This window comes from Flavimaribacter sediminis, from assembly GCF_019492055.1.
In the GTDB taxonomy this organism is placed as follows: Bacteria; Pseudomonadota; Alphaproteobacteria; order Rhizobiales; family Rhizobiaceae; genus Flavimaribacter; species Flavimaribacter sediminis.
This window is the reverse complement of record NZ_JAICBX010000002.1, coordinates 170,904-227,064: the sequence shown is the minus strand read 5'-3', so window position 1 is coordinate 227,064 and position 56,161 is coordinate 170,904. Positions and strand designations below refer to the sequence as shown.

At 59.7% G+C, this 56,161-nt stretch carries 57 protein-coding genes and 1 tRNA gene (2 of these 58 only partly in view); 30 read left to right on the top strand and 28 right to left on the bottom strand.

Translation table 11 applies throughout. The features are described from left to right. Positions 1-876 carry the 5' portion of an FAD-dependent oxidoreductase gene (locus tag K1W69_RS09310; RefSeq protein ID WP_220228093.1) on the bottom strand. 786 nt of this gene lie to the left of the window's left edge, so the window shows 876 of its 1,662 coding nt (coding positions 1-876); it begins with the start codon at positions 874-876; the stop codon falls past the left edge of the window. Between the two features lie 282 nt (positions 877-1,158). On the opposite strand from K1W69_RS09310, the gene K1W69_RS09305 reads away from it, so the two are divergent. The 5 genes from K1W69_RS09305 to K1W69_RS09285 all read left to right on the top strand — a co-directional run bounded on the left by K1W69_RS09305 (position 1,159) and on the right by K1W69_RS09285 (position 6,253). Then, positions 1,159-2,826: an alpha/beta hydrolase gene (locus tag K1W69_RS09305; protein ID WP_220228092.1), complete on the top strand. Its 1,668-nt coding sequence runs from the start codon at positions 1,159-1,161 to the stop codon at positions 2,824-2,826. Then, positions 2,823-3,749: a patatin-like phospholipase family protein gene (locus K1W69_RS09300; protein WP_220228091.1), complete on the top strand. Its 927-nt coding sequence runs from the start codon at positions 2,823-2,825 to the stop codon at positions 3,747-3,749. Before K1W69_RS09305 ends, K1W69_RS09300 begins: the two co-directional genes overlap by 4 nt. Before the next feature lie 191 nt (positions 3,750-3,940). Next, on the top strand, positions 3,941-4,648 hold the full coding sequence (locus K1W69_RS09295; protein ID WP_220228090.1) for an ABC transporter permease: 708 nt from the start codon (positions 3,941-3,943) through the stop codon (positions 4,646-4,648). Further along, positions 4,641-5,396, top strand: a complete 756-nt coding sequence (locus K1W69_RS09290) for an ATP-binding cassette domain-containing protein (RefSeq protein WP_220228089.1) — start codon at positions 4,641-4,643, stop codon at positions 5,394-5,396. The genes K1W69_RS09295 and K1W69_RS09290 overlap by 8 nt, the downstream gene beginning before the upstream one ends. 26 nt (positions 5,397-5,422) lie before the next feature. Beyond that, complete coding sequence (locus tag K1W69_RS09285; RefSeq protein WP_220228088.1) at positions 5,423-6,253, top strand: ABC transporter substrate-binding protein; 831 nt, start codon at positions 5,423-5,425, stop codon at positions 6,251-6,253. 409 nt (positions 6,254-6,662) lie between these two features. On the opposite strand, the gene K1W69_RS09280 is transcribed toward K1W69_RS09285, so the two are convergent. The 5 genes from K1W69_RS09280 to K1W69_RS09260 all read right to left on the bottom strand — a co-directional run bounded on the left by K1W69_RS09280 (position 6,663) and on the right by K1W69_RS09260 (position 11,346). Then, positions 6,663-8,021: a phosphohexomutase domain-containing protein gene (locus tag K1W69_RS09280; protein ID WP_220228087.1), complete on the bottom strand. Its 1,359-nt coding sequence runs from the start codon at positions 8,019-8,021 to the stop codon at positions 6,663-6,665. A 90-nt stretch (positions 8,022-8,111) separates the two neighbouring features. Continuing rightward, the gene (locus K1W69_RS09275; RefSeq protein WP_220228086.1) at positions 8,112-8,996 is read right to left on the bottom strand and encodes an SMP-30/gluconolactonase/LRE family protein; all 885 of its coding nucleotides are present in this window, start codon (positions 8,994-8,996) and stop codon (positions 8,112-8,114) included. Then, positions 8,993-9,634 carry a 2-dehydro-3-deoxy-6-phosphogalactonate aldolase gene (locus K1W69_RS09270; RefSeq protein ID WP_220228085.1) on the bottom strand — a complete coding sequence of 214 codons (642 nt, stop codon included), beginning with the start codon at positions 9,632-9,634 and terminating at the stop codon, positions 8,993-8,995. The genes K1W69_RS09275 and K1W69_RS09270 overlap by 4 nt, the downstream gene beginning before the upstream one ends. Before the next feature lies 1 nt (position 9,635). Further along, positions 9,636-10,571 (bottom strand): 2-dehydro-3-deoxygalactonokinase, encoded by a 936-nt coding sequence (locus K1W69_RS09265; RefSeq protein ID WP_220228084.1) that lies wholly within the window; start codon positions 10,569-10,571, stop codon positions 9,636-9,638. Positions 10,572-10,575: 4 nt separating this feature from the next. Further along, positions 10,576-11,346 carry an SDR family NAD(P)-dependent oxidoreductase gene (locus K1W69_RS09260; protein WP_220228083.1) on the bottom strand — a complete coding sequence of 257 codons (771 nt, stop codon included), beginning with the start codon at positions 11,344-11,346 and terminating at the stop codon, positions 10,576-10,578. 196 nt (positions 11,347-11,542) lie between these two features. Between K1W69_RS09260 and K1W69_RS09255 the strand changes: the two genes are divergently transcribed. From K1W69_RS09255 to K1W69_RS09245, 3 genes are read left to right on the top strand one after another with little or no spacing between them, the layout of a single operon-like run. After that, a complete protein-coding gene (locus tag K1W69_RS09255) occupies positions 11,543-12,118 on the top strand; it encodes a sigma-70 family RNA polymerase sigma factor (protein ID WP_220228082.1) in 576 nt (191 codons plus the stop codon). Continuing rightward, positions 12,115-12,762 carry a ChrR family anti-sigma-E factor gene (locus tag K1W69_RS09250; RefSeq protein ID WP_220228081.1) on the top strand — a complete coding sequence of 216 codons (648 nt, stop codon included), beginning with the start codon at positions 12,115-12,117 and terminating at the stop codon, positions 12,760-12,762. Before K1W69_RS09255 ends, K1W69_RS09250 begins: the two co-directional genes overlap by 4 nt. A gap of 3 nt (positions 12,763-12,765) precedes the next feature. Continuing rightward, on the top strand, positions 12,766-13,533 hold the full coding sequence (locus K1W69_RS09245) for an SDR family NAD(P)-dependent oxidoreductase (RefSeq protein ID WP_220228080.1): 768 nt from the start codon (positions 12,766-12,768) through the stop codon (positions 13,531-13,533). Here K1W69_RS09245 and K1W69_RS09240 read toward each other — a convergent pair. Continuing rightward, entirely contained in the window at positions 13,491-14,285 is a 795-nt protein-coding gene (locus K1W69_RS09240; protein ID WP_220228079.1) for a DUF1365 domain-containing protein, read from the bottom strand. The genes K1W69_RS09245 and K1W69_RS09240 overlap by 43 nt on opposite strands. Continuing rightward, positions 14,282-15,604 carry an NAD(P)/FAD-dependent oxidoreductase gene (locus K1W69_RS09235; protein WP_258570965.1) on the bottom strand — a complete coding sequence of 441 codons (1,323 nt, stop codon included), beginning with the start codon at positions 15,602-15,604 and terminating at the stop codon, positions 14,282-14,284. The genes K1W69_RS09240 and K1W69_RS09235 overlap by 4 nt, the downstream gene beginning before the upstream one ends. 156 nt (positions 15,605-15,760) lie before the next feature. Here K1W69_RS09235 and K1W69_RS09230 point away from each other — a divergent pair, with 156 nt between their 5' ends. After that, a complete protein-coding gene (locus K1W69_RS09230) occupies positions 15,761-16,165 on the top strand; it encodes a DUF2177 family protein (protein WP_220228078.1) in 405 nt (134 codons plus the stop codon). A 32-nt stretch (positions 16,166-16,197) separates the two neighbouring features. Here K1W69_RS09230 and K1W69_RS09225 read toward each other — a convergent pair whose 3' ends face one another. Further along, complete coding sequence (locus K1W69_RS09225; protein ID WP_220228077.1) at positions 16,198-17,826, bottom strand: long-chain-fatty-acid--CoA ligase; 1,629 nt, start codon at positions 17,824-17,826, stop codon at positions 16,198-16,200. A 277-nt stretch (positions 17,827-18,103) separates the two neighbouring features. Between K1W69_RS09225 and K1W69_RS09220 the strand changes: the two genes are divergently transcribed. From K1W69_RS09220 to K1W69_RS09190, 7 genes are all read left to right on the top strand, one after another. Continuing rightward, the gene (locus K1W69_RS09220; protein WP_220228076.1) at positions 18,104-18,826 is read left to right on the top strand and encodes a glycosyltransferase family 2 protein; all 723 of its coding nucleotides are present in this window, start codon (positions 18,104-18,106) and stop codon (positions 18,824-18,826) included. After that, entirely contained in the window at positions 18,819-19,151 is a 333-nt protein-coding gene (locus tag K1W69_RS09215; RefSeq protein WP_220228075.1) for a lipid-A-disaccharide synthase N-terminal domain-containing protein, read from the top strand. Before K1W69_RS09220 ends, K1W69_RS09215 begins: the two co-directional genes overlap by 8 nt. Before the next feature lie 16 nt (positions 19,152-19,167). Beyond that, the gene (locus tag K1W69_RS09210; protein ID WP_220228074.1) at positions 19,168-20,841 is read left to right on the top strand and encodes an ArnT family glycosyltransferase; all 1,674 of its coding nucleotides are present in this window, start codon (positions 19,168-19,170) and stop codon (positions 20,839-20,841) included. Between the two features lie 106 nt (positions 20,842-20,947). Beyond that, on the top strand, positions 20,948-22,261 hold the full coding sequence (locus tag K1W69_RS09205) for an alpha/beta hydrolase family protein (protein WP_220228073.1): 1,314 nt from the start codon (positions 20,948-20,950) through the stop codon (positions 22,259-22,261). A 326-nt stretch (positions 22,262-22,587) separates the two neighbouring features. Then, positions 22,588-23,205, top strand: coding sequence for a TetR/AcrR family transcriptional regulator (locus tag K1W69_RS09200; RefSeq protein WP_220229274.1), 618 nt, complete (start codon positions 22,588-22,590; stop codon positions 23,203-23,205). A gap of 38 nt (positions 23,206-23,243) precedes the next feature. Continuing rightward, positions 23,244-23,786, top strand: coding sequence for a hypothetical protein (locus K1W69_RS09195; RefSeq protein WP_220228072.1), 543 nt, complete (start codon positions 23,244-23,246; stop codon positions 23,784-23,786). A gap of 64 nt (positions 23,787-23,850) precedes the next feature. After that, a complete protein-coding gene (locus tag K1W69_RS09190) occupies positions 23,851-24,378 on the top strand; it encodes a hypothetical protein (protein ID WP_220228071.1) in 528 nt (175 codons plus the stop codon). 18 nt (positions 24,379-24,396) lie between these two features. Here K1W69_RS09190 and K1W69_RS27440 read toward each other — a convergent pair whose 3' ends face one another. Then, on the bottom strand, positions 24,397-24,765 hold the full coding sequence (locus tag K1W69_RS27440; RefSeq protein ID WP_220228070.1) for a YegP family protein: 369 nt from the start codon (positions 24,763-24,765) through the stop codon (positions 24,397-24,399). Positions 24,766-25,021: 256 nt separating this feature from the next. Here K1W69_RS27440 and K1W69_RS09180 point away from each other — a divergent pair, with 256 nt between their 5' ends. Next, positions 25,022-25,672 carry a hypothetical protein gene (locus K1W69_RS09180; RefSeq protein ID WP_220228069.1) on the top strand — a complete coding sequence of 217 codons (651 nt, stop codon included), beginning with the start codon at positions 25,022-25,024 and terminating at the stop codon, positions 25,670-25,672. 62 nt (positions 25,673-25,734) lie between these two features. On the opposite strand, the gene K1W69_RS09175 is transcribed toward K1W69_RS09180, so the two are convergent. Next, the gene (locus K1W69_RS09175; protein ID WP_220228068.1) at positions 25,735-26,442 is read right to left on the bottom strand and encodes a dimethylsulfonioproprionate lyase family protein; all 708 of its coding nucleotides are present in this window, start codon (positions 26,440-26,442) and stop codon (positions 25,735-25,737) included. Positions 26,443-26,860: 418 nt separating this feature from the next. On the opposite strand from K1W69_RS09175, the gene K1W69_RS09170 reads away from it, so the two are divergent. The 8 genes from K1W69_RS09170 to K1W69_RS09135 all read left to right on the top strand — a co-directional run bounded on the left by K1W69_RS09170 (position 26,861) and on the right by K1W69_RS09135 (position 33,788). Then, positions 26,861-27,880: a TRAP transporter substrate-binding protein gene (locus tag K1W69_RS09170; RefSeq protein ID WP_220228067.1), complete on the top strand. Its 1,020-nt coding sequence runs from the start codon at positions 26,861-26,863 to the stop codon at positions 27,878-27,880. A 76-nt stretch (positions 27,881-27,956) separates the two neighbouring features. Beyond that, on the top strand, positions 27,957-28,526 hold the full coding sequence (locus K1W69_RS09165; RefSeq protein WP_220228066.1) for a TRAP transporter small permease subunit: 570 nt from the start codon (positions 27,957-27,959) through the stop codon (positions 28,524-28,526). Between the two features lie 2 nt (positions 28,527-28,528). Further along, on the top strand, positions 28,529-29,839 hold the full coding sequence (locus tag K1W69_RS09160) for a TRAP transporter large permease (RefSeq protein ID WP_220228065.1): 1,311 nt from the start codon (positions 28,529-28,531) through the stop codon (positions 29,837-29,839). A gap of 2 nt (positions 29,840-29,841) precedes the next feature. Further along, complete coding sequence (gene dgoD, locus K1W69_RS09155) at positions 29,842-31,014, top strand: galactonate dehydratase (protein WP_220228064.1); 1,173 nt, start codon at positions 29,842-29,844, stop codon at positions 31,012-31,014. A gap of 245 nt (positions 31,015-31,259) precedes the next feature. Further along, positions 31,260-31,336, top strand: a tRNA-Arg gene (locus K1W69_RS09150). A gap of 103 nt (positions 31,337-31,439) precedes the next feature. Then, positions 31,440-32,471, top strand: a complete 1,032-nt coding sequence (locus K1W69_RS27435; protein ID WP_220228063.1) for a site-specific integrase — start codon at positions 31,440-31,442, stop codon at positions 32,469-32,471. Further along, on the top strand, positions 32,468-32,965 hold the full coding sequence (locus tag K1W69_RS09140) for a hypothetical protein (protein WP_220228062.1): 498 nt from the start codon (positions 32,468-32,470) through the stop codon (positions 32,963-32,965). The genes K1W69_RS27435 and K1W69_RS09140 overlap by 4 nt, the downstream gene beginning before the upstream one ends. 154 nt (positions 32,966-33,119) lie before the next feature. Next, entirely contained in the window at positions 33,120-33,788 is a 669-nt protein-coding gene (locus tag K1W69_RS09135; RefSeq protein WP_220228061.1) for a cysteine hydrolase family protein, read from the top strand. 12 nt (positions 33,789-33,800) lie between these two features. Here K1W69_RS09135 and K1W69_RS09130 read toward each other — a convergent pair whose 3' ends face one another. Further along, entirely contained in the window at positions 33,801-34,616 is an 816-nt protein-coding gene (locus tag K1W69_RS09130) for a TetR/AcrR family transcriptional regulator (protein WP_258570964.1), read from the bottom strand. A gap of 84 nt (positions 34,617-34,700) precedes the next feature. Here K1W69_RS09130 and K1W69_RS09125 point away from each other — a divergent pair, with 84 nt between their 5' ends. The 4 genes from K1W69_RS09125 to K1W69_RS09110 are packed head-to-tail and all read left to right on the top strand — an operon-like array spanning position 34,701 to position 39,230. Continuing rightward, positions 34,701-35,654, top strand: coding sequence for an ABC transporter permease (locus tag K1W69_RS09125; protein WP_220228060.1), 954 nt, complete (start codon positions 34,701-34,703; stop codon positions 35,652-35,654). Beyond that, complete coding sequence (locus tag K1W69_RS09120) at positions 35,651-36,634, top strand: ABC transporter permease (protein ID WP_220228059.1); 984 nt, start codon at positions 35,651-35,653, stop codon at positions 36,632-36,634. The genes K1W69_RS09125 and K1W69_RS09120 overlap by 4 nt, the downstream gene beginning before the upstream one ends. A 28-nt stretch (positions 36,635-36,662) precedes the next feature. After that, positions 36,663-37,739 (top strand): substrate-binding domain-containing protein, encoded by a 1,077-nt coding sequence (locus K1W69_RS09115; protein WP_220228058.1) that lies wholly within the window; start codon positions 36,663-36,665, stop codon positions 37,737-37,739. A gap of 12 nt (positions 37,740-37,751) precedes the next feature. After that, positions 37,752-39,230: a sugar ABC transporter ATP-binding protein gene (locus K1W69_RS09110; RefSeq protein WP_220228057.1), complete on the top strand. Its 1,479-nt coding sequence runs from the start codon at positions 37,752-37,754 to the stop codon at positions 39,228-39,230. Between the two features lie 31 nt (positions 39,231-39,261). On the opposite strand, the gene K1W69_RS09105 is transcribed toward K1W69_RS09110, so the two are convergent. Together K1W69_RS09105 and K1W69_RS09100 are read right to left on the bottom strand one after the other, a co-directional pair. Then, on the bottom strand, positions 39,262-40,704 hold the full coding sequence (locus K1W69_RS09105) for an amidase (RefSeq protein WP_220228056.1): 1,443 nt from the start codon (positions 40,702-40,704) through the stop codon (positions 39,262-39,264). An 11-nt stretch (positions 40,705-40,715) separates the two neighbouring features. Then, the gene (locus K1W69_RS09100) at positions 40,716-42,305 is read right to left on the bottom strand and encodes a GMC family oxidoreductase (RefSeq protein ID WP_220228055.1); all 1,590 of its coding nucleotides are present in this window, start codon (positions 42,303-42,305) and stop codon (positions 40,716-40,718) included. Positions 42,306-42,536: 231 nt separating this feature from the next. Between K1W69_RS09100 and K1W69_RS26985 the strand changes: the two genes are divergently transcribed. After that, positions 42,537-42,671 carry a hypothetical protein gene (locus K1W69_RS26985; RefSeq protein WP_258571132.1) on the top strand — a complete coding sequence of 45 codons (135 nt, stop codon included), beginning with the start codon at positions 42,537-42,539 and terminating at the stop codon, positions 42,669-42,671. A gap of 8 nt (positions 42,672-42,679) precedes the next feature. On the opposite strand, the gene K1W69_RS09095 is transcribed toward K1W69_RS26985, so the two are convergent. The 14 genes from K1W69_RS09095 to K1W69_RS09030 all read right to left on the bottom strand — a co-directional run. Continuing rightward, positions 42,680-43,420, bottom strand: a complete 741-nt coding sequence (locus tag K1W69_RS09095) for an enoyl-CoA hydratase-related protein (RefSeq protein WP_220228054.1) — start codon at positions 43,418-43,420, stop codon at positions 42,680-42,682. A gap of 13 nt (positions 43,421-43,433) precedes the next feature. Further along, positions 43,434-43,736 carry a type 2 periplasmic-binding domain-containing protein gene (locus K1W69_RS09090; protein ID WP_220228053.1) on the bottom strand — a complete coding sequence of 101 codons (303 nt, stop codon included), beginning with the start codon at positions 43,734-43,736 and terminating at the stop codon, positions 43,434-43,436. Between the two features lie 25 nt (positions 43,737-43,761). Next, positions 43,762-45,051, bottom strand: coding sequence for a TRAP transporter large permease (locus K1W69_RS09085; protein WP_220228052.1), 1,290 nt, complete (start codon positions 45,049-45,051; stop codon positions 43,762-43,764). After that, a complete protein-coding gene (locus tag K1W69_RS09080; RefSeq protein WP_220228051.1) occupies positions 45,048-45,563 on the bottom strand; it encodes a TRAP transporter small permease in 516 nt (171 codons plus the stop codon). The genes K1W69_RS09085 and K1W69_RS09080 overlap by 4 nt, the downstream gene beginning before the upstream one ends. A 97-nt stretch (positions 45,564-45,660) precedes the next feature. Continuing rightward, entirely contained in the window at positions 45,661-46,692 is a 1,032-nt protein-coding gene (locus tag K1W69_RS09075) for a TRAP transporter substrate-binding protein (RefSeq protein WP_220228050.1), read from the bottom strand. Between the two features lie 58 nt (positions 46,693-46,750). Further along, entirely contained in the window at positions 46,751-47,806 is a 1,056-nt protein-coding gene (locus K1W69_RS09070; protein ID WP_220228049.1) for an LLM class flavin-dependent oxidoreductase, read from the bottom strand. 87 nt (positions 47,807-47,893) lie between these two features. Next, positions 47,894-48,328, bottom strand: coding sequence for a PaaI family thioesterase (locus K1W69_RS09065; protein WP_220228048.1), 435 nt, complete (start codon positions 48,326-48,328; stop codon positions 47,894-47,896). 9 nt (positions 48,329-48,337) lie between these two features. Further along, on the bottom strand, positions 48,338-50,452 hold the full coding sequence (locus K1W69_RS09060) for an FAD-dependent oxidoreductase (protein WP_220228047.1): 2,115 nt from the start codon (positions 50,450-50,452) through the stop codon (positions 48,338-48,340). Continuing rightward, on the bottom strand, positions 50,449-51,660 hold the full coding sequence (locus K1W69_RS09055; protein WP_220228046.1) for an acetyl-CoA C-acetyltransferase: 1,212 nt from the start codon (positions 51,658-51,660) through the stop codon (positions 50,449-50,451). Before K1W69_RS09055 ends, K1W69_RS09060 begins: the two co-directional genes overlap by 4 nt. Further along, positions 51,657-52,820, bottom strand: coding sequence for an acyl-CoA dehydrogenase family protein (locus tag K1W69_RS09050; RefSeq protein WP_220228045.1), 1,164 nt, complete (start codon positions 52,818-52,820; stop codon positions 51,657-51,659). The genes K1W69_RS09055 and K1W69_RS09050 overlap by 4 nt, the downstream gene beginning before the upstream one ends. Before the next feature lie 93 nt (positions 52,821-52,913). Next, positions 52,914-54,476: an AMP-binding protein gene (locus K1W69_RS09045; RefSeq protein WP_220228044.1), complete on the bottom strand. Its 1,563-nt coding sequence runs from the start codon at positions 54,474-54,476 to the stop codon at positions 52,914-52,916. A gap of 16 nt (positions 54,477-54,492) precedes the next feature. Next, complete coding sequence (locus K1W69_RS09040; protein ID WP_220229272.1) at positions 54,493-55,452, bottom strand: NAD(P)H-dependent flavin oxidoreductase; 960 nt, start codon at positions 55,450-55,452, stop codon at positions 54,493-54,495. A gap of 35 nt (positions 55,453-55,487) precedes the next feature. After that, a complete protein-coding gene (locus tag K1W69_RS09035; RefSeq protein WP_258571062.1) occupies positions 55,488-55,952 on the bottom strand; it encodes a flavin reductase family protein in 465 nt (154 codons plus the stop codon). Positions 55,953-56,088: 136 nt separating this feature from the next. Continuing rightward, a protein-coding gene (locus K1W69_RS09030) for a TetR/AcrR family transcriptional regulator (protein ID WP_220228042.1) crosses the window boundary here: on the bottom strand, positions 56,089-56,161 show its final stretch. The gene runs 596 nt beyond the window's last position; the window shows 73 of its 669 coding nt (coding positions 597-669); the start codon falls outside the window, past its right edge; it ends in the stop codon at positions 56,089-56,091.

Genomic DNA, 56,161 nt, shown 5'->3' with positions numbered 1-56,161 from the left:
CCAGGTTCCGCGTGACAGGATTTCCGCGTCGACCGGACGCCCGACCGCCGAGCGGAACACCTCCAGCGCCTCGTCGTCGCTCATCGCATCCGCGTCCTCGCCATCGCGAAGTTGCGTGTGAAAGGCGAATTCGCCGCGCCCGTCGACCGCCGCCATGAAGGCGCGCCTTTGCGCGTTGAACGTCACATTCATCCAGGCGGGCGCAAATGGCGAGGCCGCATAGAATTCCGGGCAGCGCAGATAGAGGGCGAACATACGCCCGCCGAAGAAATCGCGCACGACCCCGGTTTCTCCTCCCATGCGATATCCCAACCGGCGCCGGACGAAGCTGCGCGCGCCGTCGCCGGCGGCCATATACCGGCACCGTATCGTGCGGCGCGAACCCGTCTCGATTTCTTCGGCCTCGACGGCGACGCCGTCTGCGCTGTCTTTAAAACCGACGACCTTCCAGCCGTAGTGGACGGAAACGCCGTCGAGCTTTTCCGCATGGTTTCGAAGTACCTGTTCGACGAACTTCTGCGACACGCGGTGCGGCATCTCAGCCGCGCTCCACGATCCGCCAAGCGAGGCGATGCGACTTTTTGCCTGGCGCGCCGAGGGCAGCCGAAAGCGGGCCAGTTCATGGGTCGCATAGCGGGTGAAGTAGGCGATGTCGGTCGGAAAATCCTCCGGCATGCCGAGCGCCCGGATCTCGTCTGCGAATCCCAGCCGCCGATAGTGCTCCATCGTTCGCGCCTGGGTCGCGTTGGCCTGCGGATTGAACGCCGTCGACGGTTTCTCGTCGAACAGTATGGCGGAGACGCCGCGTCGCCCGAGCTCGTTGGCGAGCATCAGCCCAAACGGCCCGCCGCCGACAATTCCCACATCACAATCCATGCGCACCCTCCGCGACAGGGTCATGGAGAAAACCGGACCGCTTGGCAACTGTCAAAAACGTGTTGAACCCATGCATGCTAAACGTGATCAGACTGCAAGCCGTCTGACATTTTGTCAGCCCGGCTGCTCCACGCTTGTATATTATTTCCGCAAAGGCTTTTGAATCATGCACACCCGTCGTTAAACTCTTCGCTGTTATTGTAGACGGCTCAGTCGCACTGGCGGGTGTTTCTTCAGAATCCGCCAAGTCGGCGTCGACTGTTACGCGGGGGATCAATCGTCATGCAACGCATTTTATCGCCGTTTTCGTCCTTCGGCGTCCTGCTCGGGCTCCTGTTTCTCGCCGCCTCCCTGACGCCGTCGCTGATCCCGCGTGATCCTGTTCTGCAAGGCGCTCTCGGCGGTATCGTCATGGCGCTCGGATACCTCGCCTGGCGCATTGTCGAACTGCTCTGGACAGCCGCCGACATGCCGGTATTGCGCGGTCGCCTGCTGCATATTGTGAAGGCGATCGCCGCTGTCGCCGTTCTTGTCGTCCTGGCGCTGTCGCTGCGCTACGCGCTTCTGTGGCAGAACGACATACGCGCCCGCATGGGAATGGAGCCTGTGGACGACGCGCATCTCGTCCAGATGCTGCTGATCGCCCTGGTCGTTTTCCTCGTGCTTTTCGGCGTCGGCGCGCTGATTGCATTCTTCTCCCGTTTCGTCCGTGCGCGCCTTCACCGCGTCATGCCGCCGCGAAGAGCCAATGTGCTGGGTCTGGTCATTGTGTTTCTGGTGCTCTTCGTCGTCACGCGCGACGGGTTGCTCGACACCGCCATCTCGGCCATGGACGAAGCCTATGAAGCCGGTCAGAACCTGTTCGAAAGGGCGCCGCCCGCGCCCACGCTCGCCCGCATTCCCGGCAGCGCCGAATCCCTGGTCGGGTGGGAGGAAATGGGCCAGCCCGGACGCGATTTCGTGACCGGCGGCCCGGACGCCGCGGCGATCTCGGCGTTTACAGGAAAGCCGGCGCTCGATCCCGTGCGCGTCTATGTCGGTCGCGCCAATGCGGACACGCCGCAGGAGCGCGCCGACCTCGCGCTCGCCGAGCTGATCCGGCTCGGCGCGTTCGACCGCAAGGTTCTGGTGCTGGTCAGCCCGACCGGAACCGGCTGGATGGATCCGGGATCGCACGATCCGCTCGAATATATGCACAATGGCGACATCGCGACGGTCGCGGTTCAATATTCCTATCTGCAGTCGCCTTTCGCGCTGCTGTTTGAAACCAGAACCGGCCTGGATCAGGCCTCGGCGACGATTTCGACCATTTACGATTACTGGACAACACTGCCGGCCGATCGACGGCCGCGGCTCTACATCCACGGCTTGAGCCTCGGCGCCTGGTCGTCGATGTACGCGACAACGCTCTTCCAGCTGGTCAATGATCCGATTGACGGCGCGTTCTGGGCCGGTCCGCCATTCCCGTCGGAATTCTGGAACAAGGTGCAGCACGGGCGCAATAAAGGCACGCCGTGGGTCCTGCCGAAGATCGGCGACGGATCGCTGATCCGCTACAGCGCGCCGGACGAGAATGAGGCCGGTTACGCCGACTGGGGCGACATGCGCATGATGTTCCTGCAATATCCGAGCGACCCGATCGTGTTCTTCGATCCGCTGTCGGCGTTGCGGCCGCCGGTATGGATGCGCGAGCCGCCGGGCAGGGGCGTTTCGCCCTATCTTCGTTTCATGCCCATCGTCACGCAGTTTCAACTGGCCCTCGACATGGCGCTGTCGACCGCCGCCCCCGCCGGCTACGGTCACGCCTACTATGCGCATGACTATATCGATCCCTGGGTCGAGGTTACTGCGCCCGAAGACTGGACGGCGGCCGACACCGAGCGCCTGAAAGCGCATTGCGACAACGGTTTCCAGAACGGCTGCTCCAACGGCGGGACGGCGGCCGAATGACCTTTTCTCTCGGACGTCGCGATATTCTGAAAGCGGCTTCACTGTCGCTTGTCGCGGGCGCGTCCGGCGCTGCGCGCGCATCTGCAGGCTCGGGATGCGCCATCGCTCTCGGCGGCGGCGCAGCACGGGGACTTGCCCACATTCCGGTTCTGGAAGCGCTGGACGATCTTGGCGTCCAACCTTCGATGATCGCCGGCACGTCAATGGGCGCGATCATTGGAGCCATGTATGCCAGCGGCATGTCCGGGCTGGAGATCAGGGCGTTTGCTATCGATCTTCTCTCAAGCAGGTTGAACACGTTGCGCCGTCTGTTTCCCGGTAATCCTGGCAGTTGGACATCGGTCTTCGCCATGGGGAACTCGGCCGCGCTTGATCCGGAAGTGCTGATGTCCGCCATACTGCCTGACGCCGTTCCTGACGAATTCACGGGCCTGCGCACGCCGATGAGAATCGTCACAGCAGACTTCTATCGCGAGGAAGAGTTCGTGATCGAAGACGGGCCGTTGAAAAAGGCGATCGGCGCGTCCGCAGCGCTTCCGGTGCTTCTGTCTCCTGTTCAGTGGCGGGATCGCGTGCTCATAGACGGTGGTTTTGTCAATCCCACTCCTTTCGACATACTTGCCGACCAGCCGGGACTTGTCATCGCAGTCGACGTCACCGGAAACGGGTTTCGCGTTACCGGACCCGTGCCTGGCGCAATGGACACCTGGATCGGGTCCTCACAGATCGCCTTGCATTCGCTGGTCAACGAGCGCCTGAAGCGGATCGAGCCGGACCTGCTCATTCGCCCCGATGTCGGCGGCTTCGCCAGCATGGACTTTCATCGTATCGATGAAATCCTGCTTGCCGCGAAGATTGCAAAGGAAGACGCGAAACGAAGGCTGGGCGATCTTCTGGATGGGGCTGCGCAGGGCGCTAACTAGCCGCGTCTCATCGGACCTCGCGCGCTGCGCGTCTCGTTTCGTGTTTGCGCGACAAATGTCGCAACGCGAACGCCTTTCGCAATGGCGTCAAATTATTGGTGGTTTTGTTTCACCCCGCCGGACGTTTTTGATGGAACGCGCAAGGCGTTTGCGCAATACACGGTTTCAATGGAGAGGAGACAAACGCACGGATGCAGGATTTCGCGGCGTCATTTTTCGAGGCGTTCAGGCTGGTCATCTCGCTCGACCCCGACCTTCTCGAGGTCGTGTGGCTGTCGATGCGCGTCAGCCTCAGCGCCGTCGCGATGGCTGCCCTCGTCGGCTTTCCGGTCGGCGCCTTCCTCGCCGTCGCGCGGTTCCCGGGCAGGGGACTGCTCGTTATCACGATCTCCGCGCTCATGGGTCTGCCGCCGGTCGTCGTCGGTCTCGTCGTCTATATGTTGCTGTCGAGCGCCGGCGTGCTTGGTCCGCTGCAATTGCTCTACACGCCGACCGCGATGATCATCGCCCAGACCATTCTCGTCACGCCCATCGTCGCGGCGCTCGCCCGCCAGACGCTGGAAGACCTGCACGATGAATATCGCGATCAACTCGTCCTCTACGGCCTTGGCAACCTGGCGCAATTGAAAACGCTTCTGTGGGAGGGGCGCTACAGCCTTTTGACGACGCTGCTCGCGGGTTTTGGCCGGGCGGTGGCGGAAGTCGGCGCCGTCATTATTGTCGGCGGAAACATCAACCATGTCACGCGGGTCATGACGACGACGATCGCGCTTGAAACCTCCAAGGGAAACCTCGCTTTGGCGCTTGGCCTTGGCTTCATTCTGGTCACCATCGCCTTCGCCGTGAACGCGCTCGTGTTCATGTCACGCGCTGCAGCCGTCAGGCGCGCCTATGCGTGAGAATTTGCTGTCGGCCGTGCAGCGCCAGGCGATGCCGGTTCTTCCCGTCACCGGAACGGGTCTCAGGGTAAGCCGCAAGGGCAGGGTGCTGCTTGATGTCGACGACATCGAGATCGCCGGTCAGGGAACCACCGTCATCGTGGGTCCCAATGGCGCCGGCAAGTCGCTGCTCCTCAACCTGCTCGCCGGATTGCGTCAGCCAGACCGCGGCAAGGTGCGATGGAATGGCACGCCGCCCTCCCGGTCGCGCTATTGCCGTTTCGGCATGGTGCTGCAGCACGCTGTTCTGCTGCGCCGCTCGGTCAGGGCCAATGTCGAATACGCCTTGCGCGCCGTCGGCCACAGTCGGACGGAGGCGCGCCGTCGCGCAGAGACGTCGCTTGACGAGGCGGGCATGGAGCGCCTCGCCCATGCGTCCGCCCGCGTGCTCTCCGGCGGTGAGCGGCAGCGTCTTGCTCTGGTTCGGGCATTGGCCACGCATCCGGATCTGCTGTTCCTCGACGAACCCACATCGAGCCTCGATCCGGCTTCGGTCCTTGCGATCGAAACGATGGTGCAGGACGCCAGCGTCAAGGGCATGCGCGCCGTCATGGTCGCCCACGATCTCGCCCAGGCGAAAAGGGTCGCGGACGAGATCATTCTTATGCATCATGGGCGAATCGTCGAACGCGCTGCAACCGACAATTTTTTTCAGCGTCCGCAATCCGAAACTGCGGAGGCGTTCATTGCAGGACGCTTGCTGATTTGAACTTTATTTTGAAAAGGGGAGTTTCAATGAACAGACATCTTGCACGCTTCATGGCCGTTTCCACTGTGGTCGCCATGACGGCCGGGGGCGCGATGGCCGACGATTTCATCGTCGTCCAGTCAACGACCTCGACACAGAATTCCGGCCTCTACGATTACATCCTGCCGATCTACGAAGACAAATCCGGCGTCCAGATCCGGGTTGTCGCGGTTGGAACAGGGCAGGCCATCAAGAATGCGCGCAATTGCGACGGCGATGTCCTTCTGGTGCACGCAAAGCCGGCGGAAGAAAAATTTGTCGCGGAAGGCTACGGCGTTGAGCGCACGGACCTGATGTACAACGATTTCATCATCGTCGGACCGCCGGCTGATCCCGCTGGCGTCAAGGGCATGAAGGATGCGTCGACCGCGTTGAACAAGATCGCCGACAGCGAAAACATTTTCGTGTCTCGCGGCGATGATTCCGGCACCAACAAGAAGGAAGTCGCGCTCTGGAAGGCCGCAGGCGTCGATCCGTCGCAAAGCAGCGGGCAATGGTATCGCGAAACCGGCTCGGGCATGGGCGCCACGCTCAATGCGACCATCGGCATGGACGGCTACACAATGACCGACAGGGCGACCTGGATCGCCTTTGGCAACAAGGCCGATCACGAAATCCTGGTGGAGGGCGACAAGGCGCTGTTCAACCAGTACGGCGTGATCCTGGTTGATTCCGAGAAATGCCCGCGCGTCAAATCCGACCTTGGTCAGGCCTTTGTGGACTGGATGCTGTCGGACGAGGGTCAGAAGGCGATTGCCTCCTACAGGCTCGACGGCAAGCAACTTTTTTTCCCGAACGCGCCCAACGTGACGAATTGATCGAAACGCGACGCGACGCAATATTGCGTCGCGTCGGCTTATTTATCGAACAAAACATGAACAATCTTGCTGCGTTTATCGGCCTTTTGTGATATAAGCTCAGACGAACAAAGGGCTGCTGCGATTGGCCGAATGGCGCCGAATGAGTGAAAAATCAGAATTCCCGAAACAAAGCCAGATGCGATCGGATGACTGGGAGAAAGGCGAAAAAGCCAAATTCCCGAAACAAACCCAGTGAACCGCCTTGGAGCTCTGCAGATCACGGAAAGCCTGAAAATCGCGGATTCCCGAAACAAAGCCAGAATTATTTTTTATTGTTCTATTTCAATGTCTTAAATGAAAAAAGTATCCATGCAAGATGCGGCCCCAATATCGAGAGCCGCCGCTATATTCCAGATTTAACCGGCGATCAGGTCGTCTGGATCAGCTTGGTGATTTCGTTGACCTTGGCGGCCACGAGATCTGCGTCGCCGCGCGCTTCGACGTTCAGCCTCAGCAGCGGCTCGGTGTTCGACGCGCGCACATTGAAGCGCCAGTCGTCGAAGGCCATGCCGAGGCCGTCGACGCCTTCGATTTCGGGATTGAGTGGGGCGAAGTGATCCGAAATACGGCTCTGGACAGCCTTCGCGTCGTCCACGGTGAAATTGATCTCGCCGGAACAAGGGAAGGCGGCGATCCGGTCGTCGACCAATTCGCTCAGCGTTGCGCCGGTGGAGGACAGTTCGGCGACGATGGCGAGCCAGGGCAGCATGCCCGTGTCGCAGAAGCTGAAATCGTTGAAATAGTGATGCGCGCTCATTTCGCCGCCGTAGAGCGCATTGTCGTCGCGAAGCATCTGCTTGAAGAAGGCGTGTCCCGTCCGGCAGACGCGCGGGTCGCCGCCCGCCGCCTTGACGACGTCGATCGTGTTCCAGGTCAGGCGCGGATCGTAGAGGATGACGCCGCCCGGATGGCTGCGGAGAAGCGTCTGGGCGATCAGGCCGACGAGGTAGTAGCCTTCGACGAAGCGCCCTTTTTCATCATAGAAAAAGCAGCGGTCGAAATCGCCGTCCCAGGCAAGGCCGAGATCGGCGCCGTTTTCGATCACCGCCTTGCTCGCGCGTTCGCGCTTGTCTGGAAGCAGCGGATTGGGGATGCCGTTCGGCAGGGTCGGGTCCGGCTCGTGATCCACCTTGATGAAGGTGAAGGGCAGGTGGTCTTCCAGAAGATCGATGATCGGTCCGGCGCAGCCATTGCCGGCGTGGCAGACGATCTTCAACGGTTTGAGATCGACGCCGGAGACCTGGGTCAGCAGGCGCTCGATATAAGCCTTCTTGTCGAGATGCATGGCGAGCCGCCCGCGATCCGCATAGTCGGAAACAGTCTTGAACTGCTGGTCCGAGTAGACGAGCGTTTCGAGGGGGCCGAGGGCGTTGTCCTGTGTCGCCGCGCGCGCGCCTTTCAGCACCATCTTGATGCCGTTGTAGTTCATCGGATTGTGGCTGGCGGTGATCATCAGCCCGGCGTCGGCGTTGTGGAAATCGGTGTTGAAATAGACCTCCTCGGTGCCGCACTGGCCAAGCGGAAGCACGTCAACGCCGCTGTCGAGCAAACCCTGGATCAGCGCCTGGGCGAGCGCCGGGCTGTCCATCCGCATGTCGTGTCCGACGACCACGCTTTGGGGAGAAAACTGGGCGGCGACGGCCTGGCCCAGCCGATAGGTGAAGGGCACATTGACCTGAGCGGGAATTTCACCGCGAATGTCGTAGGCTTTGAAGGCGGAAGTCATGGCGGGGGTCCGGTTTGATAGGGCGAAACAACTGGTGATTGGATAGCATCGGGCTCGGGGTGAAACAACCGTGCCCGCGCACCGGTTCCCTCAGATCAGCACGCGAGGGTCGGCCTTTCCGCGAAACCGCGCCTCAAGGAGGAAGGTTTCGCCGGCGTCGGGCTGCGCGCGCATCTGATCGTCGTCGAGGCCGATATAGGCCGACGTCACGATCATCCTTGAAAGGTCGCGGCCTGTGAAGGCGGGACAGGTCACCCGATCCGTCGGCAGTTCGATCGTCTCGAAGCAGACGCCGCTCGGGTCGAACCCTTGCACGCAGCCGCCGTCCCACCGGGCGCACCAGAAATTGCCGTCCGCGTCGACCACCGCGCCGTCGGCGAAGCCGCGATCACTCGCCGCCTCGTCCAGGAATACGGTCGGGGTGGCGACCGGCAATCCCGTCGCCGGGTCGAGCGCGACCTTCATCACTTTCCGGGCCGGCGAGTCGGTGAAATATCCGGTCGCGCCGTCCGCCGTGAAGCAGATTGCGTTCGGCACGGTGATCCCGTCAAAGAGGGTTCTGAGTTCACCCTTGTAGTAGTGATAGATCGCCCCGGCGTTATCGGCGCTCTGCCAACCCATCGTGCCGATCCACAAGGCGCCGGAAGGATGAACCCGGCCGTCATTGGAACGGTTTTCCGGTTTGTCGGGCTCGAGTTCCTTGATCAGCGTCAGCGAGCCGTCTGCGACGGTGCGCCGGAACAGGCCGTTCTCTGTTGCAATCAGCTGGCTTTGGTCGTCGATCACCGCCAGCAAGCTCGCCGCGAAAGGCAGGGTGTGGATCGTCTCTTCGCCCTTCCCGGACATCTCCAGCAGCGTCTTGCCGGGAATGTCGAACCAGTAGGTTGTCCCGGTCGCTGTGTCATAGGTTGGACCCTCGCCGACCTCGCACGCTGTCTCGCTGAAATCCTTGTAGGTCGCCACAGTCTGGTTCATTTCCGTCTCCCGAAAACTGTATCGTATGCCTCAATGGCTTCTACGGCGCGCGTTTTGACCTCGGCGGCGGTCAGTCCGGGTTTGTAAAGACTGGACCCAAGACCGAAGGTCCGGACGCCGACTTGTGCGTAGGAAGCGAAATCCGTCTGCGAAACGCCGCCCACTGCGGCAATTTCGGTCCCGGGCGGCAGCACGGCCCTGATCGCGGCGACGCCGGTTGCGCCGAGCACGCTGGCGGGAAAGAATTTCAGACCGGAGGCGCCGGCGCGAAGCGCTGAAAAAGCCTCGGTCGCGGTAAAGACGCCGGGCATGGAGACAAGGCCAAGCAACGCGGTCCGCTTGATGACGGCGGGGTCGGCGTTCGGGCTGACCACCAGCCTGCCGCCGATCTCCGACAGACGTTCGACATCTTCGGGAGCAAGCACGGTGCCGGCGCCGATGAGGACGCCGTCAGGGGCGGTATTTACGGCGATCTCGATGGAGGCAAAGGGGTCAGGCGAATTCAGGGGTATCTCGATGGCTTCGAAACCGGCCTCGACAAGTGCGCCCACGATATCCGCCGCTTCGTGCGGCTGTATCCCGCGCAATATGGCCACAAGAGATCGCTGCAGCGGTGGCCAGCCCGACGCGGCGCTCATGCTACAGGCCTCCGCCGCTGCCAGCATGGGACCGGAAGAGGCGTCGGGCGGCAATGCCGAGACCGTCAAGAACGGCCTGGTGGGCGTCCACCGTGGTCACCGGCATATCCAGCAGTTCGAAAGCCGTGTCATAGATGGACGCGAGATGTCCCGAGGCGATAAGGCGGAGATTTTCCGTCTGGCCGAAACGCACGCGGGCGCCTCCGATTTCGCATCCGACCAGCAGACCGGACAGGCGATCATAACCATCCTGACCGGTCCGGCCCTGAAGCAATTGCCCCGCCCGGATCGAGAACAGGTGGCTGGTGATTTCCTCCGGGTTCGAGTATCCGGCCTTGACGCCTTCGGCGAAGTATCGGCTTTCCCGGTGTATCTGCGAGTGACCGTCCACAGCGTGTTTCAGGATGGAATGTTTTGCGAGCAGTCCGAACAATTCACCTGTCATGAAGGTTGAAAAACTGACAATCGCCCCCTCGTCGATCTGAACCCATTTGGAGTGGGTTCCGGGCAGGCAGGCAAGGTACATCGTGTCGGAATCGGCGTGATTGCCGAGAAGCGATGTTTCCTCGCCGCGCATGACGTCGGGCGTCACCGGATCATGCGAGGCGACGCCTGGCAGAATGCAGATCCGGCGCTGAGAGCCGTCGATTTCGACGGCGTTATCGCAGATATCCGACAGCGCGGCTGGAACGGAAAGATAAGGGGCTTCGCGCCATCCCTGTCGTGCGCCAGCCATGCCGCAGATCATGACGGGAAGATCCTTGGGCGCGGCAAGGGCGTCGAGATGGTCTTCGAGAATCTGCGCGAAACCGGATGTCGCGGCGACGGCCAAGCCCTGGTCGCTGTTCCTTTCTGCGATGACCTGTCCCTCGGTCGAAACGAGCCAGAGTCGGAACGTCGATGTTCCCCAGTCTGCAGCGGCGTAGAAAGGAGTCATGGCTTTACCCTGTCACAACAACGCCGGCGTCGACGACAAGCGCCTGTCCGGTCATCATGCGCGATGCGGACGAGGCCAGAAACAGCGTCGGCTCCACCATATCCTCGGGCATGATTTCCTGCTTCAGGCACTGCCGGTCGATATGCGCCTGAAGCGCTTCTCCGGTAACCCACAAACGGCGCTGGCGTTCCGTCAGCACCCAGCCGGGCATAAGCGCGTTCACCCGGATATTGTCGGGTCCGAGTTCGCGGGCAAGCCCTCTCGTCAGTCCCGTGATCGCCGACTTTGCAGCGACATAGGCGGGGTAGTCGCCATTGCCCATCATGTAGGAAATAGACGAGAAGTTGATGATGGAGCCGCCGCCCGCCGCTCGCATGTCGGGCGCTGCTTTCTGGCATGTGAAGAAATGCGGTCGCAGATTGATGTTCAGCGAGGCGTTCCAGTCTTCGACGGAATAGTCCGCCAGTCCATGACGGTTGTCGGACGCCGCATTGTTGATGAGGATGGTGATCGCGCCATGGCGGCGTTTCGTCTCCTCCATGGCCGCGCTCAAGGCTTCCACGTCGGTTACGTCGCAGGGGAGAAAAATCGGCCGGTTTTCATAGGTTGCTTCCAGACGATCGCAGAGATCCGTTGCATCCGAACGCTGCACGAAAGCGACCTTCGCGCCCTCGGCCACAAATCCCTCCGTAAGGGCCGCGCCAATGCCAGAACCGCCACCCGTAATGAAAACAGATTGTCCCCGAATGTCCGTAAAATGAGCCGTCAGTTTCATGATGGTTCCCTCCCTCTTGCAATGAGCCACATAAGCCTTGGAATTGCAAACCGGACCAGGTTTTAACCGCTGATTTCGGTGCGACGGAGACCCAGTCTATAATTTTTTCCGAAATTGTGATCTGATTGGAATTTCGCCACGTATCGGTTCCGACAGTAAACAGGTCGGGACCATGTTGAGTGTCTTGAGAACGGATATGCCGATCGAGAATCCGGACCCCACAGCGGATCAGGACTATCTGAAGGCTCTTATGATGGAGGTCGCGACCTCCAGAGACAAGACGTCGTTCGAAATTCTGTTCGACAGGTTCGGCCCCAGAATTAAGGGAATGATGGAGAAATCCGGTGCGTCCTCCGATCTTGCGGAGGATCTGGTGCAGGACGTGATGCTGACCGTATGGCGCAAGGCTGCGCTGTATCGGCCAGACAAAGGCGCGGTCAGCACCTGGATCTACACGGTCGCCCGTAACGCCCGCATCGATCGTCTACGCCGCCTGCCGGCGCAGCCATACATCGATGTCGAGACCGTGATGGTCGCTAGCGAGGACGAAAGTCCCGAGGCGGAAGCGATCGGCAGCCAGCAGGGCGACTTGGTCCGTAGCGCACTGGAAAAACTTCCGTCGGAACAAAGACAGGTCGTTGAAATGGCGTTTGCCGAATACAAGCCGCATAGCGAGATCGCCCGCGATCTCGATCTGCCGATTGGCACCGTAAAGTCGCGACTGCGTCTAGCCTATCGCAAACTAAGGGAAGAACTGGAAGATCTGGGATGACCGTTCATCACCATCTCGATGACGCCTCGATCATGCGTTACGCCAGCGGCGATTTCGACGAGGCGTTCGCCATTGTCGTGGCGTCTCATATTGCAATGTGCGACGATTGTCGCGCAGCCGTGCGGGCCGCCGAAGCAATGGGCGGCGCCGTCATGGAGGCGGCGGATTCGTCGCCGCTCGAAGCCGACGCTTTTGACAGGCTGTCGCGGATGCTCGATATGGAGCCGGAGGAACCGCTTCTGACGCCCGGGCCGACCGCCGGCAAGGTGCCCCTGCCGCTGTCGCGCCTGATTGGCGGCGATCTGGATCAGGTGCCATGGCGCACGATTGTGCCCGGGATGCAGCGTCATCGTATAGATATCGCCTCGTCGACATCGTCGCTTTACATGCTGAAAATTGCGCCCGGCAGAAAGATGCCTGAACATGGCCATGGCGGAACCGAAATGACCCTCATCCTCGAAGGCTCCTACAGCGATGTTTTCGGGCAGTTTGCGGCCGGCGACATCGCCGATCTTGACGAACACGTCGAGCATCAGCCTTTTGTCGATTCCGATATCGATTGCATCTGTCTGGTGGCGACGGAGCGCCCGACGCGATTCAAAGGCATGGTGAGCCGGATCCTGCAGCCGCTGATTGGTATTTGATCAATGGCGGGCCCGCAGTTTGACCCCGGCAATGTCTGGGTGATCGGCGCCAGTTCGGGAATTGGCAGGGCCTTTTCGGAAAAGGTCGCCGGAATGGCGCAGAATATCGCCGTTTCCGCCCGGTCGACGGATCCATTGTTCGAGATGGAAAAGCAGGGGCGTGGCATAGTTGCATTCCCCCTCGATGTGACGAATGCAGAGGCAGTCGAAAACGCCGCGAAAGACATTGCGAGCAGATTCGGAGCGATAGATACTGTGGTTCTGTCAGCTGGAGCCTGGAAGCCGCTCGAACCCGGAGACATCGACATCGCGTCCATCAGAAGGGGCGTCGAGGTGAATTATATGGGCGCCATTCATGCGATCGCCGCCCTCGTCCCCATCATGAAACGGCAGGGAAAGGGGCATATCGTTATTGTTGGATCCCTGTCGGGCTATCGCGGTTTGCCCAGGACAGTGAACTATGGACCGACAAAGGCTGCGCTGATCAGTCTTGCCGAAACCCTCAAGCTTGACCTGAAACGTTTCAATATCCGTATCACTCTGGTCAATCCAGGATTCGTCGATACGAAGCTTACTCAAAAGAATGATTTCAAGATGCCACAGCTGATAAGCGCGGAGCAGGCGGCCGACTACATCATAAGCGGAATTCAGAAAGAGCGGTTCGAAATCCGCTTTCCGCATCCCTTTGCAACTGTTTTTGGGCTGTTGCGCTGTCTTCCGAACGCGCTTTACTTCCGGGCCGTCGGACGCATGATCAAGGATCGGGCGTAAGCTTTGGTTTCCTCGCCGTTCCCCGGACGTGGATAAATCTTCAGGCCCTTGAGCCAAAGTCGCAGAGCTTCATAATGGATGCCTCCCCACACCTTGAACGTCATGAACCAGTGGCGCGCAAAAAGCGCTGACAGCACCTGGTCCGTCAGCGGCTGTCGTTTGCCGGAAAAAGCCGCAGCGAACATCGGGCCGGCCTCGTCTTCCAGCAGTATCGTCATCTGCGCAGTTTCGTCCGGCGTACGGGTGCGGAACCTGTAGCGTCCGGAGACCGGGTTGAACGGCGACACGTAAAACGCCTTGTCCGCCGTCTGACGTATGGCGGCTCCGTCCGCTTCCACCGGAAGCGCATAGCTGTGGCGTTCGCCAAACGTGTTGCTGACCTCGTAGACGACGCCTCTGACGCGCCCATCCCCGTCCAGTCCATAGTAGACGGTCAAAGGATTGAAAACGTATCCCAGAATGCGCGGATAGGTCAGCATCAGCCATCGTTCCATGCGCTCCGGTCCGATCATGCGCGTCGCCAATCCATCAAGATGCCGTCGCAATTGCCCGTCGCCGGCGCCGTGGTCGCGACGAAATATCGAGAAAAGATTTCCGCGGTCAACGGAAAGCAAGCGAAGACGTTTCGCAATTTCTTCCATCCGGTCGACATCGATCAGAAGGGAGAATACCGAGTAGCGGAACTCGTGTCGCACGGGACGCATCCGCTTGTGCATCACCGTGCCCACGAAAATTCCTTCCTCCAGGGTCATTCTGCGACCTGCAATTCGAGCTGTTCGGACGGGGCGTTGCGGATGTAGTCCTGATCCCTGCGCCAGGGCCGGGCGACGCCACCGAGCTGTTCCGCCACGTTCAGACCGCTGGCGATGCCGTCTTCATGGAAACCGTAGCCGAGCCAACTCCCGCAGAACCATGTCCGTCGTTGCCCCTGGATCGAAGCCATTTTTGTCTGCGCGCGCAAAGCCTCGGCGTCGAAGAGCGGATGTTCGTAGTCAATACCGCGAACGACAAGATCGGGATCGATTTCTTCAGTCGGGTTAAGAGTAACGAATATATTCTCGCGTGTTGGCAGTTGCTGTAGCTGGTTCATCCAGTACGTCACGCACAAATCTCCGCTGACGCTTGACTTCAGGTAGTTCCAGCTTGTCCAGAGGCGGCGACGTCGAGGCATCCATGACGGGTCTCGATGGAGCACGGCGACGTTCTTCTGGTAGGTGAACTGCGACAGCAGCGAACGTTCCGCGGCGTCTGCGTCACCGAGTAGCGCGAGCGCCTGATCGGGATGCGTTGCCAACACCACGTGATCAAACAGATGGACCACGTCATCCGTCGTTTCCAGAGTCACGCAATCCCCCTTGCGCCGGATATGCTTGAGGTCTGTTCCAAGACGGACATCGAGAGCGCTGTCTTCGAGAATACGGTTGACATAGTTGCGGCTGCCGCCTTTGACCGTCCGCCAAAGGGGCCGGTTCTTGAACTGCAGCAATCCGTGATTGTCGTAGAATTGGATGAAACTTTGCGCCGGAAATGCCAGCATGTCGTCAGGCGTCGATGACCAGATGGCTGCGCCCATCGGCAGGATGTGATCTTCGATGAAGGCTTGTGAATAGTTTTCGCGCTTCAGAAATTCGCCGAGCGGCGTATCCCTGTGATAGATTCCCATTCTCGTCTTGGCTTCCGAGAAAAATCGGGCAATTTCTTTCAACAGCACCCAATGTCTTATCCGCGCGATGTTGCTGCGTTGTCCGAAATATCCGTTGGCGCCCGATGCGCTGTATTCGTAGCGGCCATCGTCGCAAGTCAACGAGAAACCCATCAATGTGTTATCACAGGCGACGCCGAGGTGACGGAAGAGAGCGCTGAGGTTCGGATAGTTTGTCTCGTTGAAGACAATGAATCCCGTATCGACAGATGCTGGACCGTCGCCGGTGGTCACATCCACGGTATTGGCGTGGCCGCCGGCGTAGTCCGCCTTTTCGAAAATCGTGACAGTGTGCTTCTTCGCAAGCAGCCATGCCGCCGACAGTCCCGAGATGCCACTGCCGATCACAGCTATGTTAAGTTTGGTCAAGAACGCCTCCGAAAAAGTGCTTCGGAGACATCTACGTTTCTTTGCGGTGGCCGGATCACCGGGACGCCGCTATCTGCAGGAAAATCACGGTCTGGTGATCCGGCGACTTCATAGGGCCGTAAAGGAAGCACTCGTCGATTGGAACGGAGAAGCATGATGATCCAGTTCGCAAAAGCCTATGTTCTGACCGCGACCGTTTTCTTTGCGTTGGATTACGTATGGCTGACCCGGATCGCAAACGACTTCTATCGCCGACAGATAGGGACATTGCTTCTCGATCAACCCAAGCTGGGCGCCGCCGGGCTTTTCTACGTGTTCTATGTGGCCGGCATCGTTTTCTTCGCCGTATTGCCGGCGCTTCGGGATCAATCCTGGACGGCGGCTCTCTTTGCCGGAGCCCTGTTTGGCGCGCTCGCTTACGGCACCTACGACGTGACGAATTACGCGACTTTGAAAAACTGGCCGCTCGCCGTCGTCTTCGCGGACATAGCCTGGGGAACCACCCTGACCGGTGTCTCGGCTCTGGCCGGCTATGCTCTTTCAAGGGCGTTCGGCGGGTAGGCCGACCTCTTGCGCGAGGCCGGCCATTAGCCCTATTCGGTCGGGAAACTGTAATCCTTGAACTGTTCCCGAAGCGCGGTTTTCTGGATCTTGCCGGTCGCTGTGTGTGGAATTTCCTCCACGGTTACGACATCGTTCGGCAACCACCACTTGGCGACCTTGTCCTCGAGATATTTCAGCAGGTCGTCCTTCTTTGGCTCATGCCCCTCTTTTGGCACGATAATCAGCAGCGGTCGCTCGTCCCATTTTGGATGCGCGATGCCGATGACAGCCGCCTCGGCGACATCTTCGTGGCCGACGGCCAGATTCTCGAGTTCGATCGTGGATATCCATTCGCCGCCGGATTTGATGACGTCCTTCGCCCTGTCTGTGATCTCCATGTAGCCGTGCGGATCCATATGCGCGACATCGCCCGTGTCGAACCAGTTCTCGTTGTCGAACAGTTCCTCGCCGCGGTTCTTGTAGTAAGCCGCAGCAACCGCGGGTCCGCGCACCTTCAATCGTCCGAACGACTTGCTGTCCCAGGGAAGCTCGTTGTTCTCGTCATCCGTCACTTTCATCTCGACGGTGAAGGGAGGATGGCCCTGTTTCTGCTGCAGGTCGAGCTTTTCCTCTCCTGTCAGGTCTTCATACTCCGGCTTGATGGTGCACATCGAGCCGAGCGGACTCATTTCGGTCATGCCCCAGGCGTGGATGACTTCGACTTCATATTTTTCCTGGAAGGTCTGTGTGATGGCTCTGGGACACGCAGATCCGCCTATGACAACCCGCTCCAGATACGGGAGCTCGTTGCCTGAATTCTCCAGATACTGCAGCAGCATCAGCCAGATTGTCGGCACAGCCGCCGTAATCGTCACCTTCTCGTCGTTCAGGAGGTTGTAAAGGGATTCGCCGTCCATCCCTGCGCCGGGCAGCACCATCGTGGAGCCGACCAGCGGGCAGGTGAAAGCGGTCGCCCAGCCATTGGCGTGGAAGAACGGAACGACCGGCATCATCCGGTCGCGCGCAGACAGGTTCATCATGTCTGGTTGGCAGACAACCATGCTGTGAAGCACGTTGGAGCGATGCGAGTAGAGCACGCCCTTCGGATCGCCTGTCGTTCCCGACGTGTAACACATGCCGGCTGCCGTGCGTTCGTCGAACCGCCGCCAGGCAAAGTCATCGTCGGTCTCGTCAAGCCATTCCTCGTAGCAGACCGCATTATCAAGCTTCGTTTCAGGCATATTCTCTGCATCGGTGAGCACGAAAACCTTTTTGATACTCGGCGTCTTGTCGGCGATCGCCTCGATAATCGGCAGGAAAGTCGTATCGACGAACAGGAACTTGTCTTCCGCATCGTTGATAATCCATGCGATCTGGTCCGGAAACAGGCGAGGATTGAGCGTGTGATAGACAGCGCCGATGCCGGTTATGCCGTACCAGCTTTCCAGATGCCTCGAAGTGTTCCAGGCCATGGTGGCGATCCGGTCGCCGATCCGCGCTCCCTCTCTCTCGAGCCGCTTCGCCAGTTTCAACGATCGTCGCCGCATGTCGCGGTAATTGGTCCGTGTGACAGGGCCCTCGACCGTGCGGGTTACGATTTCACGATCTCCGTGAAAATTGGCGGCGTGGTCAATGATCTTGTGGCACAGCAGCGGCCATTCCTGCATGAGTCCGAGCATATGGTCTCCTCCATTACTGCTTTGTTTTGAATAAGCTGCACGTCAGGATGTCAAGCCATTCGTATTGCTGCGTCGTAGTTCCCGACCACGCGCCTCTTGCTTTGCGAGCCCATGACCTGTGTCGTCGAGATGAAACTTGCGCCCTATCATACGATTTGCTAATGCCACCGCGGCCCGGTTGACACGACGTTCCGGAACGGTTGACGAAAGCCAGGCCGCTCCGGTCTCGCCGAAATTTGCATTCCGCAATCGATCAAGAATATTTCAAGGCGAAGGCATGATTTCGATCGTCATTCCCTGCAAGAACGAGGCGGAAAACATCCCGCCGCTGCTCGACGAGATCGAACAGCACATGGCGGGGAGAAGTTTCGAGGTTATTGTCGTCGATGACGGCTCGACGGATGACACAGCGACAGTTCTGGCTGAAGAACATGCTCGTAGACCGTTCCCGCTGAGGCATGTGCGTCATCGCGAGTCCGTCGGACAGAGCCTTTCGCTTCGCAGCGGCGTGCTCGCTGCGGATGGAGCGATCGTCGCCACGATCGACGGGGACGGGCAGAACGATCCGCAATACATTCCGCAACTCGTTGACAGACTGGTCGAAGCCGGTCCCGGCGTTGGCATCGCCTGCGGACAGCGCGTAAAGCGCAAGGACACAAAGTTGAAGCAGCTCTCGTCGCGTTTCGCAAACTGGCTGCGGGGCTCGATTCTCGGCGACAAGACCCGGGATTCCGGATGCGGTCTGAAAGTGCTGCACACAGAGACCTTTCGGCGACTTCCGTTTTTCAATGGCACACACCGGTTTCTGCCGGCGCTCGTTATTCAGGAAGGCTACGACGTGGTGGCCATGGACGTTGTTGACCGTCCGCGCCGGTTTGGAAAATCAAACTATGGAATTCTTGACCGCGGCCTGCGCGGCGCGATGGATCTATTCGGGGTTTGGTGGCTGAAGCGCCGCCGCAGGCAGATGCCTGTCGCTGAGGAAGTTCGGTATGACTGATGTTTTGGCGCCACTGATCAACTGGTTTTACACGGTATTCGTCGCGCAGCTTGACGCTTGGGTGGTGCTGGGTTTCGTCGCCCAGGCGTGTTTCACGATGCGCTTCGTCGTCCAATGGATTGCTTCAGAGCGCGCCAAGCGCAGCGTCGTGCCTGTCGCCTTCTGGTTTTTTTCCCTGTTCGGCGGCACTTTGCTCTTCATCTACGCCATCCAGCGCCAGGACCCGGTGTTTATCGCCGGCCAGGGGATGGGGCTTATCATTTATGTTCGCAATCTCTGGCTGATCGCCGCAGAAAGAAAGGCGGCGATGGCCGACACCAACTGACGGCCGCTGAAACGCCATGTCGAACGGGTCGCGGTTACGACCGCTTCAGGCCATTCTTGTTTTTCTTTTCGGCCTGCTGGTCATTGCGCCCGGCATTGGGCAGGCGCCTCCGACCGATCGCGACGAGGCGCGATTCATTCAGGCGACGAAACAGATGGTCGAGACCGGCGATTATGTCGACATCCGGTTTCAGGATGAAAGCCGATACAAGAAACCCGTCGGCATCTATTGGCTGCAGGCGGCTTCGGTCCAGCTTCTGGGCGGTGGCGTGGACGCCTCGTTGTGGACCTACAGGATTGTCTCCACACTCGCCATGGCGCTCGCCGGCGTAGCCGTGTTGTGGATTGGCGGGTTCATGTTCGGTCCGGCGGCGGGGCTGATCGCCGCCGTCATGTTCATCGGCACATTCGGTGTGGCGTTTGAGGGACGTCTGGCCAAGACGGACTCCGTGTTGCTTTTGTTGTCGATCCTGGCGCAAGGCTTTCTTGCACGCATATATCTGGCCCGCCGTTATGACGTTATCCCTGCCGCGCATTGGTCGTGGATGTTCTGGGTTGCGCAGGGACTTGCGATCCTGGTCAAGGGACCGATAACGCCGCTACTGAGCGGGTTGACGGTAGCGACCATCGTCGTTTTCGACCGTGGGCGTGCGCGTCGCTGGCTCGCGGACCTGAGGCCGCTGCGCGGGGCGCTGCTTGCATTGCTCATCGCGACGCCGTGGCTGGTCCTGATCACATGGAAGAGCGAAGGCGCGTTTTGGCAGGAAGCGCTCGGTCGCGATCTTATCGGAAAAGTCGCAGGCGGCCAGGAGTCGCACGGCGCTCCGCCGGGGTATTATCTCCTCACCTATTCGCTTTTTGTCTGGCCTTTTGGGTTTCTGGCGCTTGTCGGCGGCGCCAACGCCCTGCGGCGCATGCGCGCCGATGCGCGGCTGTTGTTCTGTGTCGCATGGTATCTGCCGTTCTTCGTCGTATTCGAAATTATTCCGACCAAGCTGCCGCACTATATGTTGCCCGCCTATCCTGCGATCCTGCTGATGGGAGCCTGGTGTCTCACGCTGAGTGAACAGGATCGAAATACCCCTCTGCTGTGGCAGCGTGTGCTGCATGGTCTTGGCGCATTTGGAACGGGCGTCGTGGCTGTGGGTCTCGCCGTCGTTTCCGTGGGGCTGCCGATCTATCTCAAGGCGGGGTTCCAGTGGCAGGGCCTGGCGGCCGCGATCCTGATCCTGCTTGCGGGCTGGTTCGCCCTGGTGAACACTTTCGATCTAACGCCAATGCGCAGGGTCCTGTTCGCTGCGCTCGCCGCCTCCATTGCCTATTGCACGCTCTTCGCAAGCGTTCTGCCGGGGCTCGACCGGCTGTGGCTGAACCGTCAGATAGCCGAACGTTTCGCCGAGGAAAAACCGTGCGAGACGTCCGTGCTCGGGTCGCTTTCATTCCGGGAACCGAGCCTTGTTTTTCTGGTCGGGACGGATCGGGTCCAAAATCTGCGTCCCCACAATGTTGCCGAGTTTCTTGCGGAAAATGGCGCGTGCGGTGTTGTCGCCATGTCGGACAAGGACGCCACTTCTGTATTCGCCAGCCTGCCGGGCGGTCGCGAGGGTATGATTGCGGGCGAGCCGATCGTCGGCGTCAATTACTCCAAGGGGCGTGAACTTCAGATCCGCCTCTACCGGACAAAACCCTGACGTCCGGCTGTTAAGCCGACGACACATTCCTTCTGTACTGCGGCCTCGGAGCGCGTATGCTGCAACCTCCGGCGAGGCCTCGCCGGTCAAAAGGGAGAGACTGAAAATGGCGAAAATTGCGAGTATTCTTTTAATGGCGTTCCTTGGATTTACAGCTGTCGCCTCTGCGGAAAACCGCATCGACCAGATCCGGCCCGACGCGCCCGAACTGGCGTCTTTCGGAGATTATGAGATTGGCGTGCGGCAGATCGAAGTGGTCAATCCGGGCCAGATCGATATTCTAAAAGTTGAAGAAGGCAAGGACCTGCCCACCTATGACCGGCCGCTGACACTGGAGGTGTGGTATCCGGCTGCAGATGGAACCGGATCGGGCGGAACCTATGAAGGGGTGCTCCTGCGCGACGGCGTTACAGAGGTAAGCCTGCAGGGACGCGCCGTTCGTGACGCCGAGCCGGCGTCGGCTGAAACGCCGTTTCCCCTGATCATCGTGTCGCACGGCTATCCTGGCAACCGTTTCCTGATGAGCCCGCTCGCTGAAAACCTCGCGACAAAGGGATATGTCGTCGTCTCGATCGACCACACTGACAGCACCTATGACAACAAGGCGGCTTTTGGGAGCACGCTGGTCAACAGGCCGTTCGACCAGCTTTTCGTGCTGGCTGAAATCGACCGGTTGTCGAAGTCTGACGACAGCTTTCTGAACGGACTGGTCGATGCCGGCAATACGGGCCTTGTCGGCTACTCGATGGGCGGTTATGGCGCGGTGATCACCGCCGGAGCCGGCGTAACGGAAGCCAGCACCGCCTATCCCTGGGGCGCGCCTGCCGGCACATTGAAAGTGCATTTGGCGGGCAGCGATACGCACCAGTCTCTTTTCGACGATCGCATCAAAGCTGTCGTCGCCATCGGCCCCTGGGGCATGAACGCCGGTTTCTGGGACGCGGCGGGTCTTGCGGGCGTCCGGATCCCGATGCTGTTCATCGCCGGCAGCAATGACGACGTTTCTGGCTATGAAAAGGGAACGAAGGCGATCTTCGAGGGCGCGGTGAATACGGATCGCTATCTGCTCACCTTCGCCTTCGCCAACCACAATGCGGCCGCCCCCATGCCGGCGCCGGCTGAATCCTGGCTGCCGTCGGAACACCTCGATTTCGTGCCCTTCGAGCACTACGCCGACGCCGTATGGGACACGGTGCGAATGAACAATATCGCCCAGCATTTCGTCACTGCATTTTTCGGCGAGTATCTGGAGGGAGATGATGAACTGGCCTCTTTCCTCGACGTGCTGGAGAACTCGGCGGACGGCGTCGTCGCCGTCAATGAGGACGGAACGTTCAAGCCCGAGCACACCTACTGGAAGGGTTTCGCGCCGAGGACCGCCAAGGGGCTGACCCTCGAGCATCGTGATGCGGCGGAATAGACAGTCGTGATTGCCGCGGGAGGCGCGCCGGCGCCCGCCTCCCGCCTTTCTTGAAAGACCGAGTCAGCAACGATCGCTGACGCCGGTGTCTCCCGCGCCTGTGGCGACCGGTCTCACATTGAACCGGAACCCCTCGCGACTGCCTGTTTCGGGTGGTGTCGGGGCGCCTGGAAGTCGCACTGGCGGTCTTGCGGGCGATGGCCAAGTTAGGCTACTGAAAAATGGACATTAATTCACTTTGAAAGCAGATGCTTGGCGAGGTCGTGTCCGTTTTGTCGGCCAGCATTGCGGATTTTACTGAACTCGAGGTCAGGTTGGTTCGAACCATGGGAAAAGGGCAGGAAACACGGGAGCGGCTACTGGATATCGCCGAGTTGTCGGTTCTCGCCAAGGGGTTCGGCGCAACGTCGATCGAGGAAATCATCGCAGAGGCGCAGATCACCAAAAGCGGTTTCTTCTACCATTTCCGTGACAAGAACGAGCTCGCGCGGGCGCTTCTGCAACGCTATCTCGATCGCGAGGACGGCCTTCTCGACGAACTCTTCGACCGGGCGAGGGAACTACACGACGACCCGTTGCACGCCTTCCTGATCGGCCTGAAACTGCTCGCCGAGAAAATGGCGGATCTGCCGAACGGTCATCCCGGCTGCATGGTCGCGGCCTATTGCTACAATGAACGTCTGTTCGACCCGTCGGTCCGGTCGCTGAACCGCACCGCTGTTCTCGGCTGGCGCGAGCGCTTCGTCGCCGCGCTGGAAGAGATCGCCGCGGTGTATCCGCCGCGCGACGACGTCGACCTCCAGTCGGTGGCGGACATGGTGTCGAGCACAGTCGACGGCGGCATCATTTTGTCGAAAGCATTGGGCGAACCCGCCGTGCTTTCCAAACAAATTCTTCTCTACAGGTCTTATATCAAGCTATTGTTCAGCCCGACCGTCAACTGACGGCGCCGTTTCATTTTTTCAAATAAGGGATTTTCCGAATGGACCGAAGTCAGGGGATCCTCAAGGTCGCCGCCGTGGCGGCGCTGCTTCATTGTCCAGCTGTTGCATTGGCCTCGCAAGAAAACCCTGTCGCCGGGGAGGCGGGAGCATGCCCCGGCGCAGTCGGCGCCTATCTGCTCGAGCGCCAGGTGGTCATCAGGAAGCAGAACTGGGTCGGGCGCATGCTGTTGACCCTGACCGTTGGCGGAAACGCCATTTTCACGGATTCCGCGCAGAGCGGCATTTATGGATATCAGCCATTCACGGACGCGCAGGGCGTGTGGGAATGTCTCGGCGAAAAAGACGGTTCGGGAAAAGTGCGGGTCATGCTGCTGGATTTCACGTCGTCCACCGCAAGGGAGCCGGAAGCAAAGATCGCCAGGCTGGATTTCGAGGCGCATTACGATATCGAGAATGGCGAGATCGAAGGCGACGCTGTGCTGCGCTTCGCCCCGCTTACCGTCGACCCCTACGAGGTGGACAAATTCAATGCGCCGCGCGACTATCCGTTTTCCGGTTCGCGTCTCGGATTTTCCAGATAAGATCCGTGTCGCCGCTTTGCTTTTATGGAGGCGGTGGCGAATACCGGTTCGATGGGGAGACGAGATGACGAGAATTTTCAAGCTTGCCGCTGTTTTGTTCGCTTTGCTGACGGCGACCAGCGCCGCGACCGCGCAGGATGACCTTGATCTGTCGGCCTGCATCGACGCCGTCGGCAGCTACCTGCTTTTGCGCGTCGAGGAAGACGATGGCGAGGAGCGGCTTGGCCGCATGGTTCTTTCGCTGACCAATGGCGGTCATGCTTTCTTCACGGATTCCGCGCAGGTCGGGCTCTATGGAAAACAGCCATTCACGGGCGGCGGCGGCGCCTGGAAATGCATCGGCGCCGAAGACGGATTTGCCTCGATCAAGGCCGTGATCCTTGACTTCACCTTCTCCACGCCGCACGATCCGCAGGCGAAGATCAAACGGCTCGACCTCGAGGCGACCTACGATGCGCGCCAGGACGTGTTCGAAGGCAATGCGATGGTCCGCTATACGCCGCTTTCCGGAAATCCGTTTGACGCGGTTCAGATGGAGAACGACAAGGACGAGTACGGCGTCACCGGCCGACGGATCGCCGTCCCTGATTGACGCCGATCCGGACCATGGTCAGCTGTCGTCTTCAACCGCGGCGGCGGGCGCATTCTTCGCGACGCTCGCGGCGCAGTTAAGGGCGTTGCGCTTGTCGGTATAGGTTTCGGAAATGACCATCGTTTCGCCGTTCGACGCCACGAAGCGGACGAAATACTGACCGTTCTTGGATTCCACGATCTCGAAACGGTATCCTGATCCCTTGTCGTCCTTGGTCAAATCCACCACGGTGGCGCCCGGCGCGTTCTTCTTGATCGATTCGATGCAGTTCGTGGCGCTGGCCTTGCCTTTGTAGCTTTCGGACCAGACCATGATTTCCGAATTGTACAGAAACTGCACGCCGTATTGGTCGTTCTTGCGTGAAACGATCTTGAACTTGTGTGGCATAAAACCCTCCTGAGTTGTGCAACAGCGCGGCATGTCAAGCACGCGTAGCCCGCATTGGCAATTAATACTGTTGTTGTATTTTCCGCAACCAGCGAAAATCTCGGTGTTGTACAGTGTTCAGCATCGCGAAATCACCAGGGCGCAGCGCTCCTTCGCGTTCGTAAGAAAATTGTTAACATATTGTCGGCATTTCGGCTTTTCCTTGCCTGTGAAGTTTGCAAGAGTGCGCCTGACCCAAGGCGACTACGGAACCGACATGATGAGATTTGCGTATTGCGCCGCCCTGATCGCGGTCATGGCGGGCTTTCCCGCGCTTGTCGCATGCACAACGATCAACGACGGCCAGTCGGTCGAGCAGGCGCTTTCGATTGCGCCGTCCGTGTCGAGCGCGCAGATTTACATGTATCGCGGCGGCTTCAATGGCGTGTTCTCGACCGGCATCAACGAGATGGCGTCCGATCTCAACAGCAAGGGCGTGCCGGCGAAGGCCGTCAGCTGGTCTGCGAAGGACAAGACGCTCGCGCAGATCAGGGCGGCCCGTGCGCAGGGTCGCGCCAGGCCGATCATTCTCGTCGGTCATTCGCTCGGAGCCAGCGTGGTGATCGCCATGGCCAATGATCTGACCGAGGCCGGCATTCCTGTTGATCTCGTTATCACGCTCGATCCGCTGTACGCCACGACGGTGCCCAAGGGCGTGCGCCGGTTCGTGAATTTCAAGGCGTCCGGCAGCAAGGAAAATCCGGGCAGCTTCTCGCCGGGACCCGGGTTTGACGGGGAGATCGTCAATGTCGACATTCGCAACCTTCCCAAGCTCGAAAAATCCAGTCACTGGAACATCGTCAATCAGTCGGATCTGCAAAAGCGCGTCATGCGCGAGATCCGAAACGCCTATCACAAGGGCGGATGACGGCGAAGGCCAGCGGCCGCGACAGAATCGGCTGACTAGCCGGCGATGATCTTCACACTCGCTCATATGCCCTGGCTCAGCCGTGATTTGCGGCGTGAACTGAACTTCATCTCCGGCGCGTTCAGTCGCGCTTCCGGGCCGATCCACGCATAGGCCAGAAGGCAGGGATCGAGATCGGCTGTGGTGATCCGGTGTTCCTGACCGGGCCGGTTGAGGATCAGCGATCCGGACGCGTGCACGGCGGCGTCGTTTTCGGACCAGGCGCCCGAGACCGAAATGTAGCTCTCCTCGATTTCGTTGTGACTGTGCTGGGGGTAGGTGGTTTTGGGCGCAAACAGCACGAAACCGAGCACGAGCCGCTCGGAGCGAACCGGGCCTCTTGAACCGAGAATTTCGCAGTAGGCGTATTTCTGGGCCAGCGCTTTGGGCACCTTCTCATAGCCGTATTCCCAGGTCAGCGCCGGCGCCACCCTGGAAAGAGCGCGGGACATGCCGGCCATGACGCCGCGTTCTCCGAGATCGAGCGCCCGTGGCAAATGGGCTGCCACCGGCTTGGTCTCGGGCCCGCGCAGGGCAAGTTCAGGATTGGCGTCGATGATATGGGAAAGCGTGTCGCGCACCCGCTTTCGGTGGGAGCGGATCAGCCGGCTTCCGCCGGCCGAGCCGTGGCGGTAGAGCGCGTCGAATTCGCGCAACAGGTAGAGCCAGTCGGGGCAGTCCTGAAGGCGCAATGTGGTTTCGGCCGCTGCATCGGTCGGCAAGGTAGTCATGGCGGCAAGTCCCGTACAATCAGCCCGGCTTGAAATTGCCGGCTGAATCATCCGGCGTCGGACTATACAGGAAAGCCGCGTCGCCGGCATCAGCTTCCTTGCGCTCGCCTGGCGATATCCGCAACCGCCCGGCGAAGCGTTTCCGCCGCGGGTGTTGCGCGCGCCGGCCATTTTGACATTGCAGAGGCTTGCTGAACCACTTTGTCATAGTTTCCAGCAACCACTTTCCACAATCTGAAAAAGCCTTTCTCATCTGCATTGATTTCTATTCCGGGAAAAACCGTCGGTCCCGGTCTCCAGATGTAAGGTGTTGCTTACAAGCGCGCTTCATGCATTGGTTAACCTCCGGAAAAGGAATTTTCCGCCAGGATCGAACGGTCCTGATCAATATGTGAATGTTCTCAGGGAGGAGACGACAATGCTGAAGGGAATATTTAGTCGAGCGCTGGTGACTGCAACGGCCATTCTTGTATGCGGGGCTGCCATGGCAGCCGACTACAACTGGACCTTCCAGACATCCGAGACCGCGGGTGAACCTGGCTTCATAAACAAGCAGAAATGGGCAGAAAGCGTCAAGGAGATGTCTGGCGGCCGTATCGAGATCGAGATACTGCCTATCGGCGCCGTCGTGCCCCACACCGATACGCTCGATGCTGTGGGATCTGGCATCCTCCAGGGACACCTCACCGACCCGAGCTATTTTGCGGGGAAGGATCCTGCCTTCGCAATGATGGGCAACCTCGTAGGAGCCTGGAGCGATCCGTTTGAGCTTCTCGGTTTCATGCAGTCGGGCGGTGGACACGAGCTCTACGCGGAGCTGGTCGAACCTTACGGCGTTCATTTTATCGGCGCGGCTGCGACCGAACCGGAAGCCTTCGTGTCCAGCAAGCCGTTGCGCTCCGTCGAAGACCTGAAGGGCCTCAAGCTTCGCGCGCCGGAAGGCATGGTCTACGAGATCTTTTCCAAGGCGGGCGCGTCACCGGTGGCGCTGCCGGGCTCCGAAGTATTCACGTCTCTTGACAAGGGCGTTGTGGAAGCGGCCGACTACACGGTTTTTGCCACGAACCAGTCCCAGGGCATGAACGATATCGCCCACTATCCGCTGTATCCCGGGTTTCATTCGCTCCCGCTGATCGACATTTCCATGACGAAATCGGTGTGGGACGAACTCCCGGATGATCTCAAGGCGATCCTCAACGCCTCGGTGGACCAGTTCATATTCCAACACGTCTATTCGGTGCGCAAACTCGACGCCGAGGCTGTCGCCGAGGCAAAGGAAAATCCCGATATCGAGATCATCAACTGGTCCGGCGACGAGCGCGCAAAGTTCCGTCGCATAGCCCAGCAGGAGTGGGAAAATTGGGCCGGCAAGACCGAGATGACACAACGCTATTACGACGCCGTTGTCGCTTATCTCCAGGGTCGCAATCAGCTCTGATTCCACGGCTCTAACGCAGATCCCGACACTTGCCTGGCCGAATGTTTCGGCCGGGCTCGATATGTGGAGCAAGACGATGTCTGACGCCGATCTCGATCTGGTTGATGAAGATCCCGACGCCGGAACACGCAGCAGACTCGACCGGCTCGTGGCGAGATCCGCAACTGTACTCTCATGGGCGATTTTCGTTGCATTTGCGATCAGCGTTTACGAAGTAATTGCTCGCTACGTCTTCGACAGTCCGACGCTGTGGGTGCATGAATCGACCACATTCCTGATCGCTGCCACCTTTCTCATCGGCGGTCCTATCGCGCTCGCCAGGGACAAGCATATACGGGTGCGCATGATTTACGACGCGGTTTCGCCCGCAGTGCGCCGCTGGCTCGATATCGTGAATTCTGTCATTGCAATGATCTTTTTCGCGGGTCTGGGCTATGCTGGCTGGGTACTTGCGTGGAAAGCGACGCACACGCCGTCCGGCGACATACGTTTCGAAGGCACAGGCACCGCCTGGAACCCGCCAACGCCGGCGCTGCTCAAGATCATTATCCTGATCTGCGTCGTATTGATGCTGTTCCAGAGCGCGATCCATCTCGTCAAGGCGATCCGTCGCGACGTTAGCCAGGATACGGACGGGGATCGCTGACAATGGGACTGAACGCCATCGGTATCGAGAACGGCACGCTCCTCCTCGTCGCGCTGATCCTGTTGCTCCTGATGACCGGTCAGCCGCTGGCCTGGGTCACGGGACTGGTCGCGTTGATTTTCACGTATGGATGGTTTGGCGGCAACGCATTGCCGCTCGTGACGTCTCGTATCTTCGGCTTCATCACCGAATATTCGCTGGTCGCCATACCCATGTTCATCCTAATGGCTGCGCTGCTGGACAGATCGGGTATCGCCAAGGACTTGTTCAACGGAATGCGAATTCTGGCGGGGAGATTGCCGGGTGGCGTCGCCGTCCAGACGCTGATTGTCGCGATCCTGATGGCTGCCATGTCGGGCGTAATCGGGGGCGAGATCGTGCTTCTCGGCATTCTAGCACTGCCGCAGATGCTCCGGCTTGGATACGACCGTTCACTTTCGATAGGCGTTGTATGCGCAGGCGGATCTCTGGGCACGATGATGCCGCCTTCGATCGTTCTAATCATCTACGGTCTTGTCGCAGGCGTCTCGATCGCAGACCTGTTCGTCGCAGCCATCACGCCTGCTCTCTTGCTTCTGGGTTGCTACATCGCCTACGTGCTTTTTCGCTGCATCAGGAATCCGGAACTTGGCCCACCGATGTCAGACGCCGAACATGCTGAGGAATCGATTGGCACGGCCATCAGGGCTCTGATCGCGCCGCTCTTCATCGTCATAGCCGTGCTAGGCTCAATCTATGCTGGCGTGGCTTCGATCACCGAAGCGGCTGCGCTCGGTGTCTCGTCCGTTCTGGTGATTGCGGCGCTACGCCGCGAACTCAATGTGAAGATGCTGCAGAATAGTCTCGTTCACACGCTCGAAACTTGCGGCATGATCATCTGGATCGGTATTGCCGCCGCCGTCCTTGTCGGTGTCTACAATCTGATGGGCGGCAACCGTTTCGTCTCCGCCGCAATTCTTGGTCTCGATGCCGCTCCTGTCGTCATCATCTTGGTGATGATGCTGATACTGATCGTGCTCGGCATGTTCCTGGACTGGATCGGCATTGCGCTTCTGACCCTGCCGATCTTCGTGCCGATCATTATTCAACTGGGCTACGACCCGATTTGGTTCGGCATCCTGTTTGCCGTGAACATGCAGGTCTCTTATCTGACGCCTCCCTTTGGCCCCGCCGCTTTTTATCTCAAGAGCGTCGCGCCACCGGACATCACGCTGAAGCACATTTATACGGCGCTGCTGCCGTTCATAGCGTTGCAACTGCTTGTCCTTGGCTTGCTGCTTTTCTATCCGCCGCTCGCCACCTGGATGCTCTGACCGTGAAGATCGTTTCCATATCTGCCCATGTCGTCAACGCGGAGATGCGGAACTGGGTTTTCGTAAAGGTTCAGACCGACGTGCCAGGAATGCATGGCTGGGGCGAGGCGACACTGGAATGGAAGACGAGAAGCGTGGTGGGCGCCATCGAAGATCTCGCGCCGCTTCTGCTGGGCCGCAATCCGCTCGACATCGAACAGGCGGTCCGCGCCATGCGTAAACAGTCCTTCTGGCGCCTTGGGGCGATCGGAATGAGCGCTGTATCCGGCATCGAGATTGCGCTGTGGGACATTGCCGGAAAGCATTTTGGCGTGCCTGTCTGGCGGCTCCTCGGCGGACAGGTGCGCGACAAGGTGCATGTCTATACACACCTCGGATTCGGCGATATGCGAGCCGTTTACGAAACAGATAGCATTGATCCGCTGGTCGAACACGCGCATGAGGTCTTGGCGAAAGGTTATACCGCCTTCAAAGTCGTGATCTTACCTTATGTGCACGCCTACGCGCCGCGCAAGGCAGTCAACCATGTGGAGCAGTTGATGGCGGGATTGCGTGAGGCGGCGGGGCCGGATACCGAAATCTTGCTTGATTTCCACGGCAGGCCTGGCTCAATCGCAACGGCTCTTTCATTCATCGAGGCGGTGAGACCGTCTGCGCCGATGTTCATTGAGGAGCCCCTCCAGCCGGGCGATGCGATCGCGATGCTTCGGGTGACCGAGCGATCCCGCGTGCCGATCGCAACCGGTGAGCGACTGGTCGAGCGTAGCGAGTTTGAGGAACATTTTCGTCTGCGGGCGATGGATATCGTGCAGCCCGACATCTGTCACTGCGGCGGACTCCTGGAAGCCAAGAAAATCGCCGCAATGGCGGAAGCCGCGGGTATGGGGGTCGCGCCGCACAATCCGTTGGGGCCGATCGCGGGCGTAGCCGCCCTGCATTTCGCTGTATCGACACCGAACCATATCATTCAGGAGGAGATGGTTGGCGCAGCGCCATGGTATTTCGACGTCGTGCGCGGTCCCATTCAGATGGTGGAGGGACACTGGCAGGCGCCGGAGGCGCCGGGGCTCGGGATCGAGGTCGATGAAGCCGAATGTGCAAGGCATCCGTTTGCGCCGGAAGTTTACCACACACAGAATGCGGTGCTGGGGGACGGAACGATTGTCGACTGGTAGCGGGCATTCGACAGATCTCCTTTGTCACGCGCGACCTGCATCTTGAGCTGAACACGTTCCAGTGGCCTGAAGCGGTGCTTCGGGCGCGACATGGTCAGGCGGCGGCGCACCCGCCACACTGCGCGCCCGACAGGATTTGAATCTGTGACCCCTGCCCGAGGAGAAGGCGCAACTCCACATGCCATTTTGACATTGCGGAGCGGTGTGACTTGGTTTATGCACCGTGGAGCCTAAGCGGCCGTTGCGCACCCGTAGCTCAGCTGGATAGAGCGCTGCCCTCCGAAGGCAGAGGTCACAGGTTCGAATCCTGTCGGGTGCGCCAAATTAACCCTGTAAAAACATAGGGTTAAACAGGTCATGCAAGCCACGAAAAACTCTCGAAGTGTAGCCGGTCACAATCTGGTCACACCAAGAGGAGTTTTCCCGTGGCGAACATACGCAAGAGAAACGGCAAGTGGCAGGTACAGATCAGGCGTGCCGGACACAAACCACGTACAAAGAGTTTTCTCACCCGAGCCGACGCACAGAGATGGATCAGGCAGACCGAGCTTGAGCTGGACCGAGCCGGGCTTGCATACGATAGTTCCAGCCTTGAGCGCATCAATGTAGCCGACCTGCTGCATAAGTATCGTACAGAGATCACACCCGGTAAGCGCGGGATTGGTCCGGAAGGCAAACGCATTGAAGTCTTCCTGCGTGAACGATGGTCCGGCCTGAGCCTTGCACAGATCACGCCTCAGACATTCACTCAACACAGAGACCGGAGACTGCGACAGGTGGAAGCCGGGACGGTCATACGGGAGCTTGGCCTGCTACACGCCATCTTCGAAGTAGCTCGCCGGGAGTGGGACATACCGCTCGCACAGAACCCCTTGTCCAAGGTACGCAAGCCCAAGGCGGCACAAGGCCGGGACAGACGGTTAGCCGATGAAGAGCTTACGGCCATACTCGCAGCATGCGATACAGCACGGAACGACTGGTTTAGGCCGGGTATCCTGCTTGCTATAGAAACCGGTATGCGCAGAGGCGAAATCCTCAACATACGAGCTAGGGACTTGGACCTTGAGCTCGGACTGCTGACTATCCCACAGACCAAGACGGACAGGCCGCGCACAATTCCACTGAGCGAAAAAGCAGTCTCCATTCTTGATGAGGTACGGATCCGGGCCGGGGAAAAGAACGGACGGCTGTTTCCTGTCACGGCCAATGCCTTTCGGCTGGCGTGGGAACGCTGCAAGCGGCGTGCAGCCAAGGACGAACCGGGAATTACAGACCTTCGGTTCCATGATCTGAGGCATGAAGCCGTGAGCCGGTTCTTCGAGCTTGGCTTGAACGTGCCGGAGGTTGCAGCCATCAGCGGACACCGGAACCCGAGGATGCTATTCCGGTATACGCACCTTAAGCCTGAGAACATCGTAGCTAAGCTCCGTAAATCCAGTACGGAGTTAGCAGCATGAAAACCCGTGCACTTGAGATGCCTGAATACCTCACAGAATTGCTCACTCTGACATTCAACAGAATGGGACTACAGACACCGGATACAAGCGAAGATGCAGTTACCATTCCCCTCCAGTACGAAGATGGAACGGAGCTTTCTCTTGTGATCCTGTACGTAGTTCAAAAAGGCTGGCTGTTCTGGAAAAATCCCAAGGCCTTGGTATCGGTTGCTGAACTGGACCAGCCATGGCCGCATAACTTAAACCAAATGGCCTTCGGGAAACCCGGCGCGGTTCAGAGCTTGAATCAGACAGACGGCAAAACGTCACATCACATTCGATTCATCGATCAATGGATGCACTCTAACAAGGAACACCAACATCATATTCTTCATCAGAAAAGTATGAAGGTCTTTTCGTTTTGGGCGACGTCATTTCAGACCAATGCTATCTTGGATAGCTGCTCAGAGTTTAGCGCGAATGACCTTTTGCGGTATGTCCGAGCAGCCAAATAACTTCTCGACCATCTGGAGGATTTACTTCCTGGGTAGCCGGGAACAAAAAGGAAAATACAAGAGCCTGCACGCATGAGGCGATTATCAACCATGTAGTTGACAACGCTGTTTCGGGATTACAAGTTTAACCCGATTGCGAACGAAAAGGTGCCCAATGAGCCGCATCGCTGCCGACTTGCCCGCCGACGAAATCTTCGTCAGACCGGCACTGCTTATCGTCGATATGCAGAACGACTTCGTTCGCGAGGGCGCGCCGCTGGAGGTCCCGGACGCGCGCAAGACTGTTGCGAGCATCGCGCGGCTTGCCGAACGGTTCCGCCGCATTGGCGCGCCGGTCGTCTACACGCGATTTCTTGCCCGCAAGGAGGACAATCTGCTCTGGCTCTGGTCGCCGCAGTGTCACGCAGAGATCCGCTGTTGCTGGCGCGGAACGCGACGCGAATACGCCGATACCGATCAGGCACTGGAATGCACTGATGTCATTGATGAATTGCGTCCTCAAAAGGATGAACCGATCATCGACAAATACGGCTATGGCTCCTTTCACGGCACGAATCTTGACGAGCTGCTGAGGTCGCTCGGCGTGCAGTCCATCATTCTGACAGGCACGGTGACCCAGATCTGTGTCGAGGAAACCGGCCGCGAGGCCTTCCATCACGGTTACCGGACGACCATTGTCGCGGACGGCGTATCATCGTTTGCACCGGATCTGCAGGCAGCGACCCTCAAGAATTTTGCCATGAAGTTCGGCTGGGTTTCAGACACAGCTTCGATCCTGGACGCCCTCGAAACGGTCCAACCAGAGGCAGGAACGCTCTCCTAGTGCGGGGAATAACTAGTTCGCTTTCATCAGGGCCGACAGTGCAAAATCTACGACATGTTGACGTCGGGACGCGATCTCTTGCGGTGCATTCAGTTGCTTTCCGAAAATTGCTGAAAGCGTCGGATTGTTGGAAAAGTAAAAATAAGAAATCGCGGCGATAGAGATATAGACATTGATCGGATCCATGTCGTCGCGAAGAACACCTTCTGCGGCGCCACGTTCGAGCGTTTCGCGCAAAAGTTCGACAAGAGGCCAATGCATTTCCGCCAGCTCGTCGGATTGTGCGGCATGGCGTGCGCCCTGGGCATTTTCGTCGTTGACCAGTTTAATAAATTCCGGATGTTCGAAAAGATAGTCGAACGAATAGCCGACTAGTGCACGCATGGCCTCGACTGGTGACAGATTGCCCAGATCTAGACCCTGTTCCTTCTCGCGTATCTCTGAATACACGGTTTCCAGAGCGATCCTGTAAAGATCGTCCTTGTTGCCGAAATAGTGGTAGAGAAGCTGCTTGTTGACGCCAGCGCGATTGGCGATTTCATCAACCCGTGCGCCGGAAAAGCCTTTTGCCGCGAACTCGCTGATGGCCGTAGAAAGAAGCGCCGCGCGAGTGGCGGTGGCGTCGCGCTGTCTTGACCGTGTCGCTACCCCGGATCTTGCGATCCGACGCTTTGACGCAGCAGCGGTACGCTCCTTGCTCATATGAATTGGTCTCCGGTTCCATTGGCGACATCGAATATGGAAGATTGCCCATATCGTTGAAGTGCAAAAGACTTCGGTGCCCGCTACATCCCTCTCAAAGCGAGGCCTGGCGCCCCGTTTATCCAACACACTGCAGTCGGGTCAATCTGGTTGACCAACAATCCAGACATATGTTAATCAACTATATAGTTACTTATGAAGACGTGGGCAATGAATCGAGCTCAACTGGTTATCGCCTTCTTCTTTCGACTGCCCCCGATTGTCTGGGCGCTGTTGTTGACCGTCGCCTTCGGAGCGCTCTACAATCCCCAGTTTCGCACTGTCGACAACGCGATGAACGTGCTCGAGCAGTCGGCGACCCTCGCATTCCTCGCTCTCGGACAGGCTTTCGTGATCGCCGGTGGCCTTATCGACCTGTCGGTCGGGCAACTGGTCGGACTCGTGACCGTCGTCGCCTGCATGGGCTTCGAGGCATTACCGGGGTGGAGACTGCCCGTCATTCTCGGTTGCCTTCTCCTTGGTGCAGCGGTCGGAATGATCAACGGAACGCTCATCAACCACCTGCGGATGCCGCCCCTCATCCTGACCTTCGGCATGCTGAGCGTGCTGCAGGGATGCATCTTCATGTTGACCGATCGAAGCGTCGGCAGCTCGATTCCCGCCATCGATTTTCTTGCCCATGGTCGGATCGCGGGTATCCCTGCATCACTGATCCTCGTCATCCTCGCTACCGTCATCGCATTCTATTGCCTCCAGCGCTCAACATTCGGCTGGCACCTTCTGGCGATGGGCAACAATGCCTCCGCTTCCAGAAAGGCGGGGCTGAACGTGCGCGGTCTGACACTGATCGCCTATTCGGTTTCCGGTTTTTTCGCCGCGATTGCGGGACTGGTTTTGGCCGGGCGGCTGGGAACCGGATTCCCCAATGCCGGCAGCGGTCTCGAACTCGATTCGATCGTCGCCGTCGTCCTCGGCGGCACCCCGCTGAAGGGCGGTCGCGTCAATGTGGTTGCGGTTCTGGCTGCCGTTTTCTTTCTGGGTACGGTAAGCAATCTGTTGAACCTGATGCAGGTGCCGACGTTCACGCAGATTCTGATCAAGGGTATCATCGTCATTGTGGCGATCCTTCTCGAGCGGCCGAGATGGGCGGCGGCGCCGCAATGAGCGCAGGCACGTTCGCGAAACGGCCGCTGCTAAGCCGTCACCTTCTGGACAAGGCCGCCGTCTGGATCGTGCTCTTTATCCTTCTCATTGCTGCCGGTTTCGTGTCGGAAGCCTTTTTGAAACTCAACTATCTCGGCAATCTGGTGCGCCAGGCGGCGCCGATCGGGATCACCGCAGTCGGAGTCACTTTCGTGATGATCCTGCGCGGCGTCGATCTGTCGGTCGGTGCGATCGTGTCGATGAGCGCCGTAATCTGTGCTCTCGTCATGGACGGCAAGGCCGAAAATCTGTGGCTGGCCATCGGGGTTACCTGCGCCACCGGAAGCCTGATCGGGCTGGCGAACGGACTCCTGATCGCCTACGGGCGCGTGTCGTCCTTCATCCTCACGCTTGGAATGTCGATCGTCGTCTACGGCCTGGTGCAGATGGGCACCGGCGGCACGGCGCGCGGCATTGTTTCTCCCGGGTTTCGGGAATTTCTCAATGACCGGATCGGAAACGTCGTGCCGACTCTGGCCATCTGCTTCGTGATTGCCGTTGTCGTCGGCATCTTCGTGCAGTCGCAGACGCGCTTCGGACGCAATGTCTATCTCGTCGGCGCCAACCCGGAAGCGGCGAGATTGGCCGGCATCCCGGCGATCCAGACCACCGTCATTGCCTATTGCTTCTCGGGTCTGTTTGCCGGACTCGGCGGAATAGCGCTGCTGGCGCGGACAGGCGTTTCGGGCACCAATCCAGGCGCCGGGATGGAGTTCGACGTGCTGGCGGCAGTAATCCTCGGTGGAACGACATTTGCCGGCGGACGCGGTGGCGTCGGAAGCACCTTCGCTGGCGTTCTTGTGCTTTTCATCGCTCTCAATCTGGCCAATGTCGCCGGACTCCCCTTCGCCGCTCAGTTGACGATCAAGGGGATCATCATCATCGCCGCCTCGGCCGCCCATGCATGGATCGGACGCAGCGGCGGTGACCGAACAGAATAAGGGAACCAGTTCAAAGGAGGACTTCGACATGACTTTTCTGAAGAGTATTTTCACAGCGACGATGGCGGCAATCGCCGTCTTCGTTCTAACCGGACCGGGGACGGCCCAAGAGCTCGACCTCACCAAGGAATCGACTTACGACCAGATCCTGGAGTGGGCCAACGAACCGCTCAACACGTCCGAATACAAGAAGGACGGCAAGCTGAAGATCGGCGTTTCGGCCGGCTACCTCAGTAATGCCTGGATCAATTTCACTGCGCAGATGATCAAGTATGAAGCGTCGCTGCATCCGGAGATCGAGGAGATCAAGATCACCGATGCAGGCTTCAATCCGACCAAGCAGGCGGCCGATATCGACGACCTGCTAACGAGCGGCGTCGATGCGATCCTGTTCTGGCCGGTCGACGAGAAGGCCATCATGCCCGCGCTGAAGAAAGCCCACGACCAGGGCGTCGTCACCATCAATATCGGTTACAACTTCATGCGCGATCCGTCAGTCACGTCGAATGCCTATGTCAACCAGTGGGGGTATACCGAGCAGGTCGTCGACCAATTCATCGACTCCCTTGACGGCAAGGGCAAGATCATCGCCATGCTGCCGATCGCCGGATCGTCGGCTGCCGTGGTCCAGCTTGCGGTTCTGAAACAGAAGCTGGAGGACTATCCCGACATGGAATTGTTGAGTGCGGAATATGGCGACTGGGATCGCGCCAAGGCCAAGCAGCTGACGGAAAACCTTCTGCAGCGGTTTCCGCAGATTGACGGCGCCTTCTCGCCCGCGGGCCAGATGTCCATGGGCATCTACGAAGCCTTCGACGAAGCAGGCCGGCTTGACGAACTGACGCTGTCGCCTGGCGACGACTATAATGGTTGGGTCAAGCTCGTTGCAAATGAAGGCAAATGGGGTTCCGTCACCAGTGGTCTTGAAGTTGGACGTGCTGCGGTGAAACAGGCCGTAGATATACTGACCGGCGCACCGACGACCACCGCTATCGTCGTTCCGACCCGTTATCTCGAACCGGAGGAAGCCAAGACACTTTATGAAGCAGATCGTCCCGACGACTGGTTCAAGACAGACCTTCCGGCCGAGTACCTTCCACAGTAAGAGGGGTCCGGTTTGGCACTGTTGGAGACGCATGACCTCACCCGCCGGTTTCCGGGTGTGGTTGCTCTGAGGGCGGTGAATTTCACCGCCCGGGCGGGAGAGGTACATGCGGTCTGCGGCGCCAACGGCGCCGGTAAATCCACATTGATGAACGTGCTCTCCGGAACGATTGCGCCCAGTTCCGGAAGCGTTCTCGTCAATGGCGAGAAGGTGAATTTCATAACGCCTGCCGAAGCCCGCTCAGCGGGCATCGCAATCGTTTATCAGGAGTTCAGTTCGATCCCGGAACTGACCGTGGCCGACAACATTTATCTCGGACAGGAATTTCGCAAGGGTTTCGGCGTCGTCGATCACAAGCGAGCTTCGTCGGAAGCGCACACTCTGATGGAACGCTTTCGAATCGATCTCGATCCGGACGCCGTGGTCGGGACGCTGGGCGTGGCGGACCGGCAATTGCTCGAACTGGCGCGGGCCCTGTCCAACGATGCCCAGGTGCTTATTCTCGACGAACCGACGGGAGTTCTCTCGCTGTCGGAGCAACGCAATCTCTTCGAGGTGATCCGCACCCTCAGGGATCGCGGCATGCTCATCCTCTATATTTCCCACCGTCTCGAGGAAATCTTCGAAATCGCCGACACGGTTAGCATCATGCGCGACGGCGAACTGGTGGCGACCAGGGAGAAAGGCTCCCTCGACCGGAAGGAACTGGTCCGCTTGATGACCGGTCACGAAGTGTCCGACACAGAGGCGATTGTCGACCCGCTTGCCAGCGGCAAGACGGTTCTGACGATCGATGGCATCACGAGCGACGACAGCCGGATCCTGATTGCCGAAGGCGAGATCCTGGGGCTTGCCGGCCTGGTCGGGGCGGGACGGACGTCGATTGCGCGACGGCTTGCCGGTTTGCGGCCGCGGACAGGCCTGACGGTTCAATTGAAAGGCAAACCGCTTCCATCCGATATCGCTGGCGTCTTGAAGGCGGGACTGGTCTATCTGACTGAAGACCGGAAGCAAGACGGTATCTTCGGTCCACTGTCGATCCCGATGAATGCGACCGCCGCGGCCCTGGATCACTTTTCGTCCGCAGGCTTCCTGGCGCGAAGGCGCGAACGGTCGCAGGCTGCGACCCTGTTGGAGCAACTGCGCCTGGTGGCCAGTTCTCTCGACATGCCGATCACGTCCTTGAGTGGTGGCAACCAGCAGAAGGTTCTGTTTGCCCGAGCATTGCTGGCACAGCCGAAGGTTCTGATCTGCGACGAGCCGACCAGGGGTGTGGATGTCGCTGCCCGCGAGGATATCTATCGGCTGTTGCGCGACCTTTCGAAACGTGGTGTGGCGATCATCATGATTTCATCTGAGCTCGACGAGCTGATTGCCATGTGCCACCGCATCGCCATCGTCCGTCAAGGCGTCGTGCATTCGGTCGTGGCCAACGAAGATCTCGACGAGCACAAACTCGTGCTTGCGGCGACCGGCAGCGACGCTGCGTAACAAGCTCTTCTGCAACTGCCGGCCGGATTGTTCAGGCGCACACTGGCGGGCGTCTGTCCTTCCATGGCATCTCGGCCTCCAGCAATGTCGCGAGCGCCAGAATCGTGGCTTCGTCACCATATCGACCGACTGCCTGAACGCCGATCGGAATGCCCGATGATGATTGCCCGAGAGGCAGGGACATGGCCGGCTGCCCGGACATGTTGAAGGGGAACTCGAACATGGCATCGGTCCATTTCGCATTGTACTTGTCGATATCCGGTTCGGACATGTCGTAGTAGCCGACCGGCCTCGGCAATTGCGTCAGGCTCGGTGTGAGGAAGATGTCGTAGGGATCGAGATCCATGGCGATCTGGCGGCCGATCTGCCGCACGCCCTCGACATCGGAGATGTGCCGGATCCCCGACGTTGCACGACCGCGCTCTATGATGGCCCAGGTCACGGGCTCAACGTCGTCCTTCGTAACGGGCCGACCCACAACTGCTGAAAGCCATTCGAAAATGGCGGCGGTCTGAACACAGCTCATATGGGTATAGATCTGCCAGGCGGCATCACCGTCGATAGGCAGGTCATGTTCCTCCACCGTATGTCCGGCGCCATCAAGGACGCGAACCGTCTCCATAAGTACCGCCTTGACTTCGGGATCGACGGACCGTCCGTCGGGCGGCGTCACAGAAAAGCCGATTCTGAGCTTTTCAGGCGCAACTTGCGACAGGTCAAGCCAGCTTCGCTCCGGGGTGGGCGGCGTATACGGATCGCCGGGCAGGGCTCCGGCGACCGCATCGAGATAGGCGGCGGTGTCGCGCACGGTCCGGGAGTTGCAAAGGAAATAGGCGCCGCCGTGCCAGACGTCAGCGACCGGCGCCAGCGTAATGCGGCCGCGCGACGGTTTCAGGCCCAGCACGCCGCAGCATGATGCAGGGACCCGGATGGAGCCGGCAGCGTCACTGGATTCTGCAATCGGCACCATATGCGACGCGACGGCGGCGCATGATCCTCCGCTCGATCCACCGGCCGTCACCTGCTCGTTCCATGGATTGACGGTCGCGCCGTACAGTTCCGGCTCGGTGCTGATCGACCAGCCGTTTTCCGGCGCATTCGATTTTCCGACCAGCACGAATCCGGCCTTCTTGATGCGCTTGACGACCTCTGCATCGGAGTCTGCTATGACATCCTTGAGATAACGGGAGGAATTGGTATTCGGAGCGCCTTCCCAAGCGGTCGCCAATTCTTTCAGCAAATAGGGCACGCCCGCGAAGGGAGATTGCCGGTCGATCGCCGCAGCTTCCGCCCGGCCCATATCATACAGCTTGTGGATGACGGCATTGAGGGCAGGGTTGAGCTTTTCAATGTTGACGATCGCCGCCTCGACGAGTTCCTCGGGCGACACCTCTCCCTTCCTAACGCGTTCTCCGAGTTCCAGACCATCGGCCTCGGAATATTCGCGAACCAGACTTTCTGTCACGGGCGCCATGACATCCTCCTTTACTGTTTGATGAATTGAGAACCGCGCTCGGCGATCATGATGACCGTCGCCATGATATTGCTTGCCACGACATTCGGAAACACCGATGCATCGCAAATGCGCAGCCCTTGTAGGCCACGCACCTCGAGCGTTTCCGGATCGGTCACGGCCATGTCGTCCATGCCCATCCGGCAGGTACTGGTCGGATGATAGATGGACTGCGACTGCGCCCGAACGAAACTCGCTATGTCGTCATCGGATTGTGCTTCGCTCGAGGGAAACACTTCCTTGAGGGCGAGGGGCGCGAGGGTTTTCGTCGATGCGATGTCCCGAGACAACTTCACGCCGCCGATCAGAGTCTGCAGATCTTCACCCCCGGGATCGGACAGATAGTTCGGATCTATGGCCGGAGGCATGAGCGGGTCGACCGAACGTATCCTCAGGGCGCCCGTGCTCTTCGGACGCTGAAGGACGCTGAACATCGACAGCCCGGGCACTGTCGACATATAGCGGGCATGATCGCGATGCGGGGTCGCGATGCCGTAAATCTGCAGGTCCGGTTCGTCGATCTCCGGCCTGGATTTTGCCTGCCCGCCGCTGGTCGACCATGGATTGGCCATCGGTCCGCTACGTTTGTTCGACCAGTCGACCAGTGCCTGGTCGAACTCCGAAAGCGTCATACCGCCAATTCCGAATTTCTCTCTGGTCGTGAAGGTGACGACGCAATTGAGGTGATCCTGTAACGACGCGCCCACGCCAGGAAGATCGTGCACGACATCGATGCCGTGGTGTCTCAAATGGTCGGCCGGGCCGATACCGGATAGTTGCAGGAGGTGGGGCGTATTGACCGTTCCACCGCACAGCACCACTTCGCTGTCGGCATGGGCGGTCTGCGGCTGGCCGTTGTGCAGAAAGGTCACGCCACGCGCGATGGCGTTCTCGACGATGATCCGGGTGACATAGGACGAGGTCATGACCGTGAGGTTTGGCCGTGCCCGAACCGGGTCGAGAAAGGCCGTTGCCGGGCCGTGGCGCTCTCCATCCTTCATGAAAACCTGGAAAAACCCGCATCCGAACTGCTCGCCGCTGTTGAAGTCCGGATTGTAGGGCAGGCCGTATTCCTGTGCCGCCTCCACCCAAAGCTTTTCCGAAGGATCATGCTGGGGAACGTCGACAACCAGAAGTTCGCCGCTGTCGCCATGCGTGGGGGAGCCGCCGAGACGCGGATTGTTCTCGGATTTTCTGAACCAGGGAAGCACATCGTTCCACGACCAACCCGGGCAACCATTTGCTGCCCAGCGATCATAGTCGGACGGGGAGCCGCGCATATAGACCATTGCATTTGTCGATCCCGAACCGCCGAGCAATTTTCCACGCGGCCAGGCGATGCGACGGCCTATGCAGTGGGCCTGCGGCGTGGTGTGATATTTCCAGTCGTACTCGGTATCGATCAGGCTGATCCAGGCACCCGGCATCCGGGCTGCTTCCGGCATGTCGCCGGGTCCTGCTTCGAGCAGAAGTATACGCCTGTCGGAGTCGGCGCTGAGGCGGTTGGCCAGCACGCACCCAGCCGCTCCGCCCCCTACGATTATCGTGTCGAAGGTGTCCATTGTTGCAATCACCCAGCGCGAATTAATGGTGTACGCGCGAAGAGTATTTTCGGTTAAGATGGATTGTCAACTAACTGGTTGGTTTGAATGAGTTGGAATTATCTCTCAGCCTCTTGTTGAGGATGTGGTCTGTCCAACCGAGCTAATCGAATTGGATTTTTTCGACATTGAGCTGCTGCCGGTTTCGTGGACACCGAGATAAGGTGTTGAAGACGAAACCGGAGTTTATGAATGCAGAGAAGGAGGTTCAGCCGAGAGTTCAAGCTTGAGGCGGTGAGATTGGTCAAGGAATGGCGTGTGGCGACCGCTCAAGCTGCGCTGGATTTGTATCTCGAGCGACAATCGCAATTCCAGGAAGCCGAGTGATTCGTTCATCACCCTTCGAAAAACGCTTTGCGAGCCTCCGCGGCGGCACCCAGCATGTTGAGTTCGTAGGTGTAGCTGATCTCGGCGCGATAGTAATCGCGGATGCTGCGGGCCACCGAGCCGTCGATCGAGGCCTTCATGGCGCGCACGGAGACAGGCGACTTCGCGGCAATTGTCTCACCCAATTCAAGCGCCGTCGTGGAAAGATCGTCCCGGGATACGATGGAGTGGATCGAGCCGTAGCGCTCGAGTTCCGTCGCCATGACTTTTTCTGCGGTGTACATGGCGCTGCGTAGTCGTTTCTCAGGCATCAGGCCGATCGCCTGTATGGCGCCGGCGGTCGCGCCGAAGTCGATTTCGGCGAGCAGGAACGAGGCGTCGTCGCTTGCGAGGACAATGTCGCAGACGGCGGCCAGAAGCACGCCGACGCCGATACAATATCCATGCACGGCGCCGATGACCGGGACGGCGCATTCCGCGATGGCGAGGCTCGCCGCGTAACCGCTCCTCGCCTGGCCGATGATGCCATGATGGCCCTCGAGCTCCAGCATCTCCTTCATGTTTCCGCCAGCAGAAAAGCCTTTACCCTCTGACCGGAGGACAATGACTCCGATGTCCGGATTTTTCTCGGTTTCTTGAAGCAGGGCGGCAAGTTCATCCAGATCGCCGATGCCGTGGGCGTTGGCCGGTGGGTTGGAAAAGACGATCTCCGCCACGCCAGATATGTGCTGGATGAGTTTGTGGGTCATCGGGTTCTCCCCGTCAGTCGCGCGACGGTGCTATCTCGACATGAGCGTAGATGGACTGCCGCGCGCTGTCGATCCATCCATGGCCGGCGGCCTTTTCAACCATGTTCTGATAAGCTTCAAGCCATTCGGGATCTTCGGGCGCGCCCGGCAGCGAAGGGGGAAGAGCGATTGGAACCAGAGCCTCCATGCCGTTGATCTTCAGGCCCCGTTCCGCCGGAGGCAGGTCAACAGGACTTGCAATGGTCACCTTGAAATTGCGCGTATCTTCGGCTTCGAGCAGGCGTAATCCGCGGGATTTCTCATAATCGACGATCATTGAAGCGCTCCTTTCGGGAGACTCGCTAAGGCATGAGCGATGGCAGGAAGAGCGATATCGCGGGAAATGCGACAAGCAGCGCCAGACGCAGGATGTCGGTGACGATGAACGGCGTTACGCCCCGGTAGATGTCGTTCAGCCGCACGTCGCTCATGACGCTCTTGATGACAAACAGGTTGATGCCGATCGGCGGCGTGATAATGCCGAGTTCCACGACGACGACCAGCACGATGCCGAACCAGATCGGATCGAAGCCGAGATTGAGAATAATCGGGAAAACGATCGGTAGGGTGAGAACGATCATCGCCATGGAATCCATGACGCATCCCAGGCACAGATACATGAGGAGGATCAGGATCAAAACGCCATAGGAGCCGACGCCGAGATTGGCGAGAAAGGACGTGATCGCCTGCGGCGTCTGGGTGAGGGCGAGGAAATAGCCGAAGAGAAGCGCGCCGATCAGGATCGTGAAGATCGCGGCGCTGACGCGGGTCGTATCGATCAGCGCGGACCTGATGGCGGAGAGCGAAAGCCGCCGACGTAGCAATCCGATCACGAAGGCGCCAGCGGCGCCGGTTGCACCGGCTTCCGTGGGTGTGAACAGACCGCCGTAAAGGCCGCCGATCACGAAGCAGAACAGGACGAGCGTCGCCCATATGCCCTTGAGCGACTCGATCTTTTCACGCCATTCGGCGCGGTGGCCTTCAGGCAGAAATCCGGGTTTCAGGAACCCGATCGCGGAAATGGTCAACATGTACATGGCGATGGCGAGCATGCCCGGCAGGATGCCGGCGATGAACAGTTTGCCGATGTCCTGCTGCGTGATGATGCCGTAGACGGCAAGCACCGTGGAAGGCGGAATGAGAATGCCCAGCGTGCCGCCCGCCGCGATGACGCCGGCTGCGAGGCTGCGCGGATAGTTCTTCCGGACCATTTCGGGAAAGGCCACCGACGAGAAGGTGGCGGCGGTCGCTACCGACGAACCGGAAATCGCCGAAAATCCGCCGCATGCGCCGATGGTCGCAAGCGCCAGACCGCCCCGGAACCGTCCGACGAAAGCGTTGGCGGCGCGGTAGAGCTCCGTGCTGATGCCGCTGTGCGAAACGATCGCGCCCATCAGCAGGAACATCGGGATGATGCCGAATGCGTAGTCCGTGGTGGTGCGGATGGCGATTGTTCCGATCATGCGGTAAGCGCCGTGCCAGCCGATGATCTGACCGACCCCTACGGCTCCGACAATGCCCATTGCCAGGCCGATCGGCACGCGCAGCAGCATGAGACAGCCGAGCGCAACAAAGGCGATGACGGCCATCATGCCTGTTCAGCCCCGGGCTGTGTGTCATCGTCCAGACCGGACCGCGAGCGGAGGCCTTTGAAGACGCGAATGGCGATCAGGACGAGCGCCGCGACAGTGCCGAGCCAGGCGATCGCTAGAAATGGCCAGGTCGGCATGCGCGTGTCGTAGGTGAGAATGTTGTCCTGCCGGGTCTGCAGCGTCTGGTCGAGGAGAGACAGGCAAAGCACGGCGAGGGCTGCGAAGCTGACGACGCCTGCAAAAAGGTCAATGGCTCTGCGCCATCCCTTGGCCGCGACCGTCCACAACATGTCCATGGTGATGTGCCCGCCTCGATAGCTGGTCGTGGAGATGCCCCAAAGGACCAGAATGCAGAGCATGAAGCGGCCGATATCGTAATAATCGGGGATCGCCGTGGCGAAGAAATAGCGCAGGATGATTGCGACGACCGTATTGAGCATCATCGCCAGCACGAACGCGCCGGCGGTCCACTCGATGATGCCGACAATCCGGTCCGTGCGCCTGTCTGTCATGTATCCCCTCCGGCGCCGGGACAGTTTCCCGGACGCGCCGATCTGCAATCAGCCTCGCTCCGGACACGAGAATCGCGGAGCGAGGCCTAAGCTTAACTTATTCAGCGCTTGCGTCGTACTTCGCCGCGGACTTTTTCAGGTTGGCGAGGATCTCGTCCGGATCGCCGCCCTTTTCGGTCACGGATTCAGCCCAGATCTCGACGACGGGAGCAGCCGCCGCTTTCCACGCTTCAAGCTGCGCGGCGTCCGGCGTGTTGATGGCGTGACCTTCCATGCCGCCGAGCTTCTCGACGCCGGCAGCCTCGAAATTGGCCCATGGCGTGGCGATCTGGCGCGCCCATTCCGACGTGCAATGGTCATCCAGCACCTTGCGGCTTGCCTCGGGCAGGCTCTCGTATTTCTGTTTGTTCATCACGAACATGAGCGCAGATACCGAGAGCGGCACATCGAGATGGTATTTGACGGTATTGTCGATCCCGAAAAGGCTGACCGAGCCCCAGGGCCAGATGACTGAGTCTGCGACGCCTTTCTGGAGGATGTCCTTCACTTCGGCGGTGGAACCCTGAATGTTGCTTCCGCCGAGTTCCTTAACGAACTGGGCGATCGTCGCGTTGCCGGTCCGCACCCGCAACCCGTCCACGTCCTTCGGCTCGACGATGGCCTTGTTCACCGTGTGAAAGCTTGCCGGCTGGTGGATGGTCGCCATGCAGAACACCACGTCCGGCATGTCGGTTTCGGCGTACTGGCGATACCATTCGTCGACGGCCTGCGAGCCGCCGGTGGCGTTCGACAGGATGAGTGGCAGCTCGATCGCTCCGGAAATCGGAAAACGCCCGGGCTGGTAGCCGGGATTGACCGCGGCGATGTCGGCAATTCCGTCGCGCGCGAGATTGTAGTGATCGAAGGCCGAACCCAGTTGTTGGGCCGGGAATATCTGGATCGTCAGTTCTCCGCCGGACGCCTCGGAAATCGACGCGCCCCATTTTTCGGCCGTCGCGTGGATCGGATGTTGCGGCGGCAGAAAATGCGCCAGACGCAATGTATCGGCTGCGTGGCCGCCGACAGTCAGTCCGGCCCAGATCGCCGCCGACGCCGCACCGGCCAGATATTTTCCGATGGTATGCTTCATTGATAGTCCTCCCGATTGCTTGAATATGCGTTGAAAAAGCCGGTTTCGGCCATCCGCCTCACTCGGCGGGAATGGCTTCGAACGCCGGCATGACCTCCCTTGCGAAGAGCTGGATGGACCGGCGCGCCTCATCGGTGCTGCGCCCGCCCGCGTGCAGGTAGAAGGCGAACTCGTCGACGCCGCCCAGCTCCTCATCGATTTCCTGGATCCTTCTGCGGCACATATCCGGCGTGCCGACGATCGCGCGTTCTTCCAGATTGTCGGTGATCGACATGATGTATTGCGCATGTTCGAACGCCGCGGAACCGGTGGCGTATGTCTTGTCCTTATTGCGTCCGTAATGCTCGGTGATGAGTTCGGCGTAGCGCCGGCTTTCTTCCTTGCCTTTGGCAAGCGCCGTTTCGTAGTCCTCATCGATAAAGAGCATGTAGACGGCGGTGCCTTTGACATGTCGGTGGCCACGCTCGTGGGCGTGAGCCCGGTAGCGCTTGTAACGTTCGGCCATTTCGGAAAGGGGAGCGGCCACCCACGGAATAATGAAGGCGTTGTCTCCGCATTCGGCCGCATGCATGAAGGATTCGATGCTGACTGTTCCACGCCAGAATGGCGGATGCGGAGTCTGCGCCGGCTTTGGCGACACCGAAATTTCGGGAACAGTCCAGTATTCGCCGTCATGGGCGATCGATCGTTCGGTCCATGACCTGCGGATGATTTCGATGGCTTCCTCATAACGCTCCCGGCTGTCACGCGCGGCCACTCCGAACCCTTCGAAATGCTTCGGGATCGAGCCCCGGCCGACGCCGAAATTCAGCCTACCGCCGGAGATCACGTCCAGCAGCGCAAAATCCTCGGCCTTGCGGAGCGGGTTTTCGAACGGCAGGAGGCTGATCGCGGTTCCAAGTCGGATACTGGAGGTGCGGCGGGCGAGCGCCGCAAGCATGATCTGAGGACTCGGGCAGACGCCAAAGTGATAGAAATGCTCCTCGCCAATCCAGGCCGTGCTGTAGCCAAGCGTATCGGCCAGCTCGAAAAGCGAAAGCGTATCATTCAGATAGGTCGCTTCATCCTGCATTCCGGCGTGATAATCCATGAGCGTGAGCAAGCCGAAATTCATTTTGGGTGACCTCCTTGGTATTTATTGACCTTATAATATATTCACTAAACACTATGTCAAATAATTAATTGATATGATCAGCTTAATCTACCCGTTTTTGGCTGAGGCCGCGGGCGGAATAGCGTAGGTCCCTGTCACCTGAATCGCTGCGCGCTCGTCGCCGGCGGCTCGCAGAACGGCCTGGCAAAAACCCATCGTCCGGCCGAGGCGGAGTATCGACCCTTCGCAGACGATGTCGCCGGCCGGGATCGGACGCATGAAGGAGACGGAGACGTCGACGGTTCCGACTGGTTTGAAGCCGCCCAGCGCGTTGGCCAGCGTAACCGTCATGGCCGTGTCCGCGATCGCCATCGCCGCCTGACCCGAAAGCGTTTCGCCGAAACGCATGAACTGGTCAGCCGCGGGCATCAGAAAGCGCACACGGTCGCCGTTGATGTCAGTGACCCGTAGTTCCATCTGTTTGACCCAGTCGCAGAAGACCGACTGGAGGACGTCATTGGCTTCCGCCAGAGAAATCGACATGAGGCTCTCCTACAAGCTGTGAAATGTTTCGCCGCGCTTGGCCATGCCGACCAGAAGGGCGGGTGGATCGAAACGGGAGCCGTAATTGGAGGCCAGATCACGGGAGGCGGCCACGAATTGGTCTGCGCCCATCGTGTCGATGAAGGCGAACACGCCGCCATGCGCCAGCGGATAGCGCCACCCCAGCCGCGCGGCGACATCTCCGTCGATCGGCGCGCGCAGGACGCCGGCTTCAAGGGCGCGGACGGCTTCCAGCGACTGTGCGCAGGCGAGGCGCATCCGGATGGTTTCGGCTGAAACGGGCGCCTGGTTCGCTGGGAAAACGGCTTCTAGCCCCGACCAGCGCGTAATTCCGTCCTTCGAATGATCGTAAATGCCGCCGGTTGATTTGCCGATCCGGCCACGGTCTTTCAGCGCTGTCAGCGCCTCGTCGGCGCGCAGGCCCACCATGCTCTTCTCATTCGCCTTCAGGCTGTCGAAGATCATCGTCAGCACCGGAATCCCGGTCAGGTCCGCCATGTGTAGCGGTCCGAGCGGCATGCCGAACGCCAGTGCGACATTGTCAACGAGCACCGGGTCCACGCCTTCCGCAAGCATGGTCAGCGCTTCGCCGGTATAGGAGCCGAGCACCCGGCTTGTGAAAAAGCCCGGACCGTCCTCGACCACGACCGGCAGCTTGCGCATCAGCTTGATCAGATCAAGCGCTGCGGCGAGCGTCCTGTCCGACGTCTTTTCGCCACGTACGACCTCGACGAGATCAATTCTTTCGACCGGAGCAAAGAAATGCAGGCCAAGGAAGTCGTCTGGTTTTGCAAGGCGCTCGGCCAATCCGGAGATCGGAAGCGTCGATGTATTGGACGCAATCAGCGCGCCCGGCTTGAGGGAGGCGCTGACGCGTTGCAGAACTTCGGATTTCACCGCCTTGTCTTCGAAAACGGCTTCGATGACCGCGTGGATGTCAGCGAGCGACGCATCCGGTCCGACGGGCTCGATCTTCGCGAGGATGGCGTCTCGCCCGGCTTCGCTCAGGCGTCCCGCCTTTTGCTGCCGTTCGGCGATGCGCAGGATGGTCTCCTTGCCTTTCGTCGCGGTTTCCTGGTCCCGGTCAATCAACCTGACGGCCAGACCGGATTGCGCGAGGCAGTAGGCGATCCCGCATCCCATCAGCCCCGCGCCAACGACGGCCGTGCGCCCGAAGCTGCGTGTGTCGCAGCCGGCCGGTCTTGCAGGTATCCGCCGCAATTCATTCATGCCGATGAAGCCGGTGCGGATCGTGTTGTGGGCCGCGTCGGAGGAAGCGACGCGGGCGAAATGTCTGGCTTCGATCAGCAGACCGGCGTCCAGCCGACGTTCCAGCCCGTGATGCAGCGCCATGAGGATTGCGTCTTGGGCGATGTCAGCCTCGCCGAGACGCGCTTTCGTCATTGGCCACTGCATGGCGAACAGGCGCCTGCCGGCCGCGGACTGCGGATCGAAATTGAACTCATAGTCGCGCCGGCTCCACCGCTGCTCCGGGGAGAGGCCGTCCGCGATCAGCGCACAGGCGGCGTCGATCAGTCCGTCCTCGTCGGTGAGCTGGTCAACGAGGCCGAAGGCGCGCGCTTCGCAGGCGGATATCGGGCGACCCGTCAATATCATCTGCATGGCCTGCTTCAGGCCGACCAGACGCGGCAGGCGTTGCGTGCCGCCGGCTCCAGGCATTAGGCCGAGCGTTATTTCGGGCTGACCGAATTTCGTGGCTGCGGTGTCGACGGCGACGCGTCCGTGACATGCGAGCGCCAGTTCCAGTCCGCCGCCCAGCGCATTTCCCCTGATCGCTGCGACGGCCGGCTTTCCGCCGTTTTCGATCCTGGCGAGCAAGGCGCGCACCGGATTGAGAAGCGCATCGACCTCCGACGGCTTCGAGCAACGGCGCAGTTCCTCTATGTCGCCGCCGGCGATGAAGTCCGACTTGCCGGATGCGATGACATACCCTTTTACCACATCGTCGGCGAGAACGACGTCGATCATGTCGCTGAGCGCGGCTATTGCTTTGGCTGACTTGACGTTGACGGGGCGGTCCGGGTCGTCCCAGACCAGCACTGCAACGCCGTCCCGGTCAACGCGGCTGATAATCTCGGTCATTGAACGGTCTCCAGCAGGGTTGCGACGGCCATGCCGACGCCGACGCACATACTGACCACGCCTCGTCTTGCGCCGGTGCGAGCCATGTCGTCGACAAGCGTCCCGGTCAGCATCGCGCCGGTTGCGCCGATCGGGTGGCCATAGGCGATGGCGCCGCCGGAAACATTGATTCGCTCTTCGTTGACGTCGCTGCGTTTCATGAAATCGAGGACCACGGCCGCAAAGGCCTCGTTGATTTCGAAAAGATCGATGTCGTCGTAGTCCAGCGCAGCGCGTCCGAGACATTTGCGGCACGCCGCGTCGGGCCCGATCAACATAATGGAGGGGTCAACGCCGACCTGCGCAAAGCCCGAAATGCGGGCCTTCGGTGTCAGGTCGTGACGCTTGAGGGCTTCTTCCGAGACGATGAGGAGGGCGGATGCGCCATCGACGATGCCGGACGAGTTGCCAGCATGATGCACGTGATCGATGCCGATGAGGTCGGGATAGCGGCGCTTCAGAAGGCTGTCGAAACCGCCTTTCAGGCCCATGTCCGCGAATGCCGGTCGCAACCCGGCAAGTGTTTCGACAGTGGTTCCGGGGCGGGGATGTTCGTCCTTTGCAAGCGCCAGTTCACCGTTGAAATCGTGCACGGGTACGATCGCATTGGCATGCCGGCCTTCGGCTTGTGCGGCCGCCGCCTTGTCCTGGCTCTTGACGGCGAAGGCGTCGACTTCCTTGCGGGAAAAGCCGTTGACCGTCGCGATCAGGTCCGCCGCAACGCCCTGCGGCGTCAGCCAGCTCGCCGTATTGAACCAGGCGTCGCTGCCCGTCGGGCCGCCGGTGCCGAGCATCGGCACCAGGGACAGCATTTCCACCCCGCCCGCAACGACGACATCCGCCTGACCGGACATGACCTTGGCGGCGGCCGTGTTAACGGCGTCGAGGCCCGATCCGCAAAAGCGGCTGACGACCATTCCCGGCACTTCATCCGGCAACCCGGCGTAAAGCCAGGAGGACCGGGCTATGTTCGATCCCTGGTCGTTCACCGTTTCGGCGCAGCCCAACACGCAGTCGTCGGCGATAGCCGGATCGATGTTCGTGCGCTCGACGATCGCCTTCAGGACGGCGGCGCCGAGATCGATCGGCGAAAGCGTATGCAGTCCGCCGTCGGGACGACCGCGTCCCCGCGGCGTGCGAACGGCGTCGACGATATAGGCGGCGCTCATCGCTCACCTCCGACAACCGCGCGGCCGATAATCTCGCGTAGCACTTCGGACGACCCGCCGGCGATGCGTTCGACGCGGGCGTCGGCATAGGCGCGGGCGATCGGAAACTCCCGCATGTAACCCCAGCCGCCATGGAGCTGAAGGCATGCGTCGACGACGCGGCCAAGCATCTCTGTCGTCCACAGCTTGGCGAGGGCCGCCGTTTCGGCGTCAAGCCCGCCTTCGATGTAGCGCACCAGCATCTGGTCGACATAGGCGCGCCCGACGGCGATTTCCGTTCTGAGGTCGGCCAGGCGAAAGCGGGTGTTCTGGAACTCGCCGAGACCACGTCCGAAAAGCTTTCGCTCCTTCACGTAGGCCAGCGTTTGGCGAAAGGCGTATTCGGCTTTTGCCTGGCACGACACCGCGATCGATATGCGCTCCCGCGCCAGTCCGTGGATCAACTGGCTGAATCCGTCGCCCTCATTTCCGAGCAGTGCGTCTTCGGGAACGATCAGGTCGTCAAAGAACAGTTCTGACGTGTCCTGCGCATGGTAGCCGAGCTTGTCGAGGTTCTTGCCGCGCCGGAAACCGGGCAGGGAGGTGTCGACAAGGAAAAGCGACAGGCTGCGGGAGGAGCGTTCCTTCGGCGAGGTCTTTGCGGCAAGCACCACAAGATCGGCAAGCTGGCCGTTGGAGATAAAGACCTTTTGGCCGCGGATCCGCCAGCCCTCCGGAACGCGAACCGCCGACGTCGTGATGCCGCGCAGATCGCTGCCCGCGCCGGGCTCCGACATGCCGACCGCGCCGATCGCTTCGCCAGAGACCAGTTGCGGCAGCCAGCGGGACTTCTGCTCCGCTGTTCCAAACGTCTCGATATAGGGCACGACCATTTCGGAATGAATCCAGAAGCCTGGTCCTGACACACCGACGTAGGCCATTTCTTCGATGACGACGGCGTTGTGCAGATAGTCGCCGCCTGGACCTTCATGTTCTTCCGTGACTGATGAGCAGAGAATGCCCGCTGCGCCGGCCTTCAGCCAGGCGTCGCGCGAGACGACGCCGTCTCGTTCCCATTGTTCGTGATGGGGTTCTATTTCCCGTTCAAGGAAGGACCGCACCTGGTCTCGAAACAGCCGGTGATCCTCCCGGAAAAACGGCCTGTACTCCTCGTCCAGCATATTGACCTCCACCAGCGCAAACATGGGAAGGTAATAAATGAACTGTATGTTTAGTCAATATATGAAATGATAATTATATGGACTTATTGTTAATCATACAGTGGCTTGATCGACCTTCCGAGCACCTTCACTCCTGAGCGCGGCGTAGCGTCCGCGCAGCAGTTTCTTGTCGGTCTTCCCAAGCGCGTTGCGCGGCAGGTCGTCGACAAGCATGATCTCCTTGGGGAACTTGTAGCGTGCGAAGCGTCCCTGAAGATGGATCTGGAGATCCTCGACCGTAAGCCTGTCTCCCTGCTTTGCCACAATGACAGCGCAGCCGACTTCGCCCCATCGGTCATGGGGAACGCCGATGACCGCCACTTCCGAGACCGAGGGCATTTCAAGCAGGGCGCGTTCGATTTCGGCCGGGAAGACGCTCTCGCCGCCCGACTTGTAGACGTCTTTCACGCGGTCGACGATGTAATGAAACCCATCTTCATCCTGACGCGCCACGTCGCCGGTGCGAAACCATCCGTCGGACCAGTCGGCCGAGGTCGGTTCACGCCGCCAGTATCCGGGGGTGATTGCGGGACCTGCGAGCAGTATCTCGCCTTCGCTGCCGATCGGTACGTCGACCATGTCGGCGTCGACCAGGCGTGACCGCGTCAACAGCATCGGCAGTCCGCACGACCCGCGTTTGTCGAGGACGCGGGAAAGCGGCATGGCCATTGCCGAAGGCCCCATCTCTGTGCCGCCATAAAACTGCTGGACCAGAAAGCCGGCGTCCGCCCATTGGTCGATCAGGGAATCCATAATGGTCGCCCCCGCCACATGGGCGTGTTTGAGATGACTGAAACCGGATCGCCCGAAGCCCGAACAGCCCGCCAACTGCTCAAAGAAGATGGGAGAGCCGTTGAAATGGGTGACTTCCCGCGCCGGATCGACCAGCCAGTCCAGGCATTGCGCAGGGTCAAAACGGCGGGCGAAGGCCACCGCGCCGCCCGACGCCAATACCGGCAGGCAGAGCGTCGTGAGCCCGCCTGCGTGGAAGAGCGGCATGGGATTGAGGTATTTGGAGCCAGGTAGACCGAGGAGACAGTCAACGAAGGCGTTTTCGACCTGCGCCAGCAAGGTGCGGTGGGACACGAGAGAGCCCTTGGGAATGCCCGTCGTGCCGGAGGTGTAGAGAATGCATGTCGGATCATCGATATCGGCGGTCCAGTTTCCCGCCAGTGGCTCTGCAGCGGCCATGGCGCGTTCGTACTCGCCGCCAGACGCGCCCCAGCCGAACAGCGTGATTTCGCCGTCGGCCAGTCGGACAAGCTGTTGGGCGGTTTCGGCCCAGATCTCGTCGTGCAAAAGGACCCCAGGCTCGCAATCCTCGATCAACACCGACAACTCGGTCGGCGTCAGGCGCCAGTTCATCGGCACGAAGATCGCGCCGATCCGCATGCAGGCGAACAGCAGTTCGAAAACCCGGAAATCGTTTTCGGCGATTACCGATACCCGGTCGCCCCGTTTCACACCGAACCGGGAAACCAGAACGCCGGAGAGGGCTGATACGCGCTGTTCGAGCTGTCCCCAGCTCATCGTCTTTCCGTTGTCGACGGATTCCAGGGCAGGAGCAATGCCGTTCCTGCGGGCATAAAAGGAGACCCAGTCCGGTGCATTCGTCATTATGTTCTCCTCCCAGTCAGATTTCGACGAGGCGCTTCCTGGCCTCGCGATATTCCCGCGCCAGCCTGTCGACGAGTTCGGCCGCAGGCACGACCGCGTCGACCGCTCCGACGCCCTGACCGCATCCCCAGATATCCTTCCAGGCCTTGCCGGCCCCGGCGGAAAAATCCATGCGAGACGGGTCAGAACGCGGCAGATCGTCCGGATCCAGTCCCTGTGCAAGCACGGATCCCTTCAGATAATTGCCGTGCACGCCGGTGAAGAAGTCGGTGTAGACGATGTCGGCGGCTTTCGCATCGACGACCATCTGCTTGTAGGCGTCCACTGCGCGGGCTTCCTGCGTTGCGATGAACGGGGAGCCTATGTAAGCGAAGTCCGCGCCCATCGCCTGCGCGGCCAGGATGGACGCGCCATTGGCGATCGAGCCGGAAAGCAGCAGCGGTCCGTCGAACCAGCGCCGGATTTCCTGCACGAGGGCGAAGGGAGACAGGACGCCCGCATGTCCGCCGGCGCCGGCTGCGACCGCGATAAGCCCGTCGGCTCCCATCTCGATGGCCTTGCGCGCGTGACGATCGTGAATGACGTCGTGGAATACCACGCCGCCATAGGAATGGACTGCGTCATAGATTTCCGGCACGGCGCCAAGCGATGTGATGACGACAGGGACCTGCTGCCTGACACATACTGCGAGATCATGATCCAGACGCGTATTGCTGCGATGGACGATCTGGTTGACTGCAAATGGGGCAGGAAGGCGTCCGGTTGAAGTCGCATCATGGCCCGCAAGTTCTTCACGAATCTCGGTGAGCCAATCGTCCAACTGTTCGGACGGCCGCGCGTTGAGCGCCGGAAAAGAGCCGACGACGCCTGCCTTGCACTGGGCCATGACGAGCGACGGGCCCGAAACGATAAACATCGGCGACGCCACGACGGGAATGCGCAGCGTCTCTCGAAGCGCATCTATCGAAGATACCATCGGCTGTTTTGATACGGCGGTGTCGGATGTCGCGCTCAAGCAGCGGCGCCTTTTTCCCGAAGCGGATGGTAGCGCCCCTGCATATACACCAGCGGATAACCGGCGTTGCTCAACCTGACGGTTCTGACGCAACCTAGAAATATTGTATGCGTCGCGAATGTCGACGTCGTTTCCAGGTCGCAGGAAATGACCGAAAGGGCACCAACGAGCTCTGGTGGACAGCCGTCTTCCTTAACCCATTCTCCGTGGAGAAACCGCTCTTCGCCGGGTATCTCCGAACTGAAAATTCGGCTGAGATCTTCCTGAACGTCCGACAGGAAATTGACGCTGAAGCGCCTGCTGCTGGTGATTGCAGAATGGATGGATGCATCCTTGTTGACGCTCACCAGTACCGAGGGCGGGTCCATTGAAACGGACGTGATGGAACTTGCCGTCATACCCCGACACTGCCCGCGATCAACCGTGGTCACAATACCTACGGTCTGACACAGACCTCGCATAGCCAATCTGAAATCGCTCATGAGAATCCCTCTTGCCTGTTGGGCGTCAATACGCTGCTTCATCAAGCTTGAAGAATAGAGTGACCGATAACTGATCAGTATGTCAAGTGAAAATACAGTTTATCAAATTGGAGTTTCAATTGCGCTTCGATTCTATCAGGAGCGCCATCCAGGATTCGGAAATGAGCGCTGCGGCGCGTTTACGGTCG

Bases quoted from the DNA above. Each gene is read 5' to 3' on its own strand.
- K1W69_RS09305 (WP_220228092.1), top strand. From the start codon at position 1,159: ATGCAACGCATTTTATCGCCGTTTTCGTCCTTCGGCGTCCTGCTCGGG.
- K1W69_RS09300 (WP_220228091.1), top strand. From the start codon at position 2,823: ATGACCTTTTCTCTCGGACGTCGCGATATTCTGAAAGCGGCTTCACTG.
- K1W69_RS09295 (WP_220228090.1), top strand. From the start codon at position 3,941: ATGCAGGATTTCGCGGCGTCATTTTTCGAGGCGTTCAGGCTGGTCATC.
- K1W69_RS09290 (WP_220228089.1), top strand. From the start codon at position 4,641: ATGCGTGAGAATTTGCTGTCGGCCGTGCAGCGCCAGGCGATGCCGGTT.
- K1W69_RS09285 (WP_220228088.1), top strand. From the start codon at position 5,423: ATGAACAGACATCTTGCACGCTTCATGGCCGTTTCCACTGTGGTCGCC.
- K1W69_RS09280 (WP_220228087.1), bottom strand. From the start codon at position 8,021: ATGACTTCCGCCTTCAAAGCCTACGACATTCGCGGTGAAATTCCCGCT.
- K1W69_RS09275 (WP_220228086.1), bottom strand. From the start codon at position 8,996: ATGAACCAGACTGTGGCGACCTACAAGGATTTCAGCGAGACAGCGTGC.
- K1W69_RS09270 (WP_220228085.1), bottom strand. From the start codon at position 9,634: ATGAGCGCCGCGTCGGGCTGGCCACCGCTGCAGCGATCTCTTGTGGCC.
- K1W69_RS09265 (WP_220228084.1), bottom strand. From the start codon at position 10,571: ATGACTCCTTTCTACGCCGCTGCAGACTGGGGAACATCGACGTTCCGA.
- K1W69_RS09260 (WP_220228083.1), bottom strand. From the start codon at position 11,346: ATGAAACTGACGGCTCATTTTACGGACATTCGGGGACAATCTGTTTTC.
- K1W69_RS09255 (WP_220228082.1), top strand. From the start codon at position 11,543: ATGCCGATCGAGAATCCGGACCCCACAGCGGATCAGGACTATCTGAAG.
- K1W69_RS09250 (WP_220228081.1), top strand. From the start codon at position 12,115: ATGACCGTTCATCACCATCTCGATGACGCCTCGATCATGCGTTACGCC.
- K1W69_RS09245 (WP_220228080.1), top strand. From the start codon at position 12,766: ATGGCGGGCCCGCAGTTTGACCCCGGCAATGTCTGGGTGATCGGCGCC.
- K1W69_RS09240 (WP_220228079.1), bottom strand. From the start codon at position 14,285: ATGACCCTGGAGGAAGGAATTTTCGTGGGCACGGTGATGCACAAGCGG.
- K1W69_RS09230 (WP_220228078.1), top strand. From the start codon at position 15,761: ATGATCCAGTTCGCAAAAGCCTATGTTCTGACCGCGACCGTTTTCTTT.
- K1W69_RS09225 (WP_220228077.1), bottom strand. From the start codon at position 17,826: ATGCTCGGACTCATGCAGGAATGGCCGCTGCTGTGCCACAAGATCATT.
- K1W69_RS09220 (WP_220228076.1), top strand. From the start codon at position 18,104: ATGATTTCGATCGTCATTCCCTGCAAGAACGAGGCGGAAAACATCCCG.
- K1W69_RS09215 (WP_220228075.1), top strand. From the start codon at position 18,819: ATGACTGATGTTTTGGCGCCACTGATCAACTGGTTTTACACGGTATTC.
- K1W69_RS09210 (WP_220228074.1), top strand. From the start codon at position 19,168: ATGTCGAACGGGTCGCGGTTACGACCGCTTCAGGCCATTCTTGTTTTT.
- K1W69_RS09205 (WP_220228073.1), top strand. From the start codon at position 20,948: ATGGCGAAAATTGCGAGTATTCTTTTAATGGCGTTCCTTGGATTTACA.
- K1W69_RS09200 (WP_220229274.1), top strand. From the start codon at position 22,588: ATGGGAAAAGGGCAGGAAACACGGGAGCGGCTACTGGATATCGCCGAG.
- K1W69_RS09195 (WP_220228072.1), top strand. From the start codon at position 23,244: ATGGACCGAAGTCAGGGGATCCTCAAGGTCGCCGCCGTGGCGGCGCTG.
- K1W69_RS09190 (WP_220228071.1), top strand. From the start codon at position 23,851: ATGACGAGAATTTTCAAGCTTGCCGCTGTTTTGTTCGCTTTGCTGACG.
- K1W69_RS27440 (WP_220228070.1), bottom strand. From the start codon at position 24,765: ATGCCACACAAGTTCAAGATCGTTTCACGCAAGAACGACCAATACGGC.
- K1W69_RS09180 (WP_220228069.1), top strand. From the start codon at position 25,022: ATGATGAGATTTGCGTATTGCGCCGCCCTGATCGCGGTCATGGCGGGC.
- K1W69_RS09175 (WP_220228068.1), bottom strand. From the start codon at position 26,442: ATGACTACCTTGCCGACCGATGCAGCGGCCGAAACCACATTGCGCCTT.
- K1W69_RS09170 (WP_220228067.1), top strand. From the start codon at position 26,861: ATGCTGAAGGGAATATTTAGTCGAGCGCTGGTGACTGCAACGGCCATT.
- K1W69_RS09165 (WP_220228066.1), top strand. From the start codon at position 27,957: ATGTCTGACGCCGATCTCGATCTGGTTGATGAAGATCCCGACGCCGGA.
- K1W69_RS09160 (WP_220228065.1), top strand. From the start codon at position 28,529: ATGGGACTGAACGCCATCGGTATCGAGAACGGCACGCTCCTCCTCGTC.
- K1W69_RS09140 (WP_220228062.1), top strand. From the start codon at position 32,468: ATGAAAACCCGTGCACTTGAGATGCCTGAATACCTCACAGAATTGCTC.
- K1W69_RS09135 (WP_220228061.1), top strand. From the start codon at position 33,120: ATGAGCCGCATCGCTGCCGACTTGCCCGCCGACGAAATCTTCGTCAGA.
- K1W69_RS09125 (WP_220228060.1), top strand. From the start codon at position 34,701: ATGAATCGAGCTCAACTGGTTATCGCCTTCTTCTTTCGACTGCCCCCG.
- K1W69_RS09120 (WP_220228059.1), top strand. From the start codon at position 35,651: ATGAGCGCAGGCACGTTCGCGAAACGGCCGCTGCTAAGCCGTCACCTT.
- K1W69_RS09115 (WP_220228058.1), top strand. From the start codon at position 36,663: ATGACTTTTCTGAAGAGTATTTTCACAGCGACGATGGCGGCAATCGCC.
- K1W69_RS09105 (WP_220228056.1), bottom strand. From the start codon at position 40,704: ATGGCGCCCGTGACAGAAAGTCTGGTTCGCGAATATTCCGAGGCCGAT.
- K1W69_RS09100 (WP_220228055.1), bottom strand. From the start codon at position 42,305: ATGGACACCTTCGACACGATAATCGTAGGGGGCGGAGCGGCTGGGTGC.
- K1W69_RS26985 (WP_258571132.1), top strand. From the start codon at position 42,537: ATGCAGAGAAGGAGGTTCAGCCGAGAGTTCAAGCTTGAGGCGGTGAGA.
- K1W69_RS09095 (WP_220228054.1), bottom strand. From the start codon at position 43,420: ATGACCCACAAACTCATCCAGCACATATCTGGCGTGGCGGAGATCGTC.
- K1W69_RS09090 (WP_220228053.1), bottom strand. From the start codon at position 43,736: ATGATCGTCGATTATGAGAAATCCCGCGGATTACGCCTGCTCGAAGCC.
- K1W69_RS09085 (WP_220228052.1), bottom strand. From the start codon at position 45,051: ATGATGGCCGTCATCGCCTTTGTTGCGCTCGGCTGTCTCATGCTGCTG.
- K1W69_RS09080 (WP_220228051.1), bottom strand. From the start codon at position 45,563: ATGACAGACAGGCGCACGGACCGGATTGTCGGCATCATCGAGTGGACC.
- K1W69_RS09075 (WP_220228050.1), bottom strand. From the start codon at position 46,692: ATGAAGCATACCATCGGAAAATATCTGGCCGGTGCGGCGTCGGCGGCG.
- K1W69_RS09070 (WP_220228049.1), bottom strand. From the start codon at position 47,806: ATGAATTTCGGCTTGCTCACGCTCATGGATTATCACGCCGGAATGCAG.
- K1W69_RS09065 (WP_220228048.1), bottom strand. From the start codon at position 48,328: ATGTCGATTTCTCTGGCGGAAGCCAATGACGTCCTCCAGTCGGTCTTC.
- K1W69_RS09060 (WP_220228047.1), bottom strand. From the start codon at position 50,452: ATGACCGAGATTATCAGCCGCGTTGACCGGGACGGCGTTGCAGTGCTG.
- K1W69_RS09055 (WP_220228046.1), bottom strand. From the start codon at position 51,660: ATGAGCGCCGCCTATATCGTCGACGCCGTTCGCACGCCGCGGGGACGC.
- K1W69_RS09050 (WP_220228045.1), bottom strand. From the start codon at position 52,820: ATGCTGGACGAGGAGTACAGGCCGTTTTTCCGGGAGGATCACCGGCTG.
- K1W69_RS09045 (WP_220228044.1), bottom strand. From the start codon at position 54,476: ATGACGAATGCACCGGACTGGGTCTCCTTTTATGCCCGCAGGAACGGC.
- K1W69_RS09040 (WP_220229272.1), bottom strand. From the start codon at position 55,452: ATGGTATCTTCGATAGATGCGCTTCGAGAGACGCTGCGCATTCCCGTC.
- K1W69_RS09035 (WP_258571062.1), bottom strand. From the start codon at position 55,952: ATGCGAGGTCTGTGTCAGACCGTAGGTATTGTGACCACGGTTGATCGC.